This is a genomic window from Streptomyces sp. NPDC048560 (assembly GCF_040650955.1).
Classification (GTDB): domain Bacteria; phylum Actinomycetota; class Actinomycetes; order Streptomycetales; family Streptomycetaceae; genus Streptomyces.
In genome coordinates this window covers 298,420-356,090 of sequence record NZ_JBEZIJ010000005.1, presented here as the reverse complement: position 1 = coordinate 356,090, position 57,671 = coordinate 298,420, and the positions used below count along the sequence as shown (strand labels likewise).

At 70.7% G+C, this 57,671-nt stretch carries 51 protein-coding genes (2 of these 51 only partly in view); 38 read left to right on the top strand and 13 right to left on the bottom strand.

Annotated elements, in window-relative coordinates:
• Both AB0C82_RS16630 and AB0C82_RS16625 read left to right on the top strand, forming a co-directional pair.
• On the top strand, positions 1-2,245 hold the 3' portion of the coding sequence (locus AB0C82_RS16630; protein WP_362841786.1) for a ComEC/Rec2 family competence protein. The gene continues 413 nt to the left of window position 1, outside the view; the window shows 2,245 of its 2,658 coding nt (coding positions 414-2,658); its start codon lies off the left edge, out of view; the stop codon is at positions 2,243-2,245.
• An 80-nt stretch (positions 2,246-2,325) separates the two neighbouring features.
• On the top strand, positions 2,326-3,180 hold the full coding sequence (locus AB0C82_RS16625; protein ID WP_362841784.1) for an arylamine N-acetyltransferase: 855 nt from the start codon (positions 2,326-2,328) through the stop codon (positions 3,178-3,180).
• A 151-nt stretch (positions 3,181-3,331) separates the two neighbouring features.
• Here AB0C82_RS16625 and AB0C82_RS16620 read toward each other — a convergent pair whose 3' ends face one another.
• Positions 3,332-3,577 (bottom strand): hypothetical protein, encoded by a 246-nt coding sequence (locus tag AB0C82_RS16620; RefSeq protein WP_362841782.1) that lies wholly within the window; start codon positions 3,575-3,577, stop codon positions 3,332-3,334.
• A gap of 77 nt (positions 3,578-3,654) precedes the next feature.
• Here AB0C82_RS16620 and holA point away from each other — a divergent pair, with 77 nt between their 5' ends.
• A complete protein-coding gene (gene holA / locus AB0C82_RS16615; protein WP_362841780.1) occupies positions 3,655-4,641 on the top strand; it encodes a DNA polymerase III subunit delta in 987 nt (328 codons plus the stop codon).
• A 369-nt stretch (positions 4,642-5,010) separates the two neighbouring features.
• Here holA and rpsT read toward each other — a convergent pair whose 3' ends face one another.
• A complete protein-coding gene (rpsT, locus tag AB0C82_RS16610) occupies positions 5,011-5,277 on the bottom strand; it encodes a 30S ribosomal protein S20 (RefSeq protein ID WP_362841779.1) in 267 nt (88 codons plus the stop codon).
• Positions 5,278-5,494: 217 nt separating this feature from the next.
• On the opposite strand from rpsT, the gene lepA reads away from it, so the two are divergent.
• The 4 genes from lepA to hemW all read left to right on the top strand — a co-directional run bounded on the left by lepA (position 5,495) and on the right by hemW (position 13,027).
• Positions 5,495-7,369, top strand: a complete 1,875-nt coding sequence (lepA, locus tag AB0C82_RS16605) for a translation elongation factor 4 (RefSeq protein ID WP_362841778.1) — start codon at positions 5,495-5,497, stop codon at positions 7,367-7,369.
• 279 nt (positions 7,370-7,648) lie between these two features.
• Entirely contained in the window at positions 7,649-9,538 is a 1,890-nt protein-coding gene (locus tag AB0C82_RS16600) for an AMP-dependent synthetase/ligase (RefSeq protein ID WP_362841776.1), read from the top strand.
• A 219-nt stretch (positions 9,539-9,757) separates the two neighbouring features.
• A complete protein-coding gene (locus tag AB0C82_RS16595; RefSeq protein ID WP_362841774.1) occupies positions 9,758-11,746 on the top strand; it encodes an ATP-binding SpoIIE family protein phosphatase in 1,989 nt (662 codons plus the stop codon).
• Positions 11,747-11,785: 39 nt separating this feature from the next.
• Positions 11,786-13,027: a radical SAM family heme chaperone HemW gene (hemW, locus tag AB0C82_RS16590; RefSeq protein WP_362841772.1), complete on the top strand. Its 1,242-nt coding sequence runs from the start codon at positions 11,786-11,788 to the stop codon at positions 13,025-13,027.
• A gap of 206 nt (positions 13,028-13,233) precedes the next feature.
• Here the strand turns inward: hemW and AB0C82_RS16585 are convergent, their stop codons facing one another.
• Together AB0C82_RS16585 and AB0C82_RS16580 are read right to left on the bottom strand one after the other, a co-directional pair.
• Positions 13,234-14,052 carry a DUF3097 domain-containing protein gene (locus AB0C82_RS16585; RefSeq protein WP_362841770.1) on the bottom strand — a complete coding sequence of 273 codons (819 nt, stop codon included), beginning with the start codon at positions 14,050-14,052 and terminating at the stop codon, positions 13,234-13,236.
• Positions 14,053-14,077: 25 nt separating this feature from the next.
• Positions 14,078-14,800: an MBL fold metallo-hydrolase gene (locus tag AB0C82_RS16580; RefSeq protein ID WP_362841768.1), complete on the bottom strand. Its 723-nt coding sequence runs from the start codon at positions 14,798-14,800 to the stop codon at positions 14,078-14,080.
• Between the two features lie 164 nt (positions 14,801-14,964).
• Between AB0C82_RS16580 and hrcA the strand changes: the two genes are divergently transcribed.
• The 7 genes from hrcA to AB0C82_RS16545 all read left to right on the top strand — a co-directional run bounded on the left by hrcA (position 14,965) and on the right by AB0C82_RS16545 (position 21,588).
• The gene (gene hrcA / locus AB0C82_RS16575; RefSeq protein ID WP_185300934.1) at positions 14,965-15,981 is read left to right on the top strand and encodes a heat-inducible transcriptional repressor HrcA; all 1,017 of its coding nucleotides are present in this window, start codon (positions 14,965-14,967) and stop codon (positions 15,979-15,981) included.
• Positions 15,982-17,118, top strand: coding sequence for a molecular chaperone DnaJ (dnaJ, locus tag AB0C82_RS16570; RefSeq protein ID WP_362841766.1), 1,137 nt, complete (start codon positions 15,982-15,984; stop codon positions 17,116-17,118).
• A gap of 156 nt (positions 17,119-17,274) precedes the next feature.
• Positions 17,275-18,348 carry a nitronate monooxygenase gene (locus tag AB0C82_RS16565; protein WP_362841764.1) on the top strand — a complete coding sequence of 358 codons (1,074 nt, stop codon included), beginning with the start codon at positions 17,275-17,277 and terminating at the stop codon, positions 18,346-18,348.
• A complete protein-coding gene (locus tag AB0C82_RS16560) occupies positions 18,345-19,091 on the top strand; it encodes a 16S rRNA (uracil(1498)-N(3))-methyltransferase (RefSeq protein ID WP_362841762.1) in 747 nt (248 codons plus the stop codon). The genes AB0C82_RS16565 and AB0C82_RS16560 overlap by 4 nt, the downstream gene beginning before the upstream one ends.
• Before the next feature lie 188 nt (positions 19,092-19,279).
• Positions 19,280-19,639, top strand: a complete 360-nt coding sequence (locus tag AB0C82_RS16555) for a histidine triad nucleotide-binding protein (protein WP_362841760.1) — start codon at positions 19,280-19,282, stop codon at positions 19,637-19,639.
• Between the two features lie 12 nt (positions 19,640-19,651).
• Entirely contained in the window at positions 19,652-20,560 is a 909-nt protein-coding gene (locus tag AB0C82_RS16550; RefSeq protein WP_362841758.1) for a ribonuclease Z, read from the top strand.
• Between the two features lie 35 nt (positions 20,561-20,595).
• Positions 20,596-21,588 carry an adenosine deaminase gene (locus AB0C82_RS16545; RefSeq protein WP_362841756.1) on the top strand — a complete coding sequence of 331 codons (993 nt, stop codon included), beginning with the start codon at positions 20,596-20,598 and terminating at the stop codon, positions 21,586-21,588.
• On the opposite strand, the gene AB0C82_RS16540 is transcribed toward AB0C82_RS16545, so the two are convergent.
• Positions 21,552-22,910, bottom strand: coding sequence for an MFS transporter (locus tag AB0C82_RS16540; RefSeq protein ID WP_362841754.1), 1,359 nt, complete (start codon positions 22,908-22,910; stop codon positions 21,552-21,554). The genes AB0C82_RS16545 and AB0C82_RS16540 overlap by 37 nt on opposite strands.
• A gap of 330 nt (positions 22,911-23,240) precedes the next feature.
• On the opposite strand from AB0C82_RS16540, the gene AB0C82_RS16535 reads away from it, so the two are divergent.
• The 10 genes from AB0C82_RS16535 (at position 23,241) to era (ending at position 33,631) form a co-directional block, all read left to right on the top strand.
• Positions 23,241-24,344: a PfkB family carbohydrate kinase gene (locus tag AB0C82_RS16535; RefSeq protein ID WP_362841752.1), complete on the top strand. Its 1,104-nt coding sequence runs from the start codon at positions 23,241-23,243 to the stop codon at positions 24,342-24,344.
• Between the two features lie 154 nt (positions 24,345-24,498).
• The gene (locus AB0C82_RS16530) at positions 24,499-26,592 is read left to right on the top strand and encodes a PhoH family protein (RefSeq protein WP_362841749.1); all 2,094 of its coding nucleotides are present in this window, start codon (positions 24,499-24,501) and stop codon (positions 26,590-26,592) included.
• A 12-nt stretch (positions 26,593-26,604) separates the two neighbouring features.
• Entirely contained in the window at positions 26,605-27,102 is a 498-nt protein-coding gene (ybeY, locus tag AB0C82_RS16525) for an rRNA maturation RNase YbeY (RefSeq protein WP_328910086.1), read from the top strand.
• Positions 27,099-28,382: a hemolysin family protein gene (locus AB0C82_RS16520; RefSeq protein WP_362841744.1), complete on the top strand. Its 1,284-nt coding sequence runs from the start codon at positions 27,099-27,101 to the stop codon at positions 28,380-28,382. Before ybeY ends, AB0C82_RS16520 begins: the two co-directional genes overlap by 4 nt.
• Entirely contained in the window at positions 28,379-28,732 is a 354-nt protein-coding gene (locus tag AB0C82_RS16515) for an MmcQ/YjbR family DNA-binding protein (protein ID WP_362841741.1), read from the top strand. Before AB0C82_RS16520 ends, AB0C82_RS16515 begins: the two co-directional genes overlap by 4 nt.
• Positions 28,733-28,774: 42 nt before the next feature.
• A complete protein-coding gene (locus AB0C82_RS16510) occupies positions 28,775-29,143 on the top strand; it encodes a cytidine deaminase (RefSeq protein ID WP_362841739.1) in 369 nt (122 codons plus the stop codon).
• A 388-nt stretch (positions 29,144-29,531) separates the two neighbouring features.
• Positions 29,532-30,020, top strand: coding sequence for a hypothetical protein (locus AB0C82_RS16505; protein ID WP_362841736.1), 489 nt, complete (start codon positions 29,532-29,534; stop codon positions 30,018-30,020).
• Positions 30,021-30,267: 247 nt separating this feature from the next.
• Complete coding sequence (locus tag AB0C82_RS16500) at positions 30,268-31,614, top strand: beta-xylosidase (protein ID WP_362841733.1); 1,347 nt, start codon at positions 30,268-30,270, stop codon at positions 31,612-31,614.
• Between the two features lie 60 nt (positions 31,615-31,674).
• Positions 31,675-32,619, top strand: coding sequence for a DUF916 domain-containing protein (locus AB0C82_RS16495; RefSeq protein ID WP_362841730.1), 945 nt, complete (start codon positions 31,675-31,677; stop codon positions 32,617-32,619).
• Positions 32,620-32,689: 70 nt separating this feature from the next.
• A complete protein-coding gene (era, locus tag AB0C82_RS16490) occupies positions 32,690-33,631 on the top strand; it encodes a GTPase Era (protein ID WP_362841727.1) in 942 nt (313 codons plus the stop codon).
• Between the two features lie 22 nt (positions 33,632-33,653).
• Here the strand turns inward: era and AB0C82_RS16485 are convergent, their stop codons facing one another.
• Both AB0C82_RS16485 and AB0C82_RS16480 read right to left on the bottom strand, forming a co-directional pair.
• Positions 33,654-33,914 carry a protealysin inhibitor emfourin gene (locus AB0C82_RS16485; RefSeq protein WP_362841725.1) on the bottom strand — a complete coding sequence of 87 codons (261 nt, stop codon included), beginning with the start codon at positions 33,912-33,914 and terminating at the stop codon, positions 33,654-33,656.
• Positions 33,915-34,111: 197 nt separating this feature from the next.
• A complete protein-coding gene (locus tag AB0C82_RS16480; protein ID WP_362841722.1) occupies positions 34,112-35,188 on the bottom strand; it encodes a M4 family metallopeptidase in 1,077 nt (358 codons plus the stop codon).
• Positions 35,189-35,481: 293 nt separating this feature from the next.
• Between AB0C82_RS16480 and leuA the strand changes: the two genes are divergently transcribed.
• From leuA to AB0C82_RS16445, 7 genes are all read left to right on the top strand, one after another.
• Entirely contained in the window at positions 35,482-37,257 is a 1,776-nt protein-coding gene (gene leuA, locus AB0C82_RS16475) for a 2-isopropylmalate synthase (protein ID WP_362841719.1), read from the top strand.
• 210 nt (positions 37,258-37,467) lie between these two features.
• Positions 37,468-38,172 carry a TerB family tellurite resistance protein gene (locus AB0C82_RS16470; protein WP_362841717.1) on the top strand — a complete coding sequence of 235 codons (705 nt, stop codon included), beginning with the start codon at positions 37,468-37,470 and terminating at the stop codon, positions 38,170-38,172.
• A gap of 148 nt (positions 38,173-38,320) precedes the next feature.
• Positions 38,321-40,426: an MMPL family transporter gene (locus tag AB0C82_RS16465; protein ID WP_362841715.1), complete on the top strand. Its 2,106-nt coding sequence runs from the start codon at positions 38,321-38,323 to the stop codon at positions 40,424-40,426.
• A gap of 14 nt (positions 40,427-40,440) precedes the next feature.
• Complete coding sequence (locus AB0C82_RS16460; protein WP_362841712.1) at positions 40,441-41,748, top strand: sensor histidine kinase; 1,308 nt, start codon at positions 40,441-40,443, stop codon at positions 41,746-41,748.
• Positions 41,745-42,434 (top strand): response regulator transcription factor, encoded by a 690-nt coding sequence (locus AB0C82_RS16455; protein ID WP_362841710.1) that lies wholly within the window; start codon positions 41,745-41,747, stop codon positions 42,432-42,434. The genes AB0C82_RS16460 and AB0C82_RS16455 overlap by 4 nt, the downstream gene beginning before the upstream one ends.
• Positions 42,435-42,474: 40 nt before the next feature.
• Positions 42,475-43,221 (top strand): DNA repair protein RecO, encoded by a 747-nt coding sequence (recO, locus tag AB0C82_RS16450; RefSeq protein ID WP_362841707.1) that lies wholly within the window; start codon positions 42,475-42,477, stop codon positions 43,219-43,221.
• Between the two features lie 21 nt (positions 43,222-43,242).
• Positions 43,243-44,070, top strand: coding sequence for an isoprenyl transferase (locus tag AB0C82_RS16445; protein WP_362841705.1), 828 nt, complete (start codon positions 43,243-43,245; stop codon positions 44,068-44,070).
• Positions 44,071-44,143: 73 nt separating this feature from the next.
• Here the strand turns inward: AB0C82_RS16445 and AB0C82_RS16440 are convergent, their stop codons facing one another.
• The 4 genes from AB0C82_RS16440 to AB0C82_RS16425 form a co-directional block, all read right to left on the bottom strand.
• On the bottom strand, positions 44,144-44,581 hold the full coding sequence (locus AB0C82_RS16440) for a Fur family transcriptional regulator (protein WP_362841702.1): 438 nt from the start codon (positions 44,579-44,581) through the stop codon (positions 44,144-44,146).
• 64 nt (positions 44,582-44,645) lie between these two features.
• Entirely contained in the window at positions 44,646-45,548 is a 903-nt protein-coding gene (locus AB0C82_RS16435) for a metal ABC transporter permease (RefSeq protein WP_362841700.1), read from the bottom strand.
• A gap of 5 nt (positions 45,549-45,553) precedes the next feature.
• Positions 45,554-46,336: a metal ABC transporter ATP-binding protein gene (locus AB0C82_RS16430; RefSeq protein WP_362841698.1), complete on the bottom strand. Its 783-nt coding sequence runs from the start codon at positions 46,334-46,336 to the stop codon at positions 45,554-45,556.
• 44 nt (positions 46,337-46,380) lie between these two features.
• Positions 46,381-47,346, bottom strand: a complete 966-nt coding sequence (locus AB0C82_RS16425; protein ID WP_362841696.1) for a metal ABC transporter substrate-binding protein — start codon at positions 47,344-47,346, stop codon at positions 46,381-46,383.
• Positions 47,347-47,564: 218 nt separating this feature from the next.
• Here AB0C82_RS16425 and AB0C82_RS16420 point away from each other — a divergent pair, with 218 nt between their 5' ends.
• The 6 genes from AB0C82_RS16420 to AB0C82_RS16395 all read left to right on the top strand — a co-directional run bounded on the left by AB0C82_RS16420 (position 47,565) and on the right by AB0C82_RS16395 (position 55,787).
• On the top strand, positions 47,565-48,947 hold the full coding sequence (locus AB0C82_RS16420; protein WP_362841693.1) for a glycine--tRNA ligase: 1,383 nt from the start codon (positions 47,565-47,567) through the stop codon (positions 48,945-48,947).
• A 119-nt stretch (positions 48,948-49,066) separates the two neighbouring features.
• On the top strand, positions 49,067-49,270 hold the full coding sequence (locus tag AB0C82_RS16415; protein WP_362841691.1) for a hypothetical protein: 204 nt from the start codon (positions 49,067-49,069) through the stop codon (positions 49,268-49,270).
• 162 nt (positions 49,271-49,432) lie between these two features.
• Positions 49,433-49,645, top strand: coding sequence for a DUF6243 family protein (locus AB0C82_RS16410; RefSeq protein ID WP_362841689.1), 213 nt, complete (start codon positions 49,433-49,435; stop codon positions 49,643-49,645).
• Between the two features lie 129 nt (positions 49,646-49,774).
• Entirely contained in the window at positions 49,775-50,923 is a 1,149-nt protein-coding gene (dusB, locus tag AB0C82_RS16405; RefSeq protein ID WP_362841687.1) for a tRNA dihydrouridine synthase DusB, read from the top strand.
• A 610-nt stretch (positions 50,924-51,533) separates the two neighbouring features.
• A complete protein-coding gene (gene ppdK, locus AB0C82_RS16400) occupies positions 51,534-54,245 on the top strand; it encodes a pyruvate, phosphate dikinase (RefSeq protein ID WP_362841684.1) in 2,712 nt (903 codons plus the stop codon).
• 540 nt (positions 54,246-54,785) lie between these two features.
• The gene (locus AB0C82_RS16395; RefSeq protein WP_362841681.1) at positions 54,786-55,787 is read left to right on the top strand and encodes a helix-turn-helix domain-containing protein; all 1,002 of its coding nucleotides are present in this window, start codon (positions 54,786-54,788) and stop codon (positions 55,785-55,787) included.
• Between the two features lie 12 nt (positions 55,788-55,799).
• Here the strand turns inward: AB0C82_RS16395 and AB0C82_RS16390 are convergent, their stop codons facing one another.
• On the bottom strand, positions 55,800-56,396 hold the full coding sequence (locus tag AB0C82_RS16390) for a hypothetical protein (RefSeq protein ID WP_362841678.1): 597 nt from the start codon (positions 56,394-56,396) through the stop codon (positions 55,800-55,802).
• A gap of 138 nt (positions 56,397-56,534) precedes the next feature.
• Between AB0C82_RS16390 and AB0C82_RS16385 the strand changes: the two genes are divergently transcribed.
• On the top strand, positions 56,535-56,945 hold the full coding sequence (locus tag AB0C82_RS16385; protein WP_362841675.1) for a VOC family protein: 411 nt from the start codon (positions 56,535-56,537) through the stop codon (positions 56,943-56,945).
• 26 nt (positions 56,946-56,971) lie between these two features.
• On the opposite strand, the gene AB0C82_RS16380 is transcribed toward AB0C82_RS16385, so the two are convergent.
• Positions 56,972-57,671, bottom strand: the 3' portion of a protein-coding gene (locus AB0C82_RS16380) for an alkaline phosphatase PhoX (protein ID WP_362841672.1). 467 nt of this gene lie beyond the right edge of the window; only the last 700 of its 1,167 coding nucleotides appear in the window; its start codon lies off the right edge, out of view; it ends in the stop codon at positions 56,972-56,974.

Here is a 57,671-nt window from a genome sequence, read left to right as displayed (position 1 = left end):
GGCCACGGCGGTCGCCGCGGTGCTGCTGTCCGCGGCGGCCGGGGCGTCGGCCGCCGGACTGTACGGCGCGGACGTCAGGCAGGGCCCGCTTCCCGCTCTCGCGGCCGCCCAGCGCTGGGTCACGGTGGAGGCCACGGTCACCTCCGACCCGCGGCAGACCCGGCCGCGCGTGTGGGGTGACCGCAGCACGCCGGTCACGCTGCTGCTGGACGCGGAGGTGGATCGACTGACGACCACGGACGGGGCCGTGACCCGTATCCGTACGCCGGTGCTCGTCATGATCTCGCCGGGAGACGAGGTGGCGAGCTGGCAACGACTCCTGCCCTCCACCCGCATCCGCGTGACCGGCGGCCTCGCACCTCCGCAGCGGGACGGGGAACGCATCGCGGCCGTCCTGCGCACCGACGCCGACGATTCGCCCCGGATCACCGGCCGGCCGACCCTCCTCCAGCGCACGGCGGGCGACCTGCGCTCAGGTCTGCGCGAAGCGAGCGACGGGCTGGACGCGGACGCTCGGGCGTTGCTGCCGGGACTCGTCGTCGGCGACACCTCACGGGTCACCCCAGAACTCCAGGACGCCTTCAAGGCCACCGACCTCACCCATCTGTTGTCCGTATCCGGCGCGAACCTGTCGATCCTGCTCTTTCTGCTCATCGGGCCACCCGGCACTGCCCTGCGCACCGAACGCCGGGGTCTGGCGCCCCGGTTGGGTATCTCTCTGCGGATGACCGCGCTCATCGGCGGCGGGCTCACGCTCGCGTTCATCGTGGTCTGCCGACCCGAGCCGAGTGTTCTGCGGGCTGCGGCCTGCGGGCTGATCACCCTGCTCGCCATCGGGACGGGCCGTCGCCGATCCCTGATTCCCGCCCTGGCCGCCGCCGTACTGCTGCTGGTGCTCTACGACCCGTGGCTGGCCCGCAGTTACGGATTCCTGCTCTCCGTCCTGGCCACCGGGGCACTGCTCACCCTCGCGCCCCGGTGGAGTGCCGCGCTGCGCAGCCGCGGGGTTCCGCCCCGGTTCGCCGAAGTCATCGCCGCGGCAGCCGCCGCGCAGGCGGTGTGCGCGCCCGTGGTGGTCGTCCTGGCCTCGCGGGTGAGTCTCGTGGCGGTTCCCTGCAACCTGCTCGCGGAGTTCGCCGTGGCGCCCGCCACGGTGCTCGGGTTCGCGGCGCTCGCCGTCGCCCCGCTCGCCCTGCCCGTGGCCGGTCTGCTGGCGCGGCTCGCGGGATATCCGGTCGAGTGGATCGCCTACGTGGCGCGTACCGGGGCGGCGCTTCCCGGGGCGGAGGCCGACTGGCCCGGCGGCTGGCGAGGTGCGGCCCTGCTCGCCGCCCTCACCCTGGTGCTCGTGCTCATGGCCCGACGGCTGGCCCGGCACCCCTGGGTGTGTTCGGCCGCCGCGCTGCTCCTGCTCCTCGCGGTGCTCCGGCCGGTGCCGCTCACCCGGATCATGACGGGATGGCCACCGCCCCACTGGGCCTTCGCGCTCTGTGACGTGGGGCAGGGCGATGCCATGGTCCTCGCGGCGGGCGACGGTACGGGCGTGGTCGTCGACACGGGTCCCGAGCCCCGGCTCGTCGACCGGTGCCTGCGCGACCTGGGAGTCACCCGGGTGCCACTGCTGCTCCTCACCCATTTTCACGCCGACCACGTCAGGGGCCTTCCCGGGGTGCTGCGCGGGCGGGCCGTGGGGGCGATCCAGACGACGAGCCTCGACGAGCCGCCGGAGCAGGCGGAGTTCGTACGGAGGACGGCGTCGGAGGCCGGGGTCGCGGTGGTGCGGGCGGTCCCGGGGGAACGCCGCAGGATCGGCCCGCTCGACTGGCGGATCCTCTGGCCGGGGGACGGAGGGCCGGGCGCCGGGCCCGGCTTCGTGACGGAGGAGCCCAACGACTCCAGCGTCACCCTCCTCGTCCGTTCGGGGAAACTGACGCTCCTGCTCCTCGGCGATCTCGAACCCCCGTCCCAGCGGGGGCTGTTGCGGAGCCACCCGGCGCTGCCCCGGGTGGACGTCCTGAAGGTGGCGCACCACGGATCCGCCTACCAGGACCCGGCGTTGCTGCGTGGCGCGCGGCCCAGGTTCGCCCTCATCTCCTGCGGTGAGGACAACCCGTACGGGCACCCGTCGGCCCGTACGGTCGGGGCGCTCACCGGAGGGGGAGCGAAGGTGCTGCGTACCGACAGGGACGGTGCCATCGCCATCACCGGGGCGGGCGCGGCACTGACCGCGGTGGGTAGTTCATGAGCGCGCGGCACGCCGGGGCGGGCGGAATGCCTGGTCGAGAACGGTGGCGCGGAGGTGGGTGCCCGGGACAGACTCGCGTCATGAATCCGGACGCACCTCAGTTGCACACTGGCCCCGAGCCCGCCGGCACGTCCACGGAAGCCCGGGTCGGCGCCTATCTGGAGCGCATCGGCGCCGAACGCCCGAAGCGCGCCGACGCGGGCGCCCTGCGCGAGCTCCAGCTGCGTCATCTGACCGCGGTCCCCTTCGAGAACATCTCGGTCCACCTCGGCGAGGACATCGTCCTGGAGGACGGCGCCCTCCTCGACAAGATCGTGGGGGCCCGGCGCGGCGGCTTCTGTTACGAGCTGAACGGCGCCTTCGCGTACCTGCTGCGCGCCCTCGGCTTCCGCGTCACGCTGCTCCAGGCCCGGGTGTTCGGCGACGGTGGCCGGCTCGGCATCCCGTACGACCACATGGCGCTGCGCGTCGAGACGGACGACGGTACGGGGCCTTGGCTGGCCGACGTCGGGTTCGGCGACCATGCCCAGTGGCCGCTCGCGCTGGACGACCGGACCGAGCAGGAGGACCCGCGCGGTGCGTTCCGGTTCAGGGAGGCGCCGCAGGGCGACGTGGATCTGCTGCACGACGGTTCACGCGAGTTCCGTCTCGATCTGCGGCCGAGGGCGCTGGCCGACTTCCGGGTGGGTGCCTGGTACCACCGCACCTCGCCCGACTCCCACTTCCTCCGGTCCGTCGTCTGCTCCCGGGTCACCGACGGCGGACGGGTCACGCTCAGCGGCCGGAAGCTCGTCACGACGGTGCGGGGTGTGCGGCACGAGACCCCCCTGGCCACCGACGCCGAGGTACTCGCCGCCTACCGGGACCACTTCGGGCTGGCGCTCGGACAACTCCCTGAGGTGCGGAAGCAGGTGTTCGATTCGGACTCTCGGTAACACCTCTGCGCAGCCCTTCCGGGCGGCACTGCCTGCCTCGGACGTCACATCAGTGATCGAGTGGGTATGTCAGACATGCCCAATGGGGGTACGCAGCCTGTTCGGCCGCCGGCCGGGCAGCGGACCGCCCCCAAGGGCTGACGGGCGCGCTCTAAGGGCGCTCCAGCCACCCCTCGTACTCCGCAGCGAACGCGTCGAGCGCCGCCGGGTCGAGCCGGCCGGAGGCGTCCTCCACGACCACCAGCCACTGGGCGTCCTCGGCGTCGTCCTCACCGGCCAGGGCGTCCCGTACGAGCTGGGGCTCCTCGGTGACGCCGAAGCGGTCCGAAAGCTCGCCGGTCACCTCCTCGGCCGTATCGCGGTCAGGCAGCACCAGTACATGTCTCACATCGCTCACCCGCCCATTCTCGGGTACGCGCGAGGGCGCCTGACCGCAGGGCCGGGTGTCAGTGGGCCGTGGGATGCTGGAGCGCGATGGCCACCAGAAGGAATTCCACCGACGACCTGCTCGCCCCCATCACCCTCGCGGTGGGCCAGGAGGATCTCCTCCTCGACCGTGCCGTGCAGCAGGTGGTGGCGGCGGCCCGTGCTTCCGACGCCGACACGGACGTCCGCGACCTCAGCTCCGACCAGCTGCAACCGGGCACTCTCGCCGAGCTGACCAGCCCCTCGCTCTTCGCGGAGCGCAAGGTGGTGATCGTGCGCAACGCCCACGATCTCTCCGCCGACACGGTCAAGGACGTCAAGGCGTACGCGAGCGCGCCGGCCGAGGAGATCACCCTCGTGCTGCTGCACGCGGGCGGGGCCAAGGGCAAGGGGCTGCTGGACGCGATCCGGAAGGCCGGTGCGCGCGAGGTCGCCTGCCCCAAGACCACGAAGCCGGCCGAGCGGCTCTCCTTCGTACGGTCGGAGTTCCGCGCGCTGGGCCGTTCCGCGACACCCGAGGCGTGCCAGGCGCTGGTGGACTCCATCGGCAGCGACCTGCGGGAGCTGGCGAGCGCGGCCTCCCAGCTGGTGGCAGACGTCGAGGGCACCATCGACGAGGCGGTCGTCGGGCGCTACTACACGGGGCGCGCCGAAGCGTCCTCCTTCGCCGTCGCGGACCGCGCGGTCGAGGGCCGGGCGGCGGAGGCCCTGGAGGCCCTGCGCTGGTCGCTGTCGACCGGCGTCGCCCCGGTCCTGATCACCAGCGCCCTCGCCCAGGGGGTCCGCGCGATCGGGAAGCTCTCCTCGGCGCGGGGCGGGCGGCCTGCGGATCTGGCCCGTGAGCTCGGTATGCCGCCGTGGAAGATCGACCGGGTGCGACAGCAGATGCGGGGCTGGACGCCGGACGGGGTCTCGGACGCGTTGCGCGCGGTCGCGGCGGCGGACGCGGGGGTCAAGGGCGGCGGGGACGACCCGGAGTACGCCCTGGAGAAGGCCGTGGTCGCTGTCGCGCGAGCCGCGCGGGCGGGTCGGTAGCGGTACCGGGGTACCTGGGCGGCCGGTAGCGGGGCGGCCGCTCCACGCGTTGTCCTCAAGCGCCGGACGGGCCGGACAGGGCCGGACGGGCAGTACGGGCCGGACGGGCCTCAAGCGGCGTACCTGGGCGCCGGACGGGCTAAAGGGTGTCCTCAAGCGCCGACCAGCGCCTCGGGAAAGTGCCGCGAGCGAGGCGGCGCATACCAAAAGCCCCGGTCCGTCCTGGGGAGGGCGGTTCCGGGGCTTCGGTTTCAAGACTTGGTGCGCCGCACCCGCGTGGCGAACGCAGGTTCGGTGTGCGGCGCGGGGTGCCGGTCAGGAGCGGGAGAGAGGGCCCGCTGTGTCCGTTCCGGCGATCACATCAGTAGCTCAGCCCTGAAGGGCGGCAACCTTGAGCGCGAGCGCCGACTTCTTGTTGGCGGCAGCGTTCTTGTGGATGACGTTCTTCGAGACAGCCTTGTCCAGCTGACGCGACGCCTCACGGACGGCCACAGTGGCCTTCTCGACGTCGCCGGAAGCGGCAGCCTCACGGGCCTTGCGGATCGAGGTCTTGAGAGCGGACTTGACGGCCTTGTTGCGCAGGCGCGCCTTCTCGTTCGTCTTGTTCCGCTTGATCTGGGACTTGATGTTCGCCACGAGATAGAGCCTTTTCAGGTTCGTTGGATCTTCTATGTGCGCCACGCCGCTTCTGAGGGCCACGAGGCACAGCTGCCCACGGTACCAGCCGCCGTCCGACCGGCCCAAACCGGTCGCTGCCCCGCAGGCGTGGGACGATAGAGCTTACGTATCGATCCGACCGACCCGACATCGACCCGAGACACGGCGTTCGGCGTCTCAAGAATCAGGACCCTGCGTGCCCGCGACTCCTACCAACGTGCCCGAGCCGAGCCGTACCGACCCGGCGCTGATCCGCAACTTCTGCATCATCGCCCACATCGACCACGGCAAGTCGACGCTTGCCGACCGGATGCTTCAGCTGACCGGCGTGGTCGACGTGCGGCAGATGCGTGCTCAGTACCTCGACCGGATGGACATCGAGCGCGAGCGCGGCATCACCATCAAGTCCCAGGCGGTCCGTCTGCCGTGGGCGCCCACTGTGGGTGAGGACCAGGGCTCCACCCACATCCTCAACATGATCGACACCCCGGGCCACGTGGACTTCACGTACGAGGTCTCCCGTTCGCTCGCCGCCTGCGAGGGCACGGTCCTGCTGGTGGACGCGGCGCAGGGCATCGAGGCCCAGACGCTCGCCAACCTCTACCTCGCGATGGAGAACGACCTCACCATCGTCCCGGTGCTCAACAAGATCGACCTGCCGGCCGCGCAGCCCGAGAAGTTCTCCGAGGAGCTGGCCAACCTCATCGGCTGCCAGCCCGAGGACGTCCTCAGGGTCTCCGCGAAGACCGGCGTCGGCGTGGACGCCCTGCTGAACCGGGTGGTGCGGGACGTCCCGGCCCCCGTCGGCAAGGCCGACGAAGCCGCCCGCGCGATGATCTTCGACTCGGTCTACGACCCCTACCGCGGTGTCGTCACCTACGTCCGTGTCATCGACGGTCAGCTCAACAAGCGCGAGCGCATCAGGATGATGTCCACGGGCGCCACCCACGAGCTGCTGGAGATCGGTGTCTCCTCCCCGGAGATGACCCCGGCCGACGGCATCGGCGTGGGTGAGGTGGGCTACATCATCACCGGTGTGAAGGACGTCCGGCAGTCCAAGGTCGGTGACACCATCACCTCCCTGCACAACGGGGCGACCGAGGCGCTGGGCGGCTACAAGGACCCCAAGCCGATGGTGTTCTCCGGCCTGTATCCGCTGGACGGCTCGGACTACCCGGACCTGCGCGAGGCACTCGACAAGCTCCAGCTCAACGACGCCGCCCTGGTGTACGAGCCGGAGACCTCCGCGGCACTCGGCTTCGGCTTCCGTGTCGGCTTCCTCGGACTGCTCCACCTCGACGTGGTCCGTGAGCGCCTGGAGCGCGAGTTCGGTCTCGAGCTCATCGCCACCGCCCCGAACGTGGTCTACCGCGTCGAGATGGAGGACGGCACCGAGCACATCGTCACCAACCCGAGTGAGTTCCCCGAGGGCAAGATCGACGCGGTGCACGAGCCCGTCGTGCGCGCCACGGTCCTGGCTCCCAGCGAGTTCATCGGCGCGATCATGGAGCTCTGCCAGCAGCGTCGCGGGACCCTGCTCGGCATGGACTACCTCTCCGAGGACCGGGTGGAGATCCGCTACACCCTTCCGCTCGCCGAGATCGTCTTCGACTTCTTCGACCAGCTGAAGTCCAAGACCCGCGGTTACGCCTCGCTCGACTACGAGCCCACGGGCGAGCAGTCCGCCCAGCTCGTCAAGGTCGACATCCTGCTGCACGGCGACAAGGTCGACGCGTTCTCCGCGGTCACGCACAAGGACAAGGCGTACGCGTACGGCGTCCGGCTCGTCGCCAAGCTGCAGAAGCTCATTCCGCGGCAGAACTTCGAGGTGCCGATCCAGGCCGCCATCGGCTCCCGGGTCATCGCCCGTGAGACCGTCCGCGCCATCCGCAAGGACGTCCTCGCCAAGTGCTACGGCGGTGACATCTCCCGTAAGCGGAAGCTGCTGGAGAAGCAGAAGGAAGGCAAGAAGCGCATGAAGATGGTCGGCAACGTGGAGGTTCCCCAGGACGCCTTCATCTCCGTGCTGTCGACGGACGAGTCGGCCGGCGAGGGCAAGGCGAAGAAGTAGCCCCCGCCGTACCGATGAGTAGTTCTCCGGGCCCCCGTGCCGCAGCACCCTGCGGCACGGGGGCCTGTTCGTTATCAAAGCTGCGGCCTGTTGCCCCTTACGCGGCGGACGTGTGCGCTCTACCCTGATCACGGCTCGGTGGTTACTCGCCAGTTAAACAAGCGTGATCGAGCGGGAACGCGCAGCGCGTACACAGCAGGTACAGAGCAGGACACAAACAGGCACCTGAAGCACCATTACTTAACCGGTCGTAGCTATGCCGCAGGCCCGGAGGACGTCGTGAGCGACACAAAGACCCTGATCGATAACCGACCGCCCTCCGTGGCGAATCTCTTCATCGAGCGCGTGGCCGCAACGCCGGACGGAGAGGCGTACCGCTACCCGGTGCCCGCCGCGTCCGGCCAGGGCCCCGACGACTGGAAGTCGCTCAGCTGGGCGCAGGCCGCCGAACGGGTCTACGCCATCGCGGCCGGCCTGATCGCGCTGGGCGCGCAGCCGGAGGAGCGGGTCGCGCTCGCCTCCTCCACCCGCGTCGAGTGGATCCTCGCCGACCTCGGCGTGATGTGCGCGGGTGCCGCCACCACCACGATCTACCCCTCGACGAACGCCGAGGAGTCCGCCTTCATCCTGACGGACTCCGAGAGCCGCTTCCTGATCGCCGAGGACGCCGCCCAGCTGGCGAAGGCCCGGGAGCGCCGCTCCGAGCTGTCGGACCTGGCCCACGTCGTCGTGATCGACTCCGCAGGCGTGGAGCCCTCCGCCGACGACCCCGAGGGCTGGCTCCTCACCCTCGCGGACCTGGAGGCCAAGGGCGCCGAGTACCTGGAGAAGAACCCCGACGCGGTCACGGACCGGGTCTCGGCGATCACCGCCGACCAGCTCGCGACCCTGATCTACACCTCGGGGACCACCGGCCGCCCCAAGGGCGTACGGCTGCCGCACGACAACTGGTCGTACATGGCCAAGGCCACGGTCACCGCCGTCGACCTCTCCACGGACGACGTCCAGTACCTGTGGCTGCCGCTCGCGCACGTCTTCGGCAAGGTCCTCACCTCCGGCCAGATCGAGGTCGGCCACGTCACCGCGGTCGACGGCCGTGTCGACAAGATCATCGAGAACCTCCCGGTCGTCCAGCCGACGTACATGGCCGCCGTCCCCCGGATCTTCGAGAAGGTCTACAACGGGGTCGCCGCCAAGGCCCGGGCCGGTGGCGGTGCCAAGTACAAGATCTTCCAGTGGGCCGCCGGGGTCGCCCGGGAGTACGCGAAGGTGTCGCAGGACAACTTCCGCCGTACCGGCAAGGCCTCCGTGCCCTTCGCGCTCGGCGCCAAGCACAAGGTCGCCGACACGCTGGTCTTCGCCAAGATCCGTGACGCCTTCGGCGGCCGGCTCCGAGCCTGTGTCTCCGGCTCCGCGGCGCTCGCCCCCGACATCGGGTTCTTCTTCGCGGGCGCCGGCATCCACATCCTGGAGGGCTACGGGCTCACCGAGACGAGCGCCGCCTCCTTCGTGAACCCGGGCGAGGCCTACCGCACCGGCACGGTCGGCAAGCCGCTCCCCGGCACCGAGATCCGCATCGCGGAGGACGGCGAGATCCTGCTGCGCGGCCCCGGCCTGATGGAGGGCTACCACCGGCTGCCCGAGAAGACCGCCGAGGTGCTGGAGTCCGACGGCTGGTTCCACACGGGCGACATCGGCGAGCTCTCCGTGGACGGCTATCTGCGGATCACCGACCGCAAGAAGGACCTGATCAAGACGTCCGGCGGCAAGTACATCGCGCCGGCGGAGGTCGAGGGCCAGTTCAAGGCGGTGTGCCCGTTCGTCTCCAACATCCTGGTGCACGGCGCGGACCGTAACTTCTGCACCGCCCTCATCGCCCTCGACGAGCCGACCCTGCTGGGCTGGGCCGCCGAGAACGGCCTGGGCGGCAAGTCGTACGCGGAGGTCGTGGCGGCGCCGCAGACGGTGGAGCTCGTCGAGGGCTATGTGAAGAGCCTCAACGAGGGCCTCCAGCGCTGGCAGACCATCAAGAAGTTCCGCCTCCTGCCGCGTGACCTCGACATCGAGCACGGTGAGCTGACCCCGAGCCTGAAGCTGAAGCGGCCGGTGGTCGAGCGCGAGTACAAGCAGCTCATCGAGGACATGTACGAAGGATCACGCGAGGCGTGACACGTGTGAGGGACCGCGTGTGAGGGACACGTACGCGGGAACGGGGCCGGTGGGGCCGATCACCCACCGGCCCCTTCGCGTTTCCCGGAGCTCATCTCCTGTTCGTCCGCCGCCACTTCTTTTCCCACTTCGGTAACTCGGTGCTTATGCGCGCGATCGGTCTGTCACTCTGTCGTGTGTCGTCGGCCGCATCTCGTGAGACCCGGTAGGAGCCGCACCGTGGGGCCAATCCCCTTGCAGCGGGACATCGTTCACCGTCCCGTCACCGCCACCGCGGGTCACCGCGACGATCCGCGCCCGGTGGTTCGCACGAGCCTGCCCGGAATCGCCCTGACACCCTCCGCGGCGCGCGGGTTCGTCCGCGCCGCTCTCGCGGACTGGACGGGGCTCGGCGTGCCCGCCGCCGTGGGATTCAGCGACCGGCTCGCCGACGACGCGGTGAGCGTGGCCAACGAGCTCGTCACCAACGCGGTCGTGCACGCCGGTACGACGGTCGAGCTGCTCCTGCGCCTCGAAGAGGCGTCCGGGAGTGAGACGGCGGCCCTGGTGATGGAAGTCACCGACCACCACCCCGCGCGCGCCGTGCGCGGCGAGGGGACCGCGTCCGGGACCGGGCGCGCGGCCTCTCCCGACCCCGCGGAGTACGGCCGGGGGTTACACCTCGTCGCCACGCTCGCCGAGTCCTGGGGCATCACCTACCGCACCGGCCTCAAGACCGTCTGGGCCCGCCTCCGCGTCGACGACTGGAGCGGGGCGGCCGGTCCGTCGGAGGAGGTGTCGGTGCAGCACGGACTGCGCGCGGCGGAGATACTCGCCCCCGCGTCCCGGCGCATCGAGCGCGACGACGCGGACTGGGACAGCAGGGCGGCGCTCTCCTTCCTCGCCGAGGCGTCCGATCTGCTGGCCGGCCAGCTCGACGAGGACCTGGTGGCGGCCATAGCGGGCCAGCTGCTCGTACCGAGGCTCGCGGACTGGTGCGCGATCTGGCTGGAGAGCGAGGGAGCCGGGCCCGCGGCGGACCCCCGGCTGGCCCGCGTCTGGCACAGCGACGAGAACGGGACCGAACAGCTGCGTACGGTGCTGGAGAAGGAACCGCTCAGACTGCCCGGCAGCGCCGGTACGGGCCCGGTGCCCGTGCCGTGGCCCGGGGACGGCACCGGGGAGGCCCTGGAGGACTTCGGGAGCCGAGCCGGGGACCCGGGGGCGCGGACGCGGGACGACGGCACGGAGCCGCTCCCCAGAGGACGTGACGGGGCCGCGCTCGCCTACCGCATCACCGCGGGGGGACGCACGCTCGGCACCGTGCTCGTCGGCCGGGAGGGCGTCGCCCGGGTCCCCGACGACGTGGCCTCACTCATCGAGGACTTCGTACGCCGTGTCGGACTCGCCGTCGGAGCCGCCCGCGCCTACACCCGGCAGGCCACGATCAGCCGCATCCTCCAGCGGGGACTGCTCCCCAGCAAGGTCGCCGAGATCCCCGGCGTCACCAGCGCCCTGGTATACGAACCGGGCGACGACGGTGTGGTGGGCGGTGACTTCTACGACATCTTCCCCTGTCCGGGCGACCGCTGGTGCTTCGTCCTCGGCGACGTCCAGGGCAGCGGCCCCGAGGCAGCCGTCGTCACCGGCCTCGCCCGGCCCTGGCTGCGGCTCCTGTCCCGCGAGGGCTTCGGCGTCGGCAAGGTCCTGGACCGGCTCAACCGGCTGCTCCTCGACGACGCCATGGAAGCGGCCGAGGCCGCCGCGCTGATGGTCGCGGCGGCGGGCGGCCAGCAGATCCTGGACAGCTCGCAGTCCCGGTTCCTCTCCCTCCTGTACGGGGAGGTGGTGCCGCTCCCCGGCGGCGGTGTGCGCTGCACCGTGGCCAGTGCCGGGCATCCGCTGCCCCTGCTGCTGAGCCCGGGCGGTTCCGTGCGGCCCGCCGCGGAGCCGCAGGTGCTGCTCGGCGTCGTCGAGGACGTCGCGTACGAGAGCCAGAGCTTCGACCTGGCGCCGGGCGAGAGTCTGCTCTGTGTCACCGACGGGGTGACGGAGCGCCGGTCAGGACCGGCCATGTTCGATGACGGGGACGGGCTGGCGCGCGCCCTGGCGGGCTGCGCGGGGCTGCCTGCCGAGGGGATCGCGAACCGCATCAAACGGGCCGTCCACGACTTCGCCGAGCAGCCGCCGGACGATGATCTCGCCCTCCTGGTGCTCCAGGTCGACTGAGACGCGGGGTGTGCGGGGCAGGTCCGGCGGCGAGTGACAATGGACGGTATGCCTTCCGTACTGCCCGATGGTGAGCCCGTGCCCGACGACGGGGCGCTGCCCAGCCACGCCCTGGACGGCGCCGCCGACCGACCGCTCGGCTTCTACCTGCACGTCCCGTACTGCGCGACGCGCTGCGGGTACTGCGACTTCAACACCTACACGGCCACCGAGCTGCGCGGCTCCGGCGGTGCGCTGGCCTCCCGGGACAACTACGCGGCGCACCTGATCGAGGAGGTCCGTCAGGCCCGCAAGGTGCTGGGCGACGACCCGCGTCCGGTCCGCACGGTCTTCGTCGGGGGCGGGACGCCGACGCTGCTGCCCGCCGCCGACCTCGTACGGATGCTCGGGGCGATCCGTGACGAGTTCGGGCTGGCGGACGACGCGGAGGTGACGACGGAGGCCAATCCGGAGTCCGTCGATCCGGCGTACCTGGCGGCGTTGCGCGAAGGCGGCTTCAACCGGGTCTCCTTCGGGATGCAGAGCGCGAAGCAGCACGTGCTGAAGATCCTCGACCGTACGCATACGCCGGGCCGGCCCGAGGCGTGCGTCGCCGAGGCGCGGGACGCGGGCTTCGAGCACGTCAACCTCGACCTGATCTACGGCACGCCCGGGGAGTCGGACGACGACTGGCGGGCCACGCTGGACGCGGCCATCGGCGCCGGGCCCGACCATGTGTCGGCGTACGCGCTGATCGTCGAGGAGGGTACGCAGCTGGCGCGGCGCATCCGGCGCGGCGAGATCCCGATGACCGACGACGACGCGCACGCGGACCGTTATCTGATCGCGGACGAGGCGATGGCCGCGGCGGGCTTCTCCTGGTACGAGGTGTCGAACTGGTCCCGGACGCCGGAGGGGCGGTGCCTGCACAACGAGCTGTACTGGCGCGGGGCCGACTGGTGGGGCGCCGGGCCCGGCGCCCACAGCCATGTGGGCGGCGTGCGCTGGTGGAACGTGAAGCACCCGGGCGCGTACGCGCAGGCCCTGGCCGAAGGCCGGTCGCCGGGGGCGGGACGCGAGGTCCTCTCCGCGGAGGACCGGCGGGTGGAGCGGATTCTGCTGGAGCTGCGGCTGGTGGACGGCTGCCCGTTGTCGTTGCTGGCTCCGGCGGGGCTGGCGGCGGCGGGGCGTGCGGTGGGGGACGGGCTGCTTGAGGGCGAGGCGTTCGCGGCGGGGCGGGCCGTGCTGACGCTGCGGGGGCGGTTGCTGGCCGACGCGGTGGTCCGGGACCTGGTGGACTGAAGCCTGCGGGGGCTACGGCGCGCTGGCCCGGCCCCGGGCCCCGGTCCTCGATCGCCGGACGCGCTGAAGGATGCCCTCAATCGCCGGGCGGGCCGGGGGTGGCTGGGGTGAGTCGTGCTCTTCACGGGCAGGCTGAAAGGTGTACTCAATCGCCGGGGCGGGCCGGGGTGGCTGGGCTGAGTTGTGCCCCGTTGGTGTTCGCGTCGCTACTCCGGGGCCGTGACGAAGTCGATCAGTTCTTCCACCCTGCCCAGCAGTTCCGGCTCCAGGTCGCGGTACGAGCGCACCGTCGACAGGATGCGCTGCCACGCCGCGCCCGTGTTCTCCGGCCACGACAGGGCCCGGCACACGCCCGTCTTCCAGTCCTGGCCGTGCGGGACCCTCGGCCAGGCGGGGATGCCCACCGAGGACGGCTTCACCGCCTCCCAGACGTCGATGTACGGGTGGCCCACCACCAGGACGTCGCCGCCCGAGACCTGGGCGGCGATGCGGGACTCCTTCGAGCCCGGGACCAAGTGGTCGACCAGTACGCCCAGCCGGGCGTCCGGGCCCGGGGAGAAGCCGCGGACGATCGCGGGGAGGTCGTCGATGCCCTCCAGGTACTCGACGACCACGCCCTCGATCCGCAGGTCGTCGCCCCAGACCCGCTCCACCAGTTCCGCGTCGTGGCGGCCCTCCACATAGATCCGGCCCGCCCGCGCCACGCGTGCGCGCGCCCCCGGGACCGCAAGCGAGCCGGAGGCCGTACGGGCGGGGCGGGCGGGGGCCGTGGAGGTGGGGCGTACCAGAGTGACCACCCGGCCCTCCAGCAGGAAGCCACGGGGCTCCATCGGGAACACCCGGTGCTTGCCGAAGCGGTCCTCCAGGGTCACCGTCGGGCCCTGGGCCGTCTTCTCGCAGCGGATCACCGCCCCGCAGAAGCCGGTGGCGGCCTCCTCGACGACCAGATCGGGCTCGGCGGGGACCTCGGGGGCCGGTACGGACTTCTTCCACGGCGGGGTCAGGTCCGGCTGGTAGCTGCGCATCGGACGACGATACGGCGGCGGGCGGTCACGACACGCCGAACCGAGCGGCCAGTTGATCACGCTGCATCCGTACGAAAGCGGCGTTCACCACCGCCCCGTGCCCCGGTACGTACACCGCGTCCTCGCCGCCCAGGGCCAGCAGCCGGTCCAGGGCCGCCGGCCAGCGGGAGGGGACCGCGTCGCTGCCCGCCTGCGGCTCACCGGACTGCTCGACCAGGTCGCCGCAGAACACCACGGCGGGCGAACCAGGCACCAGTACGGCCAGGTCGTAGCCGCTGTGCCCCGGCCCCACATCGGCCAGGAGCACCTGGAGCCCGCCGCCCAGATCGAGCGTCCACTCCCCGCACACCTCGTGGTGCGGGGCGACCAGCACGTCCACCGCTTCCGCCGCGTCGCGCTCCGGCACCCCGTGGTGCACCGCCGAGCTGCGCAGCTCGTCCGCCCCGTTCCGGAGCAGATCGGCGACGCCGACCGCCCCGAACACCTCGGCGCCGGCGAACACGGCGGTGCCCAGGACATGATCGAAATGGGGGTGGCTCAGTGCGATATGCGTCACCCTCCGCCCGAGCAGCCGCTGCGCCTGGGAGCGCAGCTCCGCACCCTCGCGCAGTGAGGAACCCGTGTCGAAGAGCAGGACACGGTCCGCTCCCGCCACCAGCGCGGCCGTCGCGTCCCAGACGGGAAGGCGCCGCCGTCCCACACCGTTGCCCAACCGCTCCCAGCCCAGCTCTTCCCAAGAGACGTCCATACAACGACGCTATCCGCAACGACCTGCGCAGTCTCGCGACGGCGTGGCCGGTCGCCCTTGCCCGGGGGGCACCCCGCCCCCGTACACTGACCGGGGGGATTGCTGGCACTCGAACGCACAGAGTGCCAGGCCGTAACGGAGAACCACAGCTGGAGGTGTGCGCGATGCTCAGCGAACGCAGACTCGAAGTGCTGCGCGCCATCGTCCAGGACTACGTCGGAACCGAGGAGCCCGTCGGCTCCAAGGCACTGACCGAGCGGCACAAGCTCGGGGTCTCCCCGGCCACGATCCGCAACGACATGGCGGTGCTGGAGGACGAGGGCTTCATCGCCCAGCCCCACACCAGCGCGGGGCGCATTCCCACGGACAAGGGCTACCGGCTCTTTGTCGACCGGCTCGCGGGCGTCAAGCCCCTGTCGTCGCCGGAGCGCAGGGCCATTCAGAACTTCCTCGACGGCGCGGTCGACCTCGACGACGTCGTGGGCCGGACGGTGCGGCTGCTCGCGCAGCTGACCCGGCAGGTCGCCGTCGTGCAGTACCCCTCGCTGACCCGTTCGACGGTGCGGCACGTGGAACTGCTCCTGCTCGCGCCCGCCCGGCTGATGCTCGTACTGATCACGGATACCGGCCGGGTCGAACAGCGTATGATCGACTGCCCTGTGCCCTTCGGGGAGACATCGCTGGCGGACCTCCGGGCGCGGCTCAACAGCCGCGTCGTGGGACGCCGTTTCGCGGATGTCCCCCAGCTGGTGCAGGACTTGCCGGAGTCCTTCGAGGGCGAGGACAGAGGAACCGTTTCCACGGTCCTCTCGATCCTTCTCGAAACTCTGGTGGAGGAGACGGAGGAGCGGCTGATGATCGGCGGCACCTCCAACCTCACCCGCTTCGGGCACGACTTCCCTGTGATGATCCGGCCGGTGCTGGAGGCGTTGGAGGAGCAGGTCGTGCTGCTGAAGCTGCTCGGCGAGGCCAAGGACTCGGGCATGACCGTACGTATCGGTCACGAGAACGCCCACGAGGGCCTCAACTCCACGTCCGTGGTCGCGGTCGGCTACGGTTCGGGCGACGAGGCAGTCGCCAAACTCGGCGTGGTCGGACCGACCCGCATGGACTACCCCGGAACGATGGGAGCGGTACGCGCAGTGGCACGTTACGTCGGACAGATCCTGGCGGAGTCGTAAGTGGCCACGGACTACTACGCCGTACTCGGCGTGCGCCGCGACGCATCTCAGGACGAGATCAAGAAGGCATTCCGCAGGCTCGCCCGCGAGCTGCACCCGGATGTCAACCCGGATCCGAAGACCCAGGAGCGGTTCAAGGAGATCAACGCCGCTTACGAGGTGTTGTCGGACGCCCAGAAGAAGCAGGTCTACGACCTCGGCGGCGACCCGCTGTCCGCCTCGGGCGGCGGTGGCGCGGGCGGGTTCGGACAGGGCGGCTTCGGCAACTTCTCCGACATCATGGACGCGTTCTTCGGTACGGCGTCCCAGCGCGGGCCCCGTTCGCGGACCAGGCGCGGCCAGGACGCCATGATCCGGCTGGAGATCGACCTCTCCGAGGCCGCCTTCGGCACGACCAAGGACATCCAGGTCGACACGGCGGTCGTCTGTACGACCTGCAGTGGTGAGGGCGCCGCACCCGGCACCTCCGCGCAGACCTGCGACATGTGCCGCGGCCGTGGCGAGGTCTCGCAGGTCACCCGGTCCTTCCTCGGCCAGGTCATGACCTCACGGCCCTGCCCGCAGTGCCAGGGCTTCGGTACGGTCGTGCCGACGCCCTGCCCGGAGTGCGCCGGAGACGGCCGTATCCGTTCGCGGCGCACCCTCACGGTGAAGATCCCGGCAGGTGTCGACAACGGCACCCGCATCCAGCTCGCGGGCGAGGGCGAGGTCGGCCCCGGCGGCGGCCCGGCCGGCGACCTCTACGTCGAGATCCACGAACTGGCGCACTCGGTGTTCCAGCGGCGCGGTGACGACCTGCACTGCACGGTCACCATCCCCATGACGGCGGCGGCCCTCGGCACCCAGGTGCCGCTGGAGACGCTGGACGGCATGGAGGAGATCGACATCAGGCCGGGCACGCAGTCCGGTCAGTCGGTTCCGCTGCACGGCCGCGGCATCACGCATCTGCGGGGCGGCGGGCGAGGCGACCTGATCGTGCACGTCGAGGTCATGACCCCGTCGAAGCTCGACGCGGAACAGGAGCGGGTCCTGCGCGAGCTCGCGCAGCTGCGTGGCGAGGAGCGGCCCACCGGGCAGTTCCAGCCAGGCCAGCAGGGGCTCTTCTCCCGGCTGAAGGACGCGTTCAACGGTCGCTGACCGCCGGTTCGGCACCACCGGAAGCCATACCCCGCACCGCCCCTCGGTCCAGTACCGGCGGGCGGTGCGGCGTGTGGCGCGACCTGCGGTGGTATACCGTCCGCGCCGTCCCCTGGCTGATTCGGTGCGGTGCATCGGACGTGGCACGATGCCGTCATGTCCTCCGCGTTGACCGATCTCTGCCGGTATCCGATCGTGCAGGCCCCCATGGCGGGCGGAGTGTCCGGCCCGCAGCTCGTCGGCGCCGTCTCCGAAGCCGGTGGGCTCGGTTTCCTCGCCGCCGGGTACAAGACGGCGGACGGCATGTACAACGAGATCAAGCGGGTGCGCGTACTGACCGGCCAGCCCTTCGGCGTCAACCTCTTCATGCCGCAGACGGGCCACGCCGACCCGAGCGCCGTCGAGGTCTACCGGCACCAGCTCGCGGGCGAGGCCGTCTGGTACGACACGCCGCTCGGCGAGGTCGACGGCGGCGGCGACGACGGCTACGAGGCCAAGACCGCGATCCTCCTGGAAGACCCGGTTCCCGTCGTCTCCTTCACGTTCGGCTGCCCCTCCCGGGAGATCCTCGACGCGTTCGCGCAGGCGGGCACGTACACCGTCGTGACCGTCACCTCCACCGAGGAGGCGCAGGCCGCGCAGTGGGCGGGCGCCGACGCCGTCTGCGTGCAGGGAGTGGAGGCCGGCGGCCACCAGTCCACGTACCGTGACGACCCGCAGGCCGGCCAGCCCGGCATCGGGCTGCTGTCCCTCCTCGCCCAGGTGCGCGAGAGCGTGCAGCTGCCGCTCATCGCGACGGGCGGGCTGATGCGCGGCTCCCAGATCGCCGCCGTGCTCGCGGCGGGCGCCGACGCGGCGCAGCTCGGCACGGCCTTCCTCGCCACCCCCGAGTCCGGGGCGCACCTGCTGCACAAGCAGGCACTGACCAACCCCTTGTTCGTGCGGACCGCGATGACCCGGGCGTTCTCCGGCCGTCCCGCGCGCGGTCTCGTCAACCGTTTCGTGACGGAGCACGGCCCCTACGCCCCGGCCGCCTATCCACAGGTGCACCAGATGACGAGCGGTCTGCGAAAGGCCGCCGCCAAGGCGGGGGACGCCCAGGGCATGGCGCTGTGGGCGGGCCAGGGGCACCGGATGGCACGCGAGCTGCCGGCCGGGGAACTGATCGATCTGCTCGCCGCCGAACTGGAAGCCGCGCGTGCGGCCCTGAGTGTGAGGAGTGCCGAGTGACGGCACCGGTCTTCGTCGTCGAGCAGCTCCCCGGCGGGGCCGACTACGTCCTGGACGGGCCCGAGGGACGGCACGCCGTCTCCGTGAAACGGCTGAACGCGGGGGAGGACGTCGTCCTCACCGACGGGCGGGGCCGCTGGGCGGAGGGTGTCGTCCGCTCCGCCGAGGGGAAGGACCGGCTGCTGATCACGGACCTGGAACCGGTGCACGAGGAACCGGTGCCCAGCCCCCGTATCACCGTGGTCCAGGCGCTGCCCAAGGGCGACCGGGGCGAGGTCGCCGTCGAGACCATGACGGAGACCGGCATCGACGCGATCGTGCCGTGGCAGGCCGCCCGCTGCATCACCCAGTGGAAGGGCGACCGTGGTCTCAAGTCGCTGGCCAAGTGGCGGAGTACGGCCCGTGAGGCGGGGAAGCAGTCCCGCCGGGTGCGGTTCCCCGAGGTGACCGAGGCGATGTCGACCAAGCAGGTGGCCGCGCTCCTGGCCGCCGCGGACTTCGCCGGTGTGCTGCACGAGGACCGGGAGCACGGCAGTCAGGCGCTCGCCACCGCCGAACTCCCCGACCGGGGCTCGATCGTGCTGGTCGTGGGTCCGGAGGGAGGCGTCTCCCCGCAGGAGCTCGCCGCGTTCGCGGAGGCGGGGGCGCCCGCGTACCGGCTCGGCCCCAGCGTGCTGCGCACCTCGACGGCGGGGACGGCCGCCGCGGCGCTGCTGATGGGCCGTACGGGGCGCTGGGGCTGAGGCCCCGTCACCCGGGACCACGCTGCCGGACCGGTGCCGCCGGTGCGCATGGGTGAGTGCGGGCCCGGCCCGTGCCCATCGTGCCGCTACCGGGCTCGACGGGATCCGTACCCGCTGACCGCGAAGCGGCACGTCCCGGCGGATAACATGCCCACATACCGATCACCAGCGACTGAGGAGGCCGTGCCATGGCGGGAGAGCCGCAGCCCGACTGCCTGTTCTGCAAGATCGTCACGGGAGACATCCCGGCGACCATCGTCCGCGAGAGCGACACCACCGTCGCCTTCCGCGACATCAACCCGCAGGCGCCGACGCACGTGCTGGTCATCCCGAAGGCCCACTACCGGGACGCGGCCACCCTCGCCGCTGCGGAGCCGGGCATCGCCGCCGACCTCCTGCGCGAGGCCGGTCTCGTCGCCGCCGACGAGAAGGTGACGGACACCGGATACCGCATCGTCCTCAACACCGGTTCCGGCGCCGGGCAGACCGTGTTCCACGCCCACGCCCACGTCCTGGGCGGACGCGGCCTCCAGTGGCCCCCCGGATAGCAGGCGGAACCGATGTCCGTACGCGAACTGGTCGTCCTCGGCACCGCCAGCCAGGTCCCCACCCGGCACCGTAACCACAACGGCTATCTGCTGCGGTGGGACGGCGAGGGCATCCTCTTCGATCCCGGCGAGGGCACCCAGCGCCAGATGCTGAGGGCCGGAGCCGCCGCGCACGACATCAACCGCATCTGCGTCACGCACTTCCACGGAGACCACTCGCTGGGGCTGGCCGGAGTGATCCAGCGCATCAACCTCGACCAGGTCCCGCACCCCGTCACCGCGCACTACCCGGCGAGCGGGCAGCACTTCTTCGAACGGCTGCGGTACGCCACCGCCTACCGCGAATCCGTGCGGCTCACCGAGGCACCCGTCGCCGCCGACGGGCCGATCGCCACCACGGACGCCTACACCCTGGACACCCACCGGCTCTCCCACCCCGTCGAGTCCTACGGCTACCGGCTGACCGAGCCCGACGGCCGGCGCATGATTCCCGCGAAGCTCGCCGAGTACGGGATCAGGGGACCCGACGTCGGCCGCATCCAGCGCGAGGGCTCGCTGGGCGGAGTCACGCTCGACGCCGTGTCCGAGCGCAGACGGGGGCAGCGGTTCGCGTTCGTCATGGACACCAGACTCTGCGACGGCGCGTACGCGCTCGCCGAGGGCTGCGACCTGCTCGTCATCGAGTCGACCTTCCTCGACGAGGACGAGCGGCTCGCCACCGACCACGGCCACCTGACCGCCGGGCAGGCCGCCCGGGTGGCGGCGGAAGCGGGCGTACGGCACCTCGTGCTGACCCACTTCTCCCAGCGGTACGACGACCCCGGCCTCTTCGAGGCCCAGGCCAGAGCCGCCGGGTTCACCGGCGAACTGACCGTCGCCCAGGACCTGATGCGCATCCCCGTGCCCACCAGGCACCTCTGAATCACACCAGCACCACCATTCGTGAGCGAGACAACGTGCACCTCCCCAAGGCAGAACTCCACCTCCACATCGAAGGCACCCTCGAACCCGAGCTGGCCTTCACCCTCGCCGGACGCAACGGGGTGACGCTGCCGTTCGCCGACACCGAAGAGCTGCGCACCGCCTACCTCTTCGACGACCTCCAGACCTTCCTCGACCTCTACTACGCGCTGATGGCCGTCCTGCGCACCGAGCAGGACTTCGAGGACCTCGCGAACGCCTACCTCACCCGCGCCGCGGCCCAGGGCGTCCGGCACGCGGAGATCTTCTTCGACCCGCAGGCACACACCGCGCGGGGCGTCCCGATCGGCACCGTCGTCGAAGGACTGGGCCGGGCACTGGACCGCAGCGAGGAGACGCACGGCATCTCCACCCAGCTGATCATGTGCTTCCTGCGCGACCGGTCGGCCGAATCGGCGCTGGAGACCCTGGAGGCGGCGAAGCCGTACCTGCACCGGATCAGCGCCGTCGGCCTCGACTCCGCCGAAGTCGGCCACCCGCCGTCGAAGTTCCGTGAGGTGTACGAGGCGGCCGGCGCCCTCGGACTGCGCAAGGTCGCCCACGCGGGAGAGGAGGGCCCGCCCGCGTACATCGAGGAAGCCCTCGACGTCCTCGGCGTGGAGCGCATCGACCACGGGCTGCGCTGCATGGAGGACCCGGACCTGGTGAAGAGGCTGGTCGCGGACCGCGTACCGCTCACACTCTGCCCGCTGTCCAACGTGCGGCTGCGCGCCATCGACATCCTGGAGGACCACCCGCTGCCCGCCATGATGGACGCCGGACTGCTCTGCACGGTGAACTCCGACGACCCCGCCTACTTCGGCGGATACGTCGGAGACACCTTCCAGGCCGTCCACGAGGCACTCGGGCTGGACAACGAACAGCTGCGCACCCTGGCCCGCAACTCCTTCGAGGCGGCCTTCCTCGACCACGACGAGGAGCGCAGGGCCCGCTACCTCTCCGAGGTCGAGGCGTACGCGTTCGACTGACCGGGCCCGCCCGCCGGACCGGCCGTCCGGAACGCGTTCCTGCCGAGCCGCCTGCGGCGCAGCGCGGGAACGGCCAGTTCCGTGACGGTCTGCTCCGGGGATCCCAGCTTGGGCACCGCACCCTGGAGGGAACCGGTGGTGGCGGCGAGCAGGGCGGCCGGCGCGCCACCCCTGCGGCGGACCGAGCCGGACACCAGCGGACGGCCACCGGTGTGCAGCGCGACGGCGGTCACGGGCGCCGCGACCAGGAGCGTGACGGTCCCCAGGATCAGCCCCATCACGGCGTAACCGGCCGCCTCGGACAGCACGCTGCCCAGCACCGGTCCGCAGGCCACCCCGACGGAGGAGGCGGAGCCCGCCAGGACCGCCCAGCGGCCCCGCACGTCGAGGGACGCCGCCAGGCCGATCAGGTACGACAGGACCACCGGGTAGAAGGCGTTCCACACGATCTCCCCGGTCGCGAACGCACCGAGGCTCCCGGCCGAGGAACTGAGCACGATGCTTCCGGCGATGATCATCGTGCCCAGGCCGATCGGTACGGCACGGCCCAGCCGCGCCCCGAGCAGCCCGGCGCCCATCACACCGAGCAGGCCCGCCCCGAGCGCGGCGGCGAACACCGCGCCGATGGTGACCTCGGAGAGCCCCACCTGCACGGCACCGATCCGGCTGCTCACACCCCACAGGGCGTTCTGCGCCATGGACCAGACGAGCATCCCGCCCGCCAGCACCAGACCGGAACGGCGGTGCGGAAGCCGCCCCGATGCGGCGACGGCGGACTCGGCGGGACCGGCAACTCCGAGGCGGGAGGTGGCGGGCCAGACGAGCAGTGCGACGAGAGCGATCGCGGCGAACGGCAGCCGGTGGCCGCCTCCGAGGTGCGGGATCGTCAGGTAGAGGGCGCCCGCGGTCGCGGACACGCTGAGCAGGCCCAGTGAGGAGGTCCGGTGCGGATCGCTCTGCGCGGCGATACCCGAAGCGGCGACGGCGGTCGCCGTACCTGAGCCGAAACCGCCGATGACCACGCCCAGGACGACCAGGGGTACGGATCCGGCCGACGCGGCGCATCCGTACCCCACGAAGGCAAGGACCAGTCCGACGCGCGCCGGTCTCCTCGCCCCGTACCGCTCGACGCGGCCGGCCAGCGTGAAGCCGGCGGAGGCCGAGCTCAGCAGGAGGGCGCTGCCGACCAGACCGGCCTGGGACGAACCGAGGCCCAGGTAGGTGCTGAGCCGGCCGACGATGGTGGGGAGCAGATATGCGGCGAGGTAACCGGCGGTGAACACGGCAACCAGGGGCCACGCGGCGCGCGGGCGCGGGGACATGGGCGTTCCTGAAGACATGCCTGAGGAGGCAGAAGAAGGCAGGGGAGGGTAAGGCGGGGAAAAAAAGGGGGGAAGTCGGCGCACTCGTCAGTAACTGTCCCCAACGGTGCTCGCGGGCCAATTTGTATCAAGCGCGCAGACCCCACCGAAAGTCGCAAAGGTGTGATCTGGATCACATATGAGTTTACGGTGGGGGGAATCGGGTAACAGCTCATGTTTTCGCAGGTCAGGGTCGGTCCTCACGGCGTGCGCTCCCCGGATGAGCCGGCGGATCAGGCAGACTGGCCGGATCTCGCACTGTCCAGGATCTCGTACGACCGGGAGCGCACGGTGAGCACAGGCAGCACAGGCATCGACCCGCTCGTGGGACTGCGGGTCCCCCAGGACCCGGCATGCGACGTCTTCCTCACGGGCACGGTCTTCCTCGACATCATCTTCACCGGCCTGGACAGCGCCCCCGTGCGCGGTACGGAGTCCTGGGCCCGCGGCATGGGATCGAGCCCGGGCGGCGTCGCCAACATGGCCACCGCACTCGCCCGGCTCGGACTGCACACCTCGATGGCCGCGGCCTTCGGGGACGACCACTACGGGGAGTACTGCCGGGACGCCCTCGAACAGGGCGAGGGCATCGACCTGTCGATGTCGTACACCGTCCCCGGCTGGCACTCGCCCGTCACCGTCTCCATGGCGTACGAGGGCGAACGGACCATGGTCTCGCACGGCCACGAGGCACCCGCCCCCGCGACGGACACGGTCCCCGGCCGGACGTTCCCGCACTGTCCGCCCCGCGCACGCGCCGCCGTCGCCTCCCTCGCCCCCGGCCGCAGCGAGCCCTGGGTCGCCACCGCGGCACACAACGGAGCCCTGATCTTCGCCGACGTCGGCTGGGACGAGACCGGCCGCTGGGACCTGGACGCGCTTCCCGACCTCGCACACTGCGCGGCGTTCCTCCCCAACGCCGAGGAAGCGATGCGCTACACCCGCACCGACTGCCCGCGCGCGGCGGCCCACGCCCTGGCCGAGCGGGTGCCGATCGCCGTGGTCACCCTCGGCGCGGAAGGCGCCTACGCGGTCGACCGGACGACCGGCACCACCGCCGAGGTGCCCGCCATCGAGGTCGAGGCCCTCGACCCGACCGGGGCGGGCGACGTCTTCGTCGCGGGCTTCGTCACCGGCACCCTCGCGGACTGGCCGCTCGCCGACCGCCTGGCCTTCGCAGGGCTGACCGCCGCGCTCTCCGTGCAGGAGTTCGGAGGCTCGCTGTCCGCCCCCGGCTGGGCCGAGATCGCCGCATGGTGGCAGCAGGTACGCACCCACGCGGACCAGGACCCCGCGGCCCTGGAGCGTTACGCCTTCCTGGAGGACCTCCTGCCGGCCGCGACCCGCGCGTGGCCGCTGCGCCGCGCCGTACCGACGATCGGTTTCCGCCAGTAGCACGGGCCGCAGGACGTGCGGCGGTGCGCGCCTCGGTACGGGCCCTGAAAATCCCTCGGCGTTGTCGGTGCCAAGTCGTAGGCTGGTGATCCAGAGGTTGTCGAGCGGCGACAGCCCTGCAACGGGAGGTATGTGCAGGCCCGAGGGCCGGCCCATGACTCAGACACCCACACAGCCGCAGGCGCGTGCCCAGATCCGGATTCCGGCCGCACACCCCATGGTGATGCTCCTGGGATCGGGCGACTCCCTGCTGCGCGTGATCGAAACGGCGTTCCCGGCAGTCGACATCCACGTCCGGGGAAACGAAATCAGCGCTGTCGGGGATGCGCCTGACGTCATCCTCATCCAGCGACTGTTCGACGAGATGGTGCTGGTGCTCCGCACCGGGCTGCCGATGACGGAGGACGCAGTGGAACGCTCGATCGCCATGCTCAGGGCGAGCGAGAACGGCGACGGGGACGGTCCCGAGACCCCCGCCGACGTACTCACCCAGAACATCCTGTCCAGTCGCGGCCGCACGATCCGCCCCAAGACCCTGAACCAGAAGCGGTACGTCGACGCGATCGACAAGCACACGATCGTCTTCGGAATCGGCCCCGCGGGCACCGGCAAGACCTATCTCGCCATGGCGAAGGCGGTCCAGGCGCTCCAGTCCAAGCAGGTCAGCCGGATCATCCTGACCCGGCCCGCCGTCGAGGCGGGAGAGCGGCTCGGCTTCCTGCCGGGCACGCTCTTCGACAAGATCGACCCGTATCTGCGCCCGCTCTACGACGCACTGCACGACATGCTCGACCCCGACTCGATCCCGCGGCTGATGGCGGCGGGCACGATCGAGGTGGCGCCGCTGGCTTATATGCGGGGCCGGGCGCAGCCTGTCTTCACCCAGGTACTCACCCCCGACGGATGGCGCTCCATCGGCGACCTCCAGGTGGGCGATCTGGTGATCGGCTCCGACGGTGCGCCGACCCCGGTCCTGGGCGTCTACCCGCAGGGTGAGAAGGACATCTACCGTGTCACGGCCCAGGACGGTTCCTGGACCCTGTGCTGCGACGAACATCTGTGGACGGTCCGTACGGCGGCCGACCGTCGACGCGACAAGCCGTGGCGGGTTCTCGAAACCAAGGAGATGATCGGCAACCTCCGTGCGGCACATGCCCGCCGATACGAGCTGCCTCTGCTCACGGCGCCGGTGTGCCATCCCGAGCGCGAGGTTCCCATGGACCCGTACGCGCTGGGCCTGCTCCTGGGCGACGGCTGCCTGACCGGCTCGACCACGCCTTCCTTCTCGACGCAGGACGCCGAGCTGGTCAACGCTCTGCAAGCGTCGCTTCCGGGTGTCTCGGTGCGGCACAAGAGTGGCCCCGACTACGTACTCAACCGGGTGAAGTCCCCGGGTGACGTGATCACTCTGGAGAACCCGGTCACGCGTTCCCTGCGTGAACTGGACCTCGTGGGCACCCGATCGCACTCGAAGTTCATTCCGGACGCGTACCTGTACAACTCCGCCGAGGTGCGCCTGGCAGTGCTCCAGGGGCTTCTCGACGCGGACGGTGGCCCGGTCACGCAGTCCGACCGCACGTGCCGCATCCAGTACACGACCACGTCGATCGTCCTGCGGGACGACGTGATCGCGCTGGTCCAGTCGCTGGGCGGGGTCGCGTACACCCGCCGTCGGGCAGCCGAGGGCCGCACGCCGGGCCTTGCGAAGGGCCGTGAAGTGCACCACCGCTACGACGCGCACACCGTCGAGATCCGTCTCCCCGACGGTATCGACCCGTTCCGTCTCACCCGCAAGCGCGACAAGTACCACGCGGCAGGGGGCGGTGGCCGACCCATGCGCTTCATCGACAGCATCGAGCCCGCCGGCCGTGAGGAGGCCGTGTGCATCCAGGTGGCGGCGGAGGACTCGCTGTACGTCACCCAGGACTACCTGCTGACCCACAACACTCTCAACGACGCGTTCATCATTCTCGACGAGGCGCAGAACACCAGCGCCGAGCAGATGAAGATGTTCCTCACCCGGCTCGGCTTCGACTCGAAGATCGTCGTCACCGGTGACGTCACCCAGGTCGACCTGCCGAGCGGCACGAAGAGCGGTCTGCGGCAGGTCCAGGACATCCTGGAGGGCGTCCGGGACGTCCACTTCTCCCGGCTCACCTCCCAGGATGTCGTCCGGCACAAGCTGGTCGGCCGTATCGTCGACGCGTACGAGAAGTACGACAGCCGAGAAAGCCCCAACGGGAAGTAGTCACAGCGCACCATGTCGATCGACGTCAACAACGAGTCCGGAACCGAGGTCGACGAGCAGGCGATCCTCGACATCGCCCGCTACGCACTGGCACGGATGCGCATCCACGCCCTCTCCGAGCTCTCGGTGATCGTGGTGGACAGCGACGCCATGGAGCAGCTCCACATCCAGTGGATGGACCTTCCCGGCCCGACCGATGTCATGTCCTTCCCGATGGACGAGCTGCGTCCGCCGGTCAAGGACGACGAGGAGCCCCCGCAAGGGCTCCTCGGTGACATCGTGCTCTGCCCGGAGGTCGCTAAGCGGCAGGGCGAGGAGGCGGAGACGGGGCACTCCATGGACGAGGAGCTCCAGCTCCTCACCGTCCACGGCGTGCTCCACCTCCTGGGTTACGACCACGAGGAGCCGAACGAGAAGGCCGAGATGTTCGGCCTCCAGGCGGCGATCGTCGACGGCTGGCGCGGCGAGCGCGGGCTGACGGGCCCGTCCCCGGCCCCCACCGTCTCGTGACCGTGCCCCTCATCTCCGGCGCCGTCCTGCTGGTCGTCGTCGGCTGGCTCGCGGCCTGCGCCGAGGCGGGCATCGCCCGTACGTCGAGCTTCCGGGCCGCCGAGGCGGTCCGTTCGGGTCGGCGTGGCAGCGCGAAGCTGGAACAGGTCGCGGCCGACCCGACCCGCTATCTCAACGTCGCCCTGCTGGTGCGGGTCGCCTGCGAGATGTCGGCCGGGGTGCTCGTCACGTACGCCTGCCTGCAGGAGTTCCCGGAGACCTGGGAGGCGCTGGCCGTGGCGATGGGTGTCATGGTCCTCGTCTCGTACGTCGCCATCGGGGTCTCCCCGCGCACCATCGGCCGCCAGCACCCGCTGAACACGGCGACGGCGGCGGCGTACGTCCTGCTGCCGCTGGCCAGGATCATGGGCCCGATCCCGCAGCTGCTCATCCTCCTGGGTAACGCGCTGACGCCCGGCAAGGGCTTTCGCAAGGGGCCGTTCGCCAGCGAGGCCGAGCTGCGCGCCATGGTCGACCTGGCGGAGCAGGAGTCGCTGATCGAGGACGACGAGCGCCGCATGGTGCACTCGGTCTTCGAGCTCGGCGACACCCTCGTACGCGAGGTGATGGTGCCGCGCACGGACCTGGTCTGCATCGAGCGGTACAAGACGATCCGCCAGGCACTGACGCTGGCGCTGCGCTCCGGGTTCTCGCGCATCCCGGTGACCGGGGAGAACGAGGACGACATCGTCGGCATCGTGTACCTGAAGGACCTGGTCCGCAAGACGCACATCAACCGGGAGTCGGAGGCCGACCTGGTCTCCACCGCCATGCGCCCCGCCGCGTTCGTGCCGGACACGAAGAACGCCGGTGACCTGCTGCGCGAGATGCAGCAGGACCGCAGTCACGTGGCGGTCGTCATCGACGAGTACGGCGGCACGGCCGGCATCGTCACCATCGAGGACATCCTCGAGGAGATCGTCGGCGAGATCACCGACGAGTACGACCGTGAGCTGCCGCCGGTCCAGGAGCTGGAGAACGGCAGGTTCCGGGTCACGGCCAGGCTCGACATCGGCGACCTCGGGGAGCTGTTCGGCCTCGACGAGTACGACGACGAGGACGTCGAGACGGTCGGCGGCCTCCTGGCCAAGGCGCTCGGCCGGGTCCCCATCGCGGGTGCCTCGTCCGTGGTGGATCTTCCCGACGGGCGCAGGCTCCGGCTGACCGCCGAGTCCCCGGCGGGCCGCCGGAACAAGATCGTCACGGTGCTGGCGGAACCGCAGGAGGCGGAGCCGGCATGACGCCGCAGGAGCTGAGGGCGTTCTGCCTCGCGTTCAACGCGAGTGTGGAGGAGTTCCCGTTCGGGCCCGAGGCGTCGGTCTTCAAGGTGCTCGGCAAGATGTTCGCGCTCAGTGTCCTGGACGCCCGCCCGCTGACGGTGAATCTGAAGTGCGACCCGGACGACGCGATCCGGCTCCGTGAGGAGTACGAGGCGGTCGCTCCGGGCTGGCACATGAACAAGCGCCACTGGAACACCGTGACGGTCTCCGGTCTCCCCGACCGGATGGTCCGGGAGCTGATCGAGGACTCCTACGACCTGGTGGTGGCGGGCCTGCCGAAGGCGGAACGGCTCCGCCTCGACCGCCCCTGACCGGCCTGCCCGTGGTCATGGCCCTGGCTTATGCTCGGGGCCATGACCGAGAGCACCGACCCCCAGAGCACCGGCCCCTCCGCCGAGGACCGCAAGCTCATCACGCTGGCCCGCTCCACACGGGCGCGCAACGGAGTGCCCGAGGGCGCCGCCGTCCGTGACGAGACAGGGCGTACGTACGTCGCGGGCACCGTCGACCTCAGCTCGCTGAAGCTCAGCGCCGTGCGGACCGCGGTCGCGATGGCCGTGGCGAGCGGCGCGAAGTCCCTGGAGGCGGCTGCGGTGGTCACCGAGGCCGCGACCGCGACGGACGAGGACCGCGCGGCGGTCCGCGACCTGGGCGGCCCGCAGACCCCGGTCCTGCTGGCGGGCCCCGACGGCGCCGTGCGGCTGACCACGCAGGCCGGCTGAACCACGCCCCGCCGCCCGTCCGGCCGGCCGGACGGGCGGCGGGACAGTAGCGAAACCTTCCCAAGTCCCTGAAGAAACAAGGGACTTTCCCTTGTAATCGCTGCCGCGCTGCGCATCAATGAACAGCAGTTCATCCGACGGACCGTCAGATATGCCGACGGCCGGGTCCGGGGCGCGAGCCGCAGCCCCGTACCGCCTTCGGCCGTCCAGCCCTCCGCGCGGCGCGCCTCCCCGCCCGCGGACGGTCCGCGCACGCCCTCCACGCAGCCCTGCAGCGCCGTGCCCGTATGCCGAAGACCGGACCTCGGGCCCGGTGGGAACCCACTGTGCGGATCCGTGCGCCCTCGTGCGGCAGACGACAACTCCCTGACAGGGGAAGGGGATCCGAATGAGACGCAGCAGAATCGGTATCGGTGCGGCACTGGCCGCCGGCGCCCTCGCCGTGAGCGGACTGGCGCTCGCGCCGGCCGCGGCGGCGGTGACGCCGACGGACGCCAAGGCGGACTACGACTGCGGGAGCTTCGGAGGTGGCGACGCCAACCTCCGGGCCGTGCAGTCGGGCAGCAGCATCACCATCACCGTCAGCACCTCGGTCGTCACGCCGCTGCCCATCGGGGCGGGCGCCGCGACCACCACGCTCAAGCTGACCCGTAACGGCGGTCCGGCGACGGCCACCTTCGCGGGCAGCAGCAACCCGTCCATCCCGGCGTTCAGCGCGTTCCGCAGCGGGCCACTGACCAGCGCCACGGCGTTCGCCGCCGGCGACACCCTCGATTCCTACTTCGCGGGCACGGCGCTCACGCTCCAGATCTTCGGTACGACGGTCGCCTGCGAAGCGGTCACCTCGCAGACTCCGGGGCCCTTCGTCGTCAACTGACGGGTCCGGGTGGCATGACGGCCGCTGCCGCCGCACCAATCGGCGGCAGCGGCCCACCGGTGTTCCTGTCATCCGGTGAGTGCCGATACTGCCCCAGACGCAGGCAAGTTGACAGTATCTGATGGGTCATCAGTTATGACGTCCGCAGTCCCTTGACTTCTTCCGCCGGCCGGTCGTCAATGGCCGCCCGTAGGCGCAGAAGTACCGCGAGCCGCTGCGCCCGCACCCTCAGGAGGGGGAACGAACCATGGCAACTCTGGGACCGCCGAGCCGAAGATCCGCTGGGCGAAGGCGCCGCTGGGCCGCAGTCGTGGGGGTGACCGCGCTCGCGGTCACCGGGGGAGGGCTGCTGGCGCCCGCCGCCGGAGCGACGGCCGAGGCGTCGGTGGACTTCGCCACCCGCTGCGTACCGCCACCCATCGCGGGTCTCCCGCCGATCGAGGGCACGACCACCGCACAGATCACCGTCGACGACACCACCCCCGCCGTGGGCGACACGGTCACGGTGACCTACCGGGTCGTCAAGCCCGCGGCCAGCAACCCCGTGGACCTGCCGCTGCCCGCCGACATCATGACGCCCACCGGGAAGCTCGTCCTGGCCGGAGCGCAGTCCGGCTCCGTCGGCGTCACCGGGCCGAAGAAGAACGCGCCGGTGCCGGGCCTCGGTGAGTTCCCGCCCTTCGAGATGACCGGCACCTTCGTGGTCACCGCGCCCGGCGAGATCACGCTGTCGCCAGGCGACTACAACATCCACACCAGCTACCTCATGGAGCTGGACACCCCCTGCACCGTGAAGAGCCCGCCCGCTCCCGTGTCCGAGACGATCACCGCGACGGGCGGCGGCGGTCCGGTCAACGAACGGGCCATCACCCTCGGCACGGCCTCCGGGAAGCCCGGAGAGCGGGTGACCGTCACCGGCACCGGGTTCACGCCGGGCGCCGAGGTGACCGTCGCCGGCTGGAACGGCTCCGCGCCGACCGCCGACAAGATCACCTCCGCGGCGGCTGCCGGCGGCGGCTTCACCTTCCGCCCGAAGATCACCGATCCGGCGACCGTCGGCATCGTCGCGTTCGAGGGCGCGGGCTGGGACCCGGCGAAGGGCGCGGGACCTGTCGCGTACTCCCTCGTCGGCGACGTGCCCCCGCTCAGCCAGCGGATCGACACCCTGGTGAAGGGCGGCAGTCTCTCCATGACCCAGGCCGGCGACACCGTCCGGCTGACGGCCGTCGACTTCGGCACGGGGGGCGCCGCCACCGGAGCCCTGAACACCGTGACGGTCAAGGACTTCCGCGGCGGGCCCGCGGGCTGGTCCCTGACCGGCAGAGTCACCGACTTCACCGGTCCCGGCGGAGCGGCCGTCGACGCCGGGGAGCTGAGCTGGACCCCGGCCTGCGCGACGAAGAGCGGCAGCCCGAGTACGTGTGCCGCCGGTTCCGAGGGCGCGGTCGGCAGCGCCGGGGCGACGCTGGCCTCCACACCGAACGCCGCCCTCACCGGCGGTGAGTTCACCGTCGACGCCGGACTCTCCCTGGACGTACCCGAGTTCACGGCACCCGGCGCCTACTCCGGTGTCCTGACCCTCACCCTCTCCTGACACCCACGGCAGGCCGGACGCGCACCCGTCCGGCCCGCCCCGAACCGGGGGTCCCGCACCGTGCGCAGACTGTCCGCAGCGCTCCTGGCCGCCATCGCGCTCCTGTACGCCGCCCCGGGCACCGCCGGGGCCGCCGACAACGGGGAGTGGTCCGTCGAGCCCGCGTCCTCCGGGCCGGGCCGCCCGTACTTCTACCTCGACACCGGACCCGGCACCACACTCACCGACCGGGTCACCGTGACCAACAAGACCGCCCGCCCCATGACCTTCCGGCTGTACGCGGCCGACGCGTTCAACACGGCCCGCGACGGCGGCTTCGCCGTCCGCACCCGCGACGAGCCCCGGCGAGGCGTCGGCGCCTGGGCGAAACCCGCCCGCGACCGGGTCACCGTCCCCGCACGCTCCGCGGTCACCGTCCCCTACACCCTCACCGTTCCCGAGTCCGCCGAGCCCGGCGACCACCCCGGCGCGATCGTCGCCCTCGACGAGCGCGTCACCGCGGGCGGGAAGGGCGCGGTCTCCGTCGGCGTGCAGCGGGCTGTGGGGGCCCGGGTCTATCTGCGGGTCAACGGCCCGACCATGCCTGCGCTCACCGTCGACGACCTGTCGGTGGAGCACACCCGTCCGCTGATCCCGGGCACCGGGACGAGCCGGGCCGTCATCTCGTACACCCTCCACAACCGCGGCAACGTCACGCTCAGCCCCAGGGTCGCGCTGAAGGCCGAGGGTCTCTTCGGCCGGACGCTCCTGGCCCGCGACCTGAAGAAGATCCCCTCCGAACTGCTGCCACGCCAGAAGGTCCGGCTCACCGAACCCTGGGCCGGCGCGCCCCAGCTGGAATGGGGCCGGATCGAGCTCACCGCCGGAGCGCGGGACACCGGGGAGAGCGCGGCGGTCTCGTACGTGGCCCTGCCCTGGCCCTTCGCGGCGGTACTTCTGGTGATCGTCGCGACGGGTACGGGCCTGTGGATACGGGCACGTCGGCGCCGCCCGCGCAGCTCCTGAGGCGTCCGCGGCAACGTCCGGGACGGCCCGTTGTACACCGCAGCCGCCGCGATCGGGGAGAATGGGCGCCATGAGCGCTCGTACCCTTGAGAACAACGCCCCCCACCGGGCCGGCTTCGCCTGCTTCGTGGGCCGCCCCAACGCGGGCAAGTCCACCCTCACGAACGCTCTGGTCGGTCAGAAGGTGGCGATCACCTCGAACCGCCCCCAGACCACCCGGCACACGGTGCGCGGCATCGTGCACCGCGAGGACGCGCAGCTGATCCTGGTCGACACCCCCGGCCTCCACAAGCCGCGCACGCTGCTCGGAGAGCGGCTGAACGACGTCGTACGGACCACCTGGGCCGAGGTCGACGTCATCGGCTTCTGCCTGCCCGCCGACCAGAAGCTGGGCCCCGGCGACAAGTTCATCATCAAGGAACTCGCGGGCATCAAGAAGACGCCGAAGATCGCGATCATCACGAAGACCGACCTGGTCGACTCCAACACGCTCGCCGAACAGCTGCTGGCCGTCTCCCGCCTCGGCGAGGAGCTCGGCTTCGAGTGGGCCGAGATCATTCCGGTCTCCGCGGTCAAGGGCGACCAGGTGGAGCTGCTGGCCGACCTGATCGCTCCGCTGCTCCCGCAGAGCCCGCCGCTCTACCCCGAGGGCGACCTCACCGACGAGCCCGAGATGGTCATGGTCGCGGAACTGATCCGCGAGGCCGCGCTGGAAGGCGTACGGGACGAGCTGCCGCACTCGATCGCGGTGGTCGTCGAGGAGATGCTGCCGCGCGAGGACCGGCCGGCGGACAAGCCGCTGCTGGACATCCACGCGAACGTGTACATCGAGCGTCCCAGCCAGAAGGGCATCATCATCGGCCCGCAGGGCAAGCGGCTGAAGGAAGTCGGCACGAAGTCGCGCAAGCACATCGAGGCGCTGCTCGGTACGCCGGTCTTCCTGGACCTGCACGTCAAGGTCGCCAAGGACTGGCAGCGGGACCCGAAGCAGCTGCGGAAGCTGGGCTTCTAGGTCTCACACCGGGACGCTGATCTCACGCACCCTCCTTGAGGATGCGTGAGATCAGCGTGCGCTGGGCCTCGGTCAGGCCGGGGTCCGCGCAGTGGACGGTCCGGCCGTCGACCGTGATCCGGTAGCGGAAGCCGTCCGGGACGCCGGGTGTGCCCTGGCCGGCGGTGAGTGCGTTTTCGGCCAGGGCCTCCCAGTCCGCGCCGTCGGGCAGGGCCGAGGTGTCCACCTCACGGTGGCGTGCGATGCCGGCGAATCCGCCGGTCCGGCTCACCTGAATCCGCATGGTTCCCTGCCTGGGTCGGTGGTGCGGGACGGGGACGGGCGGTCGTGCGTGTGTCTGTGCCGTGTCATCAAACGCCGGACGGGCTCGAAAGATGCCCTCGATCGCCGGACGGGCCCGAAATGGCAGGCCGGACCCGAAGGGTGCCGCCGAGTCCCCGGAGGGCCGGAGGGCCTGTGGTTCCCCCCGGGGTGGCGGTCCTACCTCGTCGGTACGCCCACCTCCGACCAGGCCTTCGTCACCGCCTCCGCCTCGTCGCCCGTGCCGAAACGGGTCTTCGCCGCTGTCACGGTCAGACGGGCGAACGCTGCGAAGTCGGCGTCCTGGGCCAGTTCGCCGCCCGTGAGGACGTCGAACCAGATGTGGCCCGCCCGTTCCCACGCGTTGCCGCCGAGCGCCGTGGCCAGCAGGTGGAACGCGCGGTTGGGGATGCCCGAGTTGAGGTGGACCCCGCCGTTGTCCTCCTCCGTCTCGATGTAGTCGTCCATCGTCGCGGGCTGCGGGTCCTTGCCGAGTACGTCGTCGTCGTACGCCGTGCCCGGAGCCTTCATCGAGCGCAGGGCGACCCCGCTGACCCGGGGCGCCAGCAGGCCCGCGCCGATCAGCCAGTCGGCCTCCCGTGCGCTCTGGCCAAGTGAGTACTGCTTCACCAGCGCGCCGAACACGTCCGAGACGGACTCGTTGAGCGCGCCTGGCTGGCCCTCGTAGACGAGGTTGGCCGTGTGCTGTGTCAGGCCGTGGGCCAGCTCGTGGGCGATCACGTCGATGGCGACCGTGAAGTCGAGGAAGATCTGGCCGTCGCCGTCCCCGAACACCATCTGCTCGCCGTCGAAGAACGCGTTGTTGTACTGCTCGTCGTAGTGCACGGACCCGATGAGCGGCAGCCCGTTCCCGTCGATGGAGCTGCGGCCGTACTCCTTGTGCAGCAGTTCGAACGTGGCGCCGAGCCCCGCGTACGCGCGGTTGACGCTCGCGTCCTGGGTGGGCTCCTCGCCCTCGTCGCGGACCTTGTGCCCCGGCAGACCGGTGCCGTGACGGCAGTCGTACAGGGTGCGGTGCGGGGTAGTGGGGGGAGTGCCGGCCGTGGCCCGCACGACCGGGACACCGGCCAGGGCGGTCAGCCGGCGGCGGGCGCGCTGCGCGGTGTCGGACTCCAGGGTCCGGCGGGCGGGACCGGAGAGGAGGGGGTCGTCCGACTGCGACAGCTTGTCGAGGATCTGGGGCGGCACGATGGTGCAGAAGACGGGGCGGGGCGCGTTGCTGACGTGAGGCTGCATGGCAAAAACTGTGGCACTCCGTGACGCTGCTGTCGCTGATTGCGACGATGATTGACGAAATGGAGTGATGAGTCACTGTTCACCCGTTACCCATGGCCCGGTCCCGCATACTGATACGGCACCGGCGTCCCGGGCGTCCCTCGGGTAGTCTCGCCGCATCATGCGTTTCGGGCTGCTCCTTCTTAGCTGCCGCGGCGAGGGTCTGTAGTCGTAGGCCGACCCCCTCCCCGCGGAGTTCGGTGGTGCAACGACACAGTCGGCCTTCCCATGCGGACCCCGAGGAGCCCTACGCCATGACCGCCGTAAACCCCGTCGAGAACGCCGTCGGCCGGCCCACGCCCGTCACCAACGCCACGCACCTCCAGAAGCCCTCCGGGATGCCCGTCCACAAGTACGGCCGCTACGACGCCGTGGACATCCCCGACCGCACGTGGCCGGAGCAGCGCATCACCCGGGCGCCCCGCTGGCTGTCCACCGATCTGCGTGACGGCAACCAGGCGCTGATCGACCCGATGTCCCCGGCCCGCAAGCGCGAGATGTTCGATCTGCTCGTACGCATGGGCTACAAGGAGATCGAGGTCGGCTTCCCGTCATCGGGTGACACCGACTTCAACTTCGTGCGCTCCATCATCGAAGAGGGCGCGATCCCCGAGGACGTGACGATCTCCGTCCTGACGCAGGCCCGCGAGGACCTGATCGAGCGCACCGTGGAATCCCTGCGCGGCGCCCACCGGGCCACCGTGCACCTGTACAACGCCACCGCGCCGACCTTCCGCCGGGTCGTCTTCCGCGGCTCCAAGGACGACATCAAGCAGATCGCCGTCGACGGCACCCGCCTGGTGATGGAGTACGCCGAGAAGATCCTCGGCCCGGAGACGACCTTCGGCTACCAGTACAGCCCGGAGATCTTCACCGACACCGAGCTGGACTTCGCCCTGGAGGTCTGCGAGGCCGTCTGCGACGTCTGGCAGCCGGAGGCCGGCCGGGAGATCATCCTGAACCTGCCCGCCACCGTGGAGCGTTCGACGCCGTCCACGCACGCGGACCGCTTCGAGTGGATGTCGCGCCACCTGACCCGCCGCGAGCACGTCTGCCTGTCGGTCCACCCGCACAACGACCGCGGCACCGCCGTCGCCGCCGCCGAACTGGCGATCATGGCGGGCGCGGACCGGATCGAGGGCTGCCTGTTCGGGCAGGGCGAGCGCACCGGCAACGTCGACCTGGTCACGCTGGGCATGAACCTGTTCTCGCAGGGCGTCGACCCGCAGATCGACTTCTCGCAGATCGACGAGATCCGCCGTACGTCCGAGTACTGCAACCAGATGGAGATCCACCCGCGCCACCCGTACGCGGGCGACCTCGTCTACACCGCCTTCTCCGGCTCCCACCAGGACGCCATCAAGAAGGGCTTCGACGCCATGGAGGCCGACGCGGCCGCCCAGGGCAGGACGGTCGACGAGATCGAGTGGGCCGTGCCGTACCTGCCGATCGACCCGAAGGACGTCGGCCGCTCGTACGAGGCCGTCATCCGGGTCAACTCGCAGTCCGGCAAGGGCGGCATCGCGTACGTCCTGAAGAACGACCACAAGCTGGAGCTGCCGCGCCGGATGCAGATCGAGTTCTCCCGGATCATTCAGGCCAAGACCGATGCCGAGGGTGGCGAGGTCACGCCGAAGCAGATCTGGTCGACGTTCCGGGACGAGTACCTGCCCAGCCCCGAGAACGCCTGGGGGCGCGTACAGATCCGCTCCGGTCAGACCACGACCGACACCGACGGCCGGGACACGCTCACCGTCGAGGCGACCGTGGACGGCACGGACACCGTGCTGACAGGCACGGGGAACGGCCCGATCTCCGCCTTCTTCGAAGCGCTGCAGGCCATCGGTATCGACGCCCGTCTGCTGGACTACACCGAGCACACGATGAGTGAGGGCGCGAGCGCCCAGGCCGCCTCGTACATCGAGTGCGCGATCGACGGCAAGGTGCTGTGGGGCATCGGTATCGACGCCAACACCACGCGCGCCTCGCTCAAGGCGGTCGTCTCCGCGGTCAACCGCGCGACGCGGTGAAGACCCTGCGTCGTCCGGCGCCCCTGCGGACGAACGTGCGATAACGCGCGTAACGCCATGGTCCCGGGACCCCGTTCACCTGCTGAGGGTGGGCGGGGTTCGGCCATCTCCGAGGGTTGTGACATCCGAGGTGCTGACGTCACATCACGGGTGTGGCTAACATCACGTCCAACACGGCAATGTTGCCGGAGCGTTACGGAGGTGTGCGACGTGCGGTCAGCCCAAGGACGACGCGCCAGAAGACTGCGTATCTGCGGCATCCGCACTGTCTGGGACACCGTCGGTGACGGGGAGTTCTTCTGCCCCGGCTGCGGGGGCGACCGCAACTACCGGCGTCTCAGCGGGCGCCGCCGTTTCGCCGTCCTCGGGGTGCCGCTGCTGCGGCGCGGCGGTGCCGGGCCCGTCGTCGAATGCGCGGTCTGCCGGGAGCACTTCCCGACCGACACCCTCGACCACCCCACGACCACGCGGTTCTCCGCGATGCTCCGGGACGCCGTGCACACGGTCACCCTGGGTGTCCTCGCCGCGGGCGGTACGGGCTCCCGCACGGTCCTGGACACCGCGGTCGCGATCGTCCGGGACGCCGGGCTCGAGGACTGCACGCACGAGCAGCTCTCCATCATCGTCGAGGTGCTGGCCGCCGACACCGTGCACGGGCCGGGCTCCGACCCGGCGGCGGAGGCGTGCGGGGCGACGCTGGCGATCGAGCTGCACGAGGTCCTGAAGCCCCTCGCCCCCCACCTGGCGGCGGCGGGGCGTGAGTCGGTGCTGCTCCAGGGGGCCCGGATCGCGCTGGCGGACGGGCCGTACAGCCCGGCGGAGCGGGAGGTGCTGGCCACGGTGGGCAGCGCGCTGTCCCTGTGCGCGGAGGACACGGCCCGGCTGTTGGCGGCTGCGGCGCGTACGCCTTCCTGAGCCCGCCGTACTCCCCGGGGAGTAGTCAGGGGCCCGTGACGCCCTGGGCAGTAGTCGCGAAGTCGGTCCCCCGCGCGATGAGCCGCGGCCTTCCCACCGGAAGTCTGGACGTGAGTCAGTCACCGTCCAGAAGGGGAGGGCCCGCGACATGGGGGTCGATACGGAATTGAGTGGGGCGCGGACGCGGCCGGGGGTGCGGCGTGCGCTGCCGTGGCTGATCGTCGCGTTCTGGGTGGCCCTGATCGCGGTCGCCGGGCCGTTCGCGGGCAAGCTCGGGGACGTGCAGCGTGACCGTGCCGTCGACTACCTGCCGGCCGACGCCGACTCCACGCAGGTCGCGAAGATCCAGGACACGCTGCCCGGGGGCGAGTCCACCGATCTCGTCCTCGTCTACCACCGCGACAGCGGGCTGACCCCCGCCGACCGGGCCACGGCGGGCGAGCAGACCGCCGCCATCGCCGGTGAGCACCGGCTGAGCGCCGTGCCCAGGGGTGTGCCGTCCGAGGACGGTACGACCCTGATGTACGCGGTCTCCTCGACCGAGCCCGGACAGGACGAGGACGTCAGGGCCGAGTTCGTCGGCGAGATCCGCGAGACCGCGAAGGGCGGCGACGGGCTGAGCGTGGAGGTCGGCGGCCCCGGTGCGCTGAACGTCGACGCCCTGGAGGTCTACGGTTCGCTCGGCGGGCCGTTGCTCTACACGACCGTCGCCGTCGTCGCGATCCTGCTGATCCTGATCTACCGCAGCCCGTTCCTCTGGCTGGTGCCCCTCGTCGTCGCGGGAACGGCCGACTACCTGTCGATGGCCGTGGCCTACGGACTGAACCGGGGCTTCGACGTCACGATCAGCGGCCAGAGCTCCGGGGTGATGACCATCCTGGTCTTCGGCGCGGGAACCGACTACGCGCTCCTCATCGTCGCCCGCTACCGCGAGGAGCTGAGCCGCTTCACCCGGCCCTACGACGCCATGGCCGCCGCCCTGCGGGGCTGCGGGCCCGCGGTCGTCGCCTCGTCCGGGACCGTCGCGGCCGGGCTCCTCTGTCTCATGGCCGCCGACCTCAACAGCAGCCGCGGCATGGGCCCCATCGCCGCCGTCGGCGTGCTGTGCGCCCTGTTCGCCATGCTGACCCTGCTGCCGGCCCTCCTGGTGCTGCTGGGCCGCCGTGTCTTCTGGCCGGTCGTCCCGGCGTACGGGAGCGTGCCCAAGCAGCGCCGTTCGCTGTTCGCCGCGATGGGCGGCTCCGCCGGGCGCAGGCCCGTCGCCGTGCTCGTCTCCGGTGGTGTCCTGCTGGGCGCGCTGTCCCTCGGCGCCTTCGCCCTGCCCGGTGACCTCAAGCAGCAGGACTTCTTCACCACCACGCCGGACTCGATCTCGGCCATGGAGACCCTCGGCACCGCCTATCCCGACAGCGGGACCCAGCCGATCACCGTGATCGCGCCCACCGGCGAGGCCGACGCGGCCCTGGCGGAGGCGCGCGGGACCGAGGGCGTCGTCTCCGTCGAACGCGGGCGCAGCGGCGGCGGCTGGACCGAGCTTTCCGTCGTCTCCGGGAGCCGGCCCGAGTCGGCGGGGGAGCGCGCCACCATCGAGGCCCTGCGCGGCACCCTGGACGGCAGCCATGTCGGCGGGCCCAGTGCCCAGCAGATGGACCTGGAGGTGACCAACGCCCGCGACCTGAAGATCGTCGTGCCGCTCGTCGTCCTCTCCGTCCTGCTGGTCCTCATCGTGCTGCTGCGCAGTCTGATCGCTCCGCTGATGCTCGTCGCCGCCGTCGTCGCCGTCTGGGGAGCCTCCCTCGGTATCGCCGGGCTCGTCTTCGAACCGCTCCTCGGGTTCGATGGCACCGATCCCGGACTGCCGCTGCTCTCCTTCGTCTTCCTGGTGGCCCTCGGCGTCGACTACGGCATCTTCCTGATGCACCGCATGAGGGAGGAAGCCCTGTCCGGGGCCGGACCGACGGATGCCGCGCTCACCGCGCTGCGGACCACGGGCGCGGTGATCGCCTCGGCGGGGCTGGTGCTGGCGGCGACCTTCGGGGTGCTGCTGAGTATGCCGATGGTGGCGCTGGCCGAACTGGGCTTCGTCATCGCGGTCGGCGTGCTGCTGGACACCTTCCTGGTCCGTACGTACCTGGTGACCTCGGCGAGTGTGGCCCTGGGGCGCGCGGTGTGGTGGCCCGGTGCGCTCAGCCGGAAGCCCCCGGCCGCCGGATCGGACGCGCCCAGCGAACCGGAACTCGCCTCGACCCGCTGACGGTGTCCCTACCCATGCCGGAGGATGGCAGCGTGTCCGCTCCCCGAAGCACGCGCCGCAGCGAGCGCGTCCTGGCCGTCGTCAACCGCGACCCCATGGACGCCCCGCACAAGATGCGCACCGACGCCCTCGTTGCCGGGGGCGCCGGTGCGCTCTCCGTCGTGCTCGCCCTCCTCACGGACGACGGGCGGGTCCCCGACGCGCTGGGCTGGGTCCTGCTGGTGGCCAGCGTCGTGCCGCTGGTGTGGCGGCGCAGGAACCCGGTCCTCGTCCTGCTCGCGATGGTCCTGATCCTCATGCCGTACCACGGGTTCGACAACGCGCACTCGGGGCCGATGCCGCAGACCTTCATCGTGCTCTACACCGTCGCGGTGACCGGCAGACCGCTGCGCACCATCCTGTCCGGCGCCGTCGTGCTCGCCGCGATGGTGTCGGTGGTGAGCAGCATCGACGCCCACCAGGGGCTCGAACTCCTGCGGATCTCCGGCTGGATCATCGCCGTGCTGTTCTTCGGCGTCGACGTCCGCTTCTACCGTCAGTACGTCGCCTCGATGGTCGAGCGCGCCGAGCGGGCCGAACGCACCCGTGAGGAGGAGGCCGCGCGCCGCGTGGCCGAGGAGCGGCTGCGGATCGCCCGGGACCTGCACGACCTGCTGGCCCACAGCATCACCGTGATCGGCGTGCAGACCTCCGTGGCCTCGCACATCCTGACCGTCGACCCCGACCGGCTGGACCGGGAGGCGGTCGCCAGGTCCCTCGACGACATCGCCGAGACCTGCCGCGAGGCCCGCGCCGAACTCCGCACCACCCTCCAGGTCCTGCGCGCCGGTTCCGCGGACGGCGACGGGCCGCTGCCCGACCTGGCCGGACTGCCGGGTCTCGTACGGGCGGCCGAGACGGCCGGGGCGCGGGTCGACCTCTCCGTGACGGCCCCGCCGGGCCGGCTCGCCCCGGCGACCGGGGCCGCCGCCTACCGGATCGTGCAGGAGTCCCTGACCAACGCCGTACGGCACGCGGGGCCCGGCGTGCGGATCACGGTGGCCGTCGCACCGGAGCCCGGCGGACCGGCGCTGCGGGTCACGGTCACCGACGACGGCGCGGGCCCCCGGAAGGGCGCTGCGGGGCCCGGGTTCGGCATCGTGGGGATGCGCGAGCGGGCGCGCAGCACCGGCGGCACGCTGAGCGCCGGACCGCGCCCCGGCGGCGGGTTCGAGGTCGCGGCGGTGCTGCCGTTCCAGGAGACCGGGCCCGCCCGGGCCGACGGGGGCGGCGCGACGGCCCCGGCCGACGGTGACATGGCGGTACGGGGGACGGCACCGTGATCCGGGTTCTGCTCGCCGACGACCAGACGCTCGTCCGCGCCGCCTTCGCGATGCTCATCGATTCCGACCCCGGCATGACGGTCGTCGGCCAGGCGGCCAACGGCCTGGAGGCCGTCGAGCTGGCCCGCAGCACGCGGGCCGACCTCGTCGTCATGGACGTCCGGATGCCCGACCTCGACGGCATCGAGGCCACCCGCCGTATCGCCGCCGACGAGGACCTCGCCGGAGTGAAGGTGCTGGTCCTGACGACGTACGACACCGACGAGCACGTCGTGGAGGCGCTGCGCGCGGGCGCCTCGGGCTTTCTCGTGAAGGACACCAGACCGGCCGAACTCCTCGCCGCCATCACGACGGTGGCCGCCGGCGAGGCCCTCCTCTCGCCCGGCCCCACGGCCCGGCTGATCGCCCGGGTGCTGAGCGTCCCCAGCGTGCCCGCCCGGGGAGCCGTGGCCGGACCGGACTGCCTCACGGACCGGGAACGCCAGGTGCTCGAACTCGTCGCCCGGGGCCTGAACAACACCGAGATCGCGGAGATCCTGCGCGTCAGTCCGCTCACGGCGAAGACGCATGTGAGCCGGATCATGGGCAAACTGGGCGCCCGGGACCGTGCCCAGCTGGTGATCGTGGCGTACGAGTCAGGGCTCGTGGTCCCGGCCGCCGGACCCCGGGGCGGCGGAGAACGATGACCGCGACCGGCACGGCCCCCGGGTGGGCGACAATGGGCGCATGAGCTTGTTCCGGGACGACGGCGTCGTGCTGCGTACGCAGAAACTGGGCGAGGCCGACCGGATCATCACGATCCTGACCCGCGGCCACGGCCGGGTGCGTGCCGTCGCGCGGGGCGTCCGGCGCACCAAATCCAAATTCGGCGCCAGGCTCGAACCCTTCTCGCACGTGGACGTGCAGTTCTTCGCCCGCGGCAGTGAGCTGGTCGGCCGCGGCCTTCCCCTGTGCACCCAGAGCGAGACGATCGCTCCGTACGGTGGCGGCATCGTCTCCGACTACGCCCGCTACACCGCGGGCACCGCGATGCTGGAGACCGCCGAACGGTTCACCGACCACGAGGGCGAACCGGCCGTCCAGCAGTACCTGCTGCTCGTCGGCGGGCTGCGCACCCTCTCTCGCGCGGAGCACGCCCCCCACCTCATCCTCGACGCGTTCCTGCTGCGCTCCCTCGCCGTGAACGGCTACGCCCCCAGCTTCGACGACTGCGCGAAGTGCGGAATGCCCGGTCCGAACCGGTTCTTCTCCGTCGCGGCGGGCGGCGTCGTATGCGGCGACTGCCGGGTGCCCGGGAGCGTCGTACCCTCAGCTGAGGCCGTCACCCTGCTGAGCGCGCTGCTCACCGGCGACTGGGAGACGGCGGACGCGTGCGAGGCGCGTCATGTCAGGGAGGGGAGCGGGCTGGTGTCCGCCTATCTGCACTGGCATCTGGAGCGGGGACTGCGCTCGCTGCGGTACGTAGAGAAGTGACACAGGGAGACGAAGAAGCTCATGGCAGTACGCGGGATTCTCGGCGGCCGTAACCGGCGCACCTTCAAGACCCCCGAGCCGCACCCCTCCGGCGCCACGCCCCCGAAGATCCCCGGGGAGCTGGTGCCCAAGCACGTGGCCGTCGTGATGGACGGCAACGGCCGCTGGGCCAAGGAGCGGGGACTCCCGCGCACCGAGGGCCACAAGGTCGGCGAGGGCGTCGTCATGGACGTCCTCAAGGGCTGCATCGAGATGGGCGTGAAGAACCTCTCGCTGTACGCCTTCTCCACGGAGAACTGGAAGCGCTCGCCGGACGAGGTGAAGTTCCTGATGAACTTCAACCGGGACGTCATCCGCCGCCGCCGCGACGAGATGGACGAGCTGGGCATCCGCATCCGCTGGGTGGGCCGGATGCCGAAGCTGTGGAAGTCCGTCGTGCAGGAGCTCCAGGTCGCGCAGGAGCAGACGAAGGACAACGACAGGATGACGCTGTACTTCTGCGTCAACTACGGCGGCCGGGCCGAGATCGCCGACGCCGCCCAGCGCATCGCGCAGGACGTCGCGGCCGGGAAGCTCGACCCGTCGAAGGTCAATGAGAAGACGTTCGCGAAGTACATCTACTACCCGGACATGCCGGACGTCGACCTCTTCGTACGCCCCAGCGGCGAGCAGCGCACGTCGAACTACCTGATCTGGCAGAGCGCGTACGCGGAGATGGTCTTCCAGGACGTCCTGTGGCCCGACTTCGACCGCCGGGACCTGTGGCGGGCCTGCCTGGAGTACGCCCAGCGCGACCGCCGCTTCGGCGGCGCGGTGGAGGCGGGCACCGCTGAGGGCCCGGCCGTCTGACGCCGTCGCCGTGCTCCCGCCCCATGACGGACGTGGGGCGGGGACGTGGTGCGGTGAACGGGGGCGGGGCGGGTCAGCTCTTGGCGGCGGCGGACGCGCAGTCCGCGCAGGTCCCGAAGATCTCCACGGTGTGGGCCACGTTCACATAGCCGTGCTGTGCGGCGATCGTCTCCGCCCACTGCTCCACGGCGGGACCCTCCACCTCTACGGCCTTGCCGCACATCCGGCACACCAGGTGGTGGTGGTGGTCGCCGGTCGAGCACCGGCGGTAGACCGCCTCGCCCTCCGTGGTGCGCAGGACGTCGACCTCGCCCGCGTCGGCGAGGGACTGCAGGGTGCGGTAGACCGTGGTCAGGCCGACCGAGTCACCCCGGTGCTTGAGTACGTCGTGCAGCTCCTGGGCGCTGCGGAACTCGTCCACCTCGTCGAGCGCCGCTGCCACCGCCGCCCGCTGCCGGGTCGACCGGCCGCGTACCGGCGCTGCGTTCGTGCCACTGATCGGCGCCGTCACAGCTGCCTCCTCGTGTCGCCCGTCATGTGTCGGGCCATTGTGCCAGCCCGCCCCGGGTCCACGGTCACACCCGCACGTCGTCCGACTCCCTGGGGCCGGGCGGGACGGGGCTCCTGCCTTCCAGGGTGCACACCCGGTCCGCCTCGGCCGCCCGGGCCCGCCGCCGTGCCAGCGGCGCGGCGAGCGCGGTGAGGGCGACGAACACGGCGATGGCCAGCAGCACGATCGTCGCGCCGGGCGGAACGTCCCGGTAGTACGAGGTCACCGTGCCGGCCAGCGTGACCGCCGTACCGATGACCACGGACAGGACGAAGGTCACCTTGAAGGACTTGGAGATCTGCTGCGCGGCGGCCACCGGCACCACCATGAGCGCGCTGACCAGCAGGAGCCCGACGACGCGCATCGCGACGGTGACCGTGACGGCAGCCGTCACGGCGACCAGGAGGTTCAGTACGCGCACCGGCAGCCCGGTGACGCGGGCGAACTCCTCGTCCTGGCTGACCGCGAACAACTGGCGCCGCAGCCCGAGCGTCACCAGCACCACGAAGGCGGCCAGCACGCAGATCGCGGTGACGTCCTCCTCGGAGACCGTGGAGAGCGAGCCGAAGAGGTAGGAGGTCAGATTGGCGTTGGATCCGGTGTCGGAGATGTTGATCAGCAGGACACCGCCCGCCATACCGCCGTAGAAGAGCATGGCCAGCGCGATGTCGCCGCGCGTGTGCCCGTACCAGCGGATGAGTTCCATGACGACCGCGCCCGCGACGGCGACGGCGGTGGCCATCCACACGGGGTTCGTGGAGAGCAGGAAGCCGAGGCCGACACCGGTCATGGCGATGTGCCCGATGCCGTCGCCCATCAGGGCCTGGCGGCGCTGCACCAGGAAGATGCCGATGGCCGGGGCGGTGATGCCGACGAGCACGGCGGCGAGCAGTGCGCGCTGCATGAAGGCGGGTTCGAGGAATTCCATCGTGATCAGCTCAGCAGTCCGGTCCGGACGGGCTCGGAAGCCGCGTGGGGGTGTACGTGGTCGTGGCCGGGCAGAGCGTGCTGGCCCAGCGCCTCGGGGGGCGGGCCGTCATGCATCACGCAGCCGTCGCGCAGCACGATCGCGCGGTCGATCAGCGGTTCCAGCGGGCCGAGCTCGTGCAGGACGAGCAGGACGGATGCACCGACCGCGACCTGTTCGCGCAGGGTGCGGGCCAGGATCTCCTGGCTGGCCAGGTCGACGCCCGCCATCGGCTCGTCCATGATCAGCAGTTCGGGTTCGGCGGCGAGCGCGCGGGCGATCAGCACCCGCTGGTGCTGCCCGCCGGAGAGGGCGCTCACCGAGTCCCTGGCCCTGTCCGTGAGGCCGACGAGCTCGATGGCCCGGTTGACGGCCTCACGGTCCGCCTTGCGGGGCAGCCCCAGCTTCGTACGCGACAGCCGCCCGGAGGCGACGACCTCGCGGACCGTGGCGGGGACCCCGCCGGCCGCCGTGGTGCGCTGCGGTACGTAACCGACGCGGGCCCACTGGCGGAAGCGGCGCAGTTCGGTGCCGAAGAGCTCGACGGTGCCCCCCGTCAGCGGGACCTGCCCGATGACGGAGCGCACGGCCGTGGACTTGCCCGAACCGTTGGCGCCGAGGAGGGCCACGACCTCACCGCGGTGCACGGTGACGTCGACCCCGCGCAGCACGGGCCGGCCGCCGAGCGCGGCCGTGGCGCCGCGCAGGCGGATCACGGGGTCGGGGGTGGTGCTCTCGGGCTGCGGCATGAACGCCTCCGATGCTGCTGAGGACGGAACGGGTGTTACGTCGGTCACTTCGAGCCGAGTGCCTTCTGGAGCGCGGCGAGGTTGGACTCCATGACCTCGATGTAGTCAGCGCCCCTGGACTGCTCCGTGATTCCCTCCAGCGGGTCCAGGACGTCGGTCTTCAGGCCGGTGTCCTCGGCGACCGTCTTCGCGGTCCTGTCGCTGGCGAGCGTCTCGAAGAATACGGTGGTGGCCTCGTTCTCCTTCGCGACGGTGTGGATCTCCTTGATCCGGGCCGGGCTGGGCTCGGCCTCGGGGTCGAGGCCGGCGATGCCCTCCTGGGTCAGGCCGTAGCGCTCGGCGAGGTATCCGAAGGCGGAGTGCGTGGTGATGAACGTCCTGGTCGCGGTGTCCTTCAGGCCCGTCTCGAAGGCCGTGTCCAGCGCGTCCAGCTTCTCGACCAGGGCGCCGGTGTTCTTGGCGTAGTCCGCCGCGTTGTCCGGGTCGGCCTTCTCCAGGGACTTGCCGACACCCTTGGCGACCTCGGCGTACTTCGCGGGGTCCAGCCAGATGTGCGGGTCGGCGCCGGCTTCCTCGCCCTCGTGCCCGTGCTCCTCCTCGTGGCCGTGCTCGTCGCCACCGACCTCGCTGCCGTGGTTCTCCAGCGTGGTGAGCGTCGCGGCGTCGACCGTGTTCTTCACTCCGGCCTGGGTGACGGCGTCGTCGACGGCGGGCTGGATGCCCTTGAGGTAGAGGATGTAGTCCGCGTCGCCGAGACCGCCGATCTGCCGCGGGGTGAGCTCCAGGTCGTGCGGCTCGACACCCGGCTCGGTGAGGCTCTCGACCGAGACGTGGTCCCCGCCGATCTCCTCGGCCAGGAACTGCATCGGGTAGAAGGACGTGACCACGTTCAGCTTGTCGCCGTTCTCGCGGTCGGCGGCGTCGGACGTGGAGCAGGCGGAGAGGCCGGTGAGGCCGAGGACGACTGCTCCGGCGACGGCGGCGGTGGGTATCAGGCGACGTACGTTCATGACAGTCATTTTCAACAATTATGGAAACGATTGTCAACAAGACCGCTGAGATGCTCGTTACACCGGTCCGGGACCGCTCGGCCCCCCACCGATTTGATCCTGGGGGTGCGGCCGCCGGTAATCTGAGTCATTAGCCCGCCCGTCTCATGACACCACCCCCCACCGAGGCGCTTCGCGCCGCTCCTGTCCAGTTTCGCCGTCGCAATGAAGAGAGCACCGTGGCCGCCGACAAGATCGACACCATCGTCAGCCTGAGCAAGCGCCGTGGCTTCGTCTACCCCTGCAGTGAGATCTACGGCGGCTCCAAGGCCGCCTGGGACTACGGGCCGCTGGGTGTCGAACTCAAGGAGAACATCAAGCGTCAGTGGTGGCGCTCCATGGTCACCGCGCGCGAGGACATCGTCGGTCTCGACTCGTCGGTGATCCTGGCCTCCGAGGTCTGGGAGGCGTCCGGTCACCTGGCGACCTTCTCGGACCCGCTGACCGAGTGCACCTCCTGCCACAAGCGCTACCGCGCGGACCACCTGGAGGAGGGCTACGAGGCCAAGCACGGCCGCCCGCCCGCCAACGGTCTCGCCGACATCAACTGCCCGAACTGCGGCAACAAGGGCCAGTTCACCGAGCCCAAGCAGTTCTCCGGCATGTTGCAGACGCACCTCGGCCCGACCCAGGACGCCGGCTCGGCCGCGTACCTGCGCCCCGAGACCGCCCAGGGCATCTTCACCAACTTCGCCCAGGTGCTGCAGACTTCGCGCAAGAAGCCGCCGTTCGGCATCGCGCAGATCGGCAAGTCCTTCCGGAACGAGATCACTCCGGGCAACTTCATCTTCCGCACCCGCGAGTTCGAGCAGATGGAGATGGAGTTCTTCGTCAAGCCGGGCGAGGACGAGGAGTGGCAGCAGTACTGGATGGACCAGCGCTGGGCCTGGTACACGGGTCTCGGCCTGCGCGAGGAGAACATGCGCTGGTTCGACCACCCCAAGGACAAGCTGTCGCACTACTCGAAGCGCACCGCCGACATCGAGTACCGCTTCAACTTCGGTGGCAACGAGTTCTCCGAGCTCGAAGGCGTCGCCAACCGCACCGACTTCGACCTCAAGGCGCACTCCAAGGCCTCGGGCCAGGACCTCATGTACTTCGACCAGGAGGCCGGCGAGCGCTGGACTCCGTACGTCATCGAGCCGGCGGCCGGCGTCAACCGCGCCATGCTCGCCTTCATGCTCGACGCGTACATCGAGGACGAGGCCCCGAACGCCAAGGGCGTCATGGAGAAGCGCACCGTGATGCGCCTCGACCCGCGCCTGGCGCCGGTCAAGGTCGCGGTGCTGCCGCTGTCCCGCAACCCGCAGCTGTCGCCGAAGGCCAAGGGCCTCGCGGCCGACCTGCGCCAGAACTGGAACATCGAGTTCGACGACGCGGGTGCCATCGGCCGCCGCTACCGCCGTCAGGACGAGATCGGCACGCCGTTCTGCGTCACCGTCGACTTCGACACCCTCGACGACGACGCGGTGACCGTGCGCGAGCGCGACACCATGAAGCAGGAGCGCGTCTCCCTGGACCAGATCCAGGCGTACCTGGGTGCGCGGCTGCTCGGCTGCTGACCCTTCGTACGGTATTTCGTACGGCATTGCGCATGTATGAGCAGGCGAAGCCCCTGGTTCCTCTTACGGGACCGGGGGCTTCGTTGCACACTGGGCGCACCCGTCCACAGGAGGCCACGATGCCGTCCATGACCACCAGCAAGGTCAGCAGATGGGACGGCCACGGCCGTGAACACATAGTCCGGGTCAGCAAGTCGGGGATGCAGCGGCAGCTGAGCTGCGAAACCTGCGGCTGGCGCAAGGGCGCGCAGTTCCTGCCGTGGCTCAAGGCCCAGGAACACCTCGCCGAGGCCCACCAGGCGACCGTGGATCCGACCGCCTGAAAACCGGGTGCCGGGGTCTTCGGAGCCGGGGTACCGTTTCCGGCATGTATTCGTTCTTCCAGATCTACGAGTGAGAGCGCGGCGGGACCCACCACCCGCCGCCCATCGGATCGATCACCGATCACTTCAGACCTCACTTCTCACCACGAATGGGAGAACCCCGTGGCAAAGAGCCGTAACAACCTCCTCGGTGTGGGCGGACAGCGCAAGAAGCTGTCCCGCGCCGAGCAGCAGGGCGCGGGCCCCTCGCGCAACGCCGACCGTCAGACCGCCGAGGAGAAGAAGCAGGAGCTGGTGCGCAAGATGCGTGAGCGCGCACAGTCCTCCGCCGCCTCGGACGACTCCGCGGACCAGGACGCGCCGGCCGGCAGCTGACGCCTCCGCCTCACCCGTACGGCCGTGGGCCCGGATCGCACCGTGATCCGGGCCCACACCCGTGTGCGCGGCCCGGCCTCCCGCCCCCGACCGCCCGGAGGCACTCCCGCGGTACGCGACAATGGGGGAATGACCACGCTCGCCCCCGCGCCCCCGCTGCTCCGGATCGGCCCGCACACCGTGCAGCCGCCCGTGGTGCTCGCCCCCATGGCAGGCATCACCAACGCCCCCTTCCGCACCCTGTGCCGGGAGTTCTCCGGGGGCAAGGGGCTGTTCGTCAGCGAGATGATCACGACGCGGGCGCTGGTCGAGCGCAACGAGAAGACCATGCAGCTCGTCCACTTCGACGCGAGCGAGACCCCGCGCTCCATCCAGCTGTACGGAGTGGACCCGGTCACCGTCGGCAAGGCGGTCCGCATGATCGTCGACGAGAACCTCGCCGACCACATCGACCTCAACTTCGGCTGCCCGGTCCCCAAGGTCACCCGCAAGGGCGGCGGCTCAGCGCTCCCGTACAAGCGGCCCCTGCTGCGCGCGATCCTCAACCAGGCGGTCTCCAACGCCGGTGACATCCCGGTCACCATCAAGATGCGCAAGGGCATCGACGACGACCACATCACGTTCCTGGACGCGGGCCGGATCGCCGTCGAGGAGGGCGTGACGGCCGTCGCCCTGCACGGCAGGACCGCGGCCCAGCACTACGGCGGCACGGCCGACTGGGACGCCATCGCCCGCCTCAAGGAGCACGTCCCGGAGATCCCCGTCCTCGGCAACGGCGACATCTGGTGCGCGGACGACGCCCTGCGGATGATGCGTGAGACCGGCTGTGACGGCGTGGTGGTGGGCCGGGGCTGCCTGGGCCGCCCCTGGCTCTTCGGCGACCTCGTGAGCGCCTTCGAGGGCACCGGGACGCGACGCGCGCCCGGCCTCCGGGAGGTCGCAGGCGTGATGGTGCGGCACGCGACGCTGCTGGGGGAGTGGATCGGCGACGAGACCCGTGGCGTGATCGACTTCCGTAAGCACGTGGCCTGGTACCTCAAGGGCTTCGCGGTGGGCTCGGAGATGCGCAAGAAGCTCGCCGTCACCTCGTCGCTGGAGGAGCTCGCCGGCCAGCTGCACGAGCTGGACCTGGACCAGCCGTGGCCGGACGGTGCGGACGGGCCGCGCGGGCGCACCTCGGGCAACAACCGGGTGGTGCTGCCGGACGGCTGGCTGAAGGACCCCTACGACTGCGCCGGAGTGAGCGCGGACGCGGAGCTCGACACCTCGGGCGGCTGACGTCACCGGCCCATCGAACGGGTCCCGCGGGAGTGCCTCGGTGCTCGCGCGGGACCCGTTCCGCATTCCGGTGGAAGGGGCACCGAGTGCCCCAGATCTTGATTGCTCATAAGAGCGGCCGAATCGGAGAGTTACGCAGCGCCGCGCGTCGATCCGGCGGGCTTTCGTCGCCGACCTCACGCTCTGCTCCGCCCAGCTCGCCGCTGGGTGACCAGGTGGTGCCCATATGGCGTCCGGATGATGACATCTGAGCGCGCTCGGGGGCGTGATTCTCGCCACCCCTGAGGGGTGGGTTGCTCAGATGAGCGATAGCGCGGACGCTGTACTTCTCAAATGATGGCACTGGGTGCCAGGGGGCTTAACCTTGATCACTTGATGCAGTTGTTACGTGGTGTGCTCAAACCGGGGAATCTTGTTGCGTACTGTCACTTTGAGTGCAAGAGATGAAGCAATGCCCCGGGCCTCGTCCGAGTGCCCTTCCACTTTCGATCTGCTGGCGGACGGGTGGTTGAGGCCGCATGACGGGCAAGTGGACGTACCCAGACACCTTCGATCTGGGTATGTTCCTCGCCGTCAGGGCAGCCACCGCGTCCTCGAGGAGTCGAGACCCGTGTCGGAAAACAAAGATCCCCAGAAGTTCGTCTACGACTTCACCGAGGGCAACAAGGATCTGAAAGATCTCCTGGGTGGCAAGGGTGCCAACCTCGCCGAGATGACCAATCTCGGGCTCCCCGTTCCTCCCGGTTTCACCATCACGACCGAGGCGTGCAAGGTCTACCTCGACAGTGGCGAGGCGCCGGCCGCTCTGCGCGAGGAGGTCAGCGCCCACCTCGACGCCCTTGAGCAGAAGATGGGCAAGAAGCTCGGGCAGGCCGACGACCCGTTGCTGGTCTCCGTCCGCTCCGGTGCCAAGTTCTCGATGCCCGGGATGATGGACACGGTCCTCAACATCGGCCTCTCCGACGAGTCCGTCGTCGGGCTCGCCGGCCAGGCCGGTGAGGAGCGCTTCGCGTGGGACTCCTACCGCCGCCTCATCCAGATGTTCGGGAAGACCGTCCTCGGCGTCGACGGCGACCTGTTCGAGGAGGCCCTGGAGGCCGCCAAGCACGCCAAGAAGGTCACCGTCGACACCGACCTCGCCGCCGACGATCTGAAGAAGCTGGTCAAGCACTTCAAGAAGATCGTCAAGCAGGAGGCCGGCCGCGACTTCCCGCAGGACGCGCGTGAGCAGATGGACCTCGCCATAAACGCGGTCTTCGACTCGTGGAACACCGACCGCGCCAAGCTCTACCGCCGCCAGGAGCGCATCCCGGGCGACCTCGGCACGGCCGTCAACGTCTGCTCGATGGTCTTCGGCAACCTCGGCGCCGGCTCCGGTACGGGCGTGGCCTTCACCCGTGACCCGGCCAGCGGTCACCAGGGCGTCTACGGCGACTACCTGGAGAACGCGCAGGGCGAGGACGTCGTCGCCGGTATCCGCAACACCGTTGCGCTCGCCGATCTCGAGTCGATCGACAAGAAGTCGTACGACCAGCTGATGAAGATCATGGAGACGCTGGAGACCCACTACAAGGATCTCTGCGACATCGAGTTCACCATCGAGCGCGGTCAGCTCTGGATGCTCCAGACCCGGGTCGGCAAGCGCACCGCGGGTGCCGCCTTCCGTATCGCCACCCAGCTGGTCGACCAGGGCCTGATCGACGAGGCAGAGGCGCTCCAGCGCGTCAACGGGGCCCAGCTCGCGCAGCTGATGTTCCCCCGCTTCGACGACGCGGCGAAGACCGAGCTGCTGGGCCGAGGCATCGCCGCGTCCCCGGGTGCGGCGGTCGGCAAGGCCGTCTTCGACTCGTACACGGCGGTCAAGTGGTCCCGGTCCGGCGAGAAGGTCATCCTCATCCGCCGCGAGACCAACCCCGACGACCTCGACGGCATGATCGCCGCCGAGGGCATCCTGACCTCGCGCGGTGGCAAGACCTCGCACGCGGCCGTCGTGGCCCGCGGCATGGGCAAGACCTGTGTCTGTGGAGCCGAGGACCTGGAGGTCGACACCAAGCGCCGCCGGATGACGGTGGGCGGCCGGGTGATCGAGGAGGGCGACACCGTCTCGATCGACGGTTCCACCGGCAAGGTCTACCTCGGTGAGGTCCCCGTCGTGCCGTCGCCGGTCGTCGAGTACTTCGAGGGCCGGATGCACGCGGGCGCCGACGACGCCGACGAGCTCGTCGCCGCCGTGCACCGGATCATGGCGTACGCGGACCGAGTACGCCGGCTGCGCGTACGGGCCAACGCGGACAACGCCGAGGACGCCCTGCGGGCACGCCGTTTCGGGGCCCAGGGCATCGGCCTGTGCCGCACCGAGCACATGTTCCTCGGTGAGCGCCGCGAGATGGTCGAGAAGCTGATCCTCGCGGACACCGACGACGAGCGCGAGACCGCCCTCGCGCAGCTGCTGCCGCTCCAGAAGGCCGACTTCATCGAGCTGTTCGAGTCGATGGACGGCCTGCCCGTCACCGTGCGGCTGCTCGACCCGCCGCTGCACGAGTTCCTGCCCGACATCACCGAGCTGTCGGTCCGGGTCGCGCTCGCCGAGTCCCGTAAGGACGCCAACGAGAACGACCTGCGCCTCCTGCAGGCCGTGCACAAGCTGCACGAGCAGAACCCGATGCTGGGTCTGCGCGGCGTACGCCTCGGCCTGGTCATCCCGGGGCTGTTCAAGATGCAGGTCCGCGCCATCGCCGAAGCGGCGGCGCAGCGCAAGAACGCCAAGGGCGACCCGCGTCCCGAGATCATGATTCCGCTCGTCGGAACGGTCCAGGAGCTGGAGATCGTCCGCGACGAGGCCGACCAGGTCATCGCCGAGGTCGAGGCCGCCACCGGCGTGGATCTGAAGCTGACCATCGGCACGATGATCGAGCTGCCGCGTGCCGCGCTGACCGCGGGCCAGATCGCCGAGGCCGCGCAGTTCTTCTCCTTCGGCACGAACGACCTCACCCAGACCGTGTGGGGCTTCTCCCGTGACGACGTGGAGGCATCCTTCTTTACCGCGTACCTGGAGAAGGGCATCTTCGGGGTGTCGCCGTTCGAGACGATCGACCGGGACGGTGTCGGCGCGCTCGTGCGCAGCGCCGTCGAGGCCGGCCGGGCGACCCGTCCCGACCTCAAGCTCGGGGTCTGCGGCGAGCACGGCGGCGACCCGGAGTCGGTGCACTTCTTCCACGAGGTGGGCCTGGACTACGTGTCCTGCTCGCCGTTCCGCATCCCGGTGGCCCGCCTGGAGGCGGGCCGGGCGGCGGCCGAGTCCAAGGGGAGCGACAGCCGCTGACCCGGCGGTGACCGGCTGACTCCTGGGCTGCCGTCGGACCGTACCGACCCTCACCGCGAACCGGCGGCGGCCCCGGAGCTACGAAGAAGCGGCGGCACCCTGTGCGGGGGTGCCGCCGCTTCGCTGTGCCCGCGCCCGTGCCGCTGCGTGCTCCTGGTAAAGCGGTGTGCGCAAGCGGTGGATTCCGTTGAAAGCCGGATGGTTGAGCGCGGTTCTTTTCTCGTTCCTTGCGCGAATTCAGGTTCGCTGCGGGACCGGGGTGCGGTCCATGGATCCCCACCCATGGACCGCACCCGGCTTACCCCCGCCGGACACGGAGCCGTAACCGGAGCCGACCGCCGCCGAACGGGCAAAGCCCCCCACGGCCTTCACTCGTTCTTTCGGCGGCTCCGGTTTCGTGCCCGACGTCGTACAGCTTTTCGGGTGAAGCGGATGCAAGCGAGACGTTTCAACTGTGGCCGAAACCCCGTGGTGACGTCGTGTGACGGTATGCATACCCTTCGATCGGGGCGATTGCGGTTGCAACAAGGTGGGGGATCGGTGCTGCGTATCCATGTGTCCGGAATGGACCTCTCCAAGGTGCGGATGGCCACACGGCCGGACGCATTATGGGAAACCATTCTCAGTTTTCACCGACTGAGGGACCGGCGTGCTTCCTCGGTGTTCGGTAAATGGCGTACAGAATCCCGGACCCGGTTGAATGGTGAAACACGTCTGCTGGCGGCGGTGGTTCCGCCCCGGGGCTATTTCCCGGACTTTCTGACGCCTTCCGCGCAAGGCGCGGAGCCCTTCTCGCTGGACGCCGGGATGGAAGCCCTGCGCGACACACCGGCAGGCCGGCTGCACAGCGAGCTGACCCTCCTCGGGGCCGGGCGGGGGATACCCGGCGGCCGCTCCCCGCAGGCGCTGCTCGACGCGCTCTCCGAGGGACGCGCCGAACCCCTCGGCCGGCTCATCGCGGCGTTGCGCGGCTACCACCGCGCCGCCGTCGAACCGTACTGGCCGCACATCCAGGCGAGCGTGGAGGCCGACCGGGCCGTACGCGGCAGGGCCCTGCTCGACGGAGGCGCCGACGAGCTCCTTGCGGGCCTGCCGCCGATGATCCGCTGGCGGGCACCCGTGCTGGAGGCGGACTACCCCGTGGACCGCGACCTGCACCTCGACGGGCGAGGGCTGCTGCTCCAGCCCTCCTTCTTCTGCCGCGGCACCCCGGTCGTCTACCGCGACCCACGGCTGGTGCCCGTCCTCGTCTACCCGGCCACCCACCCGGGCGCCCCGGTCTTCGCCGAACCGGGCCCCTGGCTCGGCCGGCTCCTGGGGCACACCCGTTCGTCCGTCCTCGGGGCCATCGGCAACGGCTGCACGACCAGCGAACTCGCCCGCAGGGCCGGGGTGTCCCTCGCCTCGGCGAGCCAGCACGCCTGTGTGCTGCGCGAGGCGGGACTGGTCCGCACCTTGCGCAACGGCAGCTCGGTGCTGCACACGCTCACCCCGCTGGGCGGGTCACTGCTCAGGGGCGGCGCCCCGCTGGCCGTGTCCTGACGGCCCGGGCGGTCAGGGGGACTCCTCCAGGAGCGCCTTGAGCACGGCCAGCCGCTCCTTCCAGAACGCCTTGTACGCGGCCACGGCTGCGGCGTCCGCCAGCTTCTCGTGGCCGACGCCCAGCCGGGTACGGCCGTCGGGCAGGGCGGTGAGCCACACGGAGAGGCGCCCCGCTTCCCCGGAAGCGTCGCGGAAGCCGGCGCTCAGCGATCGGGCGGGCTGCCGGGAGCGCTCGGTGAGCACGACGCCCGGGAGCCAGCGTTCACGCACCCCGGGGTCGGTGAAGGCGTCCAGGACGCGATCGGGCGGCGCGCCGACGGTCCGGCTGCCCGAGGTGTTCCAGTCGCCGGTCGAGGACTGGCCGACCTCGCGCATACCGCGCTCCTGCTCGTACCCCACGGAGACGCTCTGGGCGTACCAGCCGTCGACCCCGTGCTCCTCCCGCAGGTGCGTGGCGATCTCGGTGTGCGTACGCCGCGTGGCGCCCCAGGCGTCAAGCTCGGCGAACCAGCCGTCCCAGTCCCGGCCCGTCGCTCCGCGCAGGGCGTCCGCCGACACCTTCTCGGTGATGCGCCTGCCCGTGGCCCCGCCGTCCCTCGTTCCGCTCATAGGTCCGACGGTAGGGCCTCCGCGGAAAACTTCCCGCCGGCGGAGCGATGAGTTCCGTGGAGCCCGTTCGTCTAACCAACGAAGGCGCCCGGAGAGAACGCCGGGCAGAACACCCGGACGAAGGAAAGAGTGGACGTCATGCCTCAGATGATCTTCGTGAACCTGCCGGTCAAGGACCTGGAGACGACCAAGAACTTCTTCGCGAAGCTCGGCTACGGGATCAACCCGCAGTTCAGCGACGAGACGGCCGCGTGCGTGGTCGTCAGCGACGCGATCTTCGTGATGCTGCTCACCGAGCCGAAGTTCAGCGAGTTCACCAAGAAGCGGATCGCCGACTCCGAGAAGTCCACCGAGGTCATCCTCTGTCTGAGCGCGGACAGCCGGGAGAAGGTCGACGAGCTCGCCGACGCCGCGCTCGCCGCCGGTGGCTTCCCGGCCAACGACCCCATGGACTACGGCACCATGTACGGCCGCTCCTTCCAGGACCCCGACCACCACGTCTGGGAGGTCATGTGGATGGACCCGGCGGCGGTGGAAGGCCAGGGCTGACCCGCCACGGCCGCCGGACGGAACAACTAGCCGCGGAACGGCCCCGTCACCTCGTAGGTGATGCCGCCGGACGAACTCCCGCTCGTGCCGCGCTGCGAGGAGAAGTAGAGACGGCTGCCGTCGGGGGAGAACGCCGGGCCGGTGATCTCCGAGCCGGACTGACCGCTGATCCGCAGGAACGGGGCGATCGTGCCGGCGGGCGTGATCAGGCAGATCTCCATGTTCCCGCCGTCCTCCGCGACGTAGAGGTCACCGGAGCCCGAGCGGGTGACGTTGTCGACGCCCGTCAGCGGGGCCGTCCCGCTGGTGACGAGGGAGTCGTCGTAGGCGAGGGAGAGGGACGAGGTGTTGGCGTCGTACGCCCACACCCGGTTGTCGCCCTTGGTGGTGAACCAGCAGGTGCCCGCCGCGTAGAAGCATCCCTCGCCGCCGTTGAAGACCTTGGCGCCGGAGACCTGGTAGCGGGTCAGGGTGGGCGAGCCGTCCGGATCGGGGACCGTTGCCCAGGTCACCGGGCCCGAGGTGCCGGTTCCCGCCACCAGCACCTGGAGGGTGCCGCTCGACAGGTTGCCCCAGGTGGTGGGGCGGAACCGGTAGAAGCGGCCGTCCGTCTCGTCCTCGGTGAGGTACACGTAGCCGTGGTCGGGGTCGGCCGCCGCCGCCTCGTGCTTGAAGCGGCCCATCGCGGGACGCTGCACCGCCGCGTCGACCCCCCACGGGTCGGTC

Bases quoted from the DNA above. Each gene is read 5' to 3' on its own strand.
- hemW (WP_362841772.1), top strand. From the start codon at position 11,786: ATGGACGGTATGCCTTCCGTACTGCCCGATGGTGAGCCCGTGCCCGAC.
- holA (WP_362841780.1), top strand. From the start codon at position 3,655: ATGGCCACCAGAAGGAATTCCACCGACGACCTGCTCGCCCCCATCACC.
- AB0C82_RS16435 (WP_362841700.1), bottom strand. From the start codon at position 45,548: ATGGAATTCCTCGAACCCGCCTTCATGCAGCGCGCACTGCTCGCCGCC.
- AB0C82_RS16625 (WP_362841784.1), top strand. From the start codon at position 2,326: ATGAATCCGGACGCACCTCAGTTGCACACTGGCCCCGAGCCCGCCGGC.
- AB0C82_RS16515 (WP_362841741.1), top strand. From the start codon at position 28,379: ATGACGCCGCAGGAGCTGAGGGCGTTCTGCCTCGCGTTCAACGCGAGT.
- hrcA (WP_185300934.1), top strand. From the start codon at position 14,965: ATGCTCAGCGAACGCAGACTCGAAGTGCTGCGCGCCATCGTCCAGGAC.
- AB0C82_RS16430 (WP_362841698.1), bottom strand. From the start codon at position 46,336: ATGCCGCAGCCCGAGAGCACCACCCCCGACCCCGTGATCCGCCTGCGC.
- recO (WP_362841707.1), top strand. From the start codon at position 42,475: ATGAGCTTGTTCCGGGACGACGGCGTCGTGCTGCGTACGCAGAAACTG.
- AB0C82_RS16580 (WP_362841768.1), bottom strand. From the start codon at position 14,800: ATGGACGTCTCTTGGGAAGAGCTGGGCTGGGAGCGGTTGGGCAACGGT.
- AB0C82_RS16585 (WP_362841770.1), bottom strand. From the start codon at position 14,052: ATGCGCAGCTACCAGCCGGACCTGACCCCGCCGTGGAAGAAGTCCGTA.
- AB0C82_RS16465 (WP_362841715.1), top strand. From the start codon at position 38,321: ATGGGGGTCGATACGGAATTGAGTGGGGCGCGGACGCGGCCGGGGGTG.
- AB0C82_RS16555 (WP_362841760.1), top strand. From the start codon at position 19,280: ATGGCGGGAGAGCCGCAGCCCGACTGCCTGTTCTGCAAGATCGTCACG.
- AB0C82_RS16390 (WP_362841678.1), bottom strand. From the start codon at position 56,396: ATGAGCGGAACGAGGGACGGCGGGGCCACGGGCAGGCGCATCACCGAG.
- AB0C82_RS16540 (WP_362841754.1), bottom strand. From the start codon at position 22,910: ATGTCCCCGCGCCCGCGCGCCGCGTGGCCCCTGGTTGCCGTGTTCACC.
- AB0C82_RS16415 (WP_362841691.1), top strand. From the start codon at position 49,067: ATGCCGTCCATGACCACCAGCAAGGTCAGCAGATGGGACGGCCACGGC.
- AB0C82_RS16445 (WP_362841705.1), top strand. From the start codon at position 43,243: ATGGCAGTACGCGGGATTCTCGGCGGCCGTAACCGGCGCACCTTCAAG.
- AB0C82_RS16505 (WP_362841736.1), top strand. From the start codon at position 29,532: ATGAGACGCAGCAGAATCGGTATCGGTGCGGCACTGGCCGCCGGCGCC.
- AB0C82_RS16485 (WP_362841725.1), bottom strand. From the start codon at position 33,914: ATGCGGATTCAGGTGAGCCGGACCGGCGGATTCGCCGGCATCGCACGC.
- AB0C82_RS16565 (WP_362841764.1), top strand. From the start codon at position 17,275: ATGTCCTCCGCGTTGACCGATCTCTGCCGGTATCCGATCGTGCAGGCC.
- AB0C82_RS16550 (WP_362841758.1), top strand. From the start codon at position 19,652: ATGTCCGTACGCGAACTGGTCGTCCTCGGCACCGCCAGCCAGGTCCCC.
- AB0C82_RS16530 (WP_362841749.1), top strand. From the start codon at position 24,499: ATGACTCAGACACCCACACAGCCGCAGGCGCGTGCCCAGATCCGGATT.
- AB0C82_RS16480 (WP_362841722.1), bottom strand. From the start codon at position 35,188: ATGCAGCCTCACGTCAGCAACGCGCCCCGCCCCGTCTTCTGCACCATC.
- AB0C82_RS16460 (WP_362841712.1), top strand. From the start codon at position 40,441: ATGCCGGAGGATGGCAGCGTGTCCGCTCCCCGAAGCACGCGCCGCAGC.
- dusB (WP_362841687.1), top strand. From the start codon at position 49,775: ATGACCACGCTCGCCCCCGCGCCCCCGCTGCTCCGGATCGGCCCGCAC.
- AB0C82_RS16425 (WP_362841696.1), bottom strand. From the start codon at position 47,346: ATGAACGTACGTCGCCTGATACCCACCGCCGCCGTCGCCGGAGCAGTC.
- AB0C82_RS16385 (WP_362841675.1), top strand. From the start codon at position 56,535: ATGCCTCAGATGATCTTCGTGAACCTGCCGGTCAAGGACCTGGAGACG.
- AB0C82_RS16500 (WP_362841733.1), top strand. From the start codon at position 30,268: ATGGCAACTCTGGGACCGCCGAGCCGAAGATCCGCTGGGCGAAGGCGC.
- leuA (WP_362841719.1), top strand. From the start codon at position 35,482: ATGACCGCCGTAAACCCCGTCGAGAACGCCGTCGGCCGGCCCACGCCC.
- era (WP_362841727.1), top strand. From the start codon at position 32,690: ATGAGCGCTCGTACCCTTGAGAACAACGCCCCCCACCGGGCCGGCTTC.
- AB0C82_RS16510 (WP_362841739.1), top strand. From the start codon at position 28,775: ATGACCGAGAGCACCGACCCCCAGAGCACCGGCCCCTCCGCCGAGGAC.
- ybeY (WP_328910086.1), top strand. From the start codon at position 26,605: ATGTCGATCGACGTCAACAACGAGTCCGGAACCGAGGTCGACGAGCAG.